Annotated in this window: 51 protein-coding genes, 1 tRNA gene, 8 pseudogenes and 1 riboswitch (1 of these 61 running past the window's edge); of the genes and pseudogenes, 20 read left to right on the top strand and 40 right to left on the bottom strand. The window is 51.0% G+C overall.

Translation table 11 applies throughout. The features are described from left to right. Positions 1-499 carry the 5' end (the start) of a phosphoserine transaminase gene (locus CXB77_RS03325; RefSeq protein WP_105072779.1) on the bottom strand. The gene continues 593 nt to the left of window position 1, outside the view, so the window shows 499 of its 1,092 coding nt (coding positions 1-499); it begins with the start codon at positions 497-499; its stop codon lies beyond the left edge, outside the window. A 7-nt stretch (positions 500-506) separates the two neighbouring features. After that, complete coding sequence (locus CXB77_RS03320) at positions 507-1,700, bottom strand: ATP-grasp domain-containing protein (protein ID WP_105072948.1); 1,194 nt, start codon at positions 1,698-1,700, stop codon at positions 507-509. A gap of 73 nt (positions 1,701-1,773) precedes the next feature. Between CXB77_RS03320 and CXB77_RS22815 the strand changes: the two genes are divergently transcribed. Both CXB77_RS22815 and CXB77_RS03315 read left to right on the top strand, forming a co-directional pair. Then, positions 1,774-1,899, top strand: a complete 126-nt coding sequence (locus CXB77_RS22815) for a hypothetical protein (protein WP_277949338.1) — start codon at positions 1,774-1,776, stop codon at positions 1,897-1,899. 39 nt (positions 1,900-1,938) lie between these two features. Then, positions 1,939-3,114 (top strand): GGDEF domain-containing protein, encoded by a 1,176-nt coding sequence (locus CXB77_RS03315; protein ID WP_242445393.1) that lies wholly within the window; start codon positions 1,939-1,941, stop codon positions 3,112-3,114. Between the two features lie 13 nt (positions 3,115-3,127). Here CXB77_RS03315 and btuB read toward each other — a convergent pair whose 3' ends face one another. From btuB to eno, 4 genes are all read right to left on the bottom strand, one after another. After that, on the bottom strand, positions 3,128-4,993 hold the full coding sequence (gene btuB / locus CXB77_RS03310; protein WP_105072778.1) for a TonB-dependent vitamin B12 receptor: 1,866 nt from the start codon (positions 4,991-4,993) through the stop codon (positions 3,128-3,130). A gap of 145 nt (positions 4,994-5,138) precedes the next feature. Next, a riboswitch (cobalamin riboswitch) is annotated at positions 5,139-5,349 on the bottom strand. 43 nt (positions 5,350-5,392) lie between these two features. Then, positions 5,393-6,100 (bottom strand): 2-C-methyl-D-erythritol 4-phosphate cytidylyltransferase, encoded by a 708-nt coding sequence (gene ispD, locus CXB77_RS03305; RefSeq protein ID WP_105072777.1) that lies wholly within the window; start codon positions 6,098-6,100, stop codon positions 5,393-5,395. Then, positions 6,097-6,393 carry a cell division protein FtsB gene (gene ftsB / locus CXB77_RS03300; RefSeq protein ID WP_105072776.1) on the bottom strand — a complete coding sequence of 99 codons (297 nt, stop codon included), beginning with the start codon at positions 6,391-6,393 and terminating at the stop codon, positions 6,097-6,099. The genes ispD and ftsB overlap by 4 nt, the downstream gene beginning before the upstream one ends. 52 nt (positions 6,394-6,445) lie before the next feature. Then, the gene (gene eno / locus CXB77_RS03295) at positions 6,446-7,723 is read right to left on the bottom strand and encodes a phosphopyruvate hydratase (RefSeq protein ID WP_105072775.1); all 1,278 of its coding nucleotides are present in this window, start codon (positions 7,721-7,723) and stop codon (positions 6,446-6,448) included. A gap of 222 nt (positions 7,724-7,945) precedes the next feature. On the opposite strand from eno, the gene ppk1 reads away from it, so the two are divergent. Further along, on the top strand, positions 7,946-10,135 hold the full coding sequence (gene ppk1, locus CXB77_RS03290) for a polyphosphate kinase 1 (protein WP_105072946.1): 2,190 nt from the start codon (positions 7,946-7,948) through the stop codon (positions 10,133-10,135). 13 nt (positions 10,136-10,148) lie between these two features. Then, complete coding sequence (locus tag CXB77_RS03285; RefSeq protein WP_105072774.1) at positions 10,149-10,565, top strand: OsmC family protein; 417 nt, start codon at positions 10,149-10,151, stop codon at positions 10,563-10,565. A 72-nt stretch (positions 10,566-10,637) separates the two neighbouring features. Here CXB77_RS03285 and CXB77_RS03280 read toward each other — a convergent pair. The 6 genes from CXB77_RS03280 to CXB77_RS03255 all read right to left on the bottom strand — a co-directional run bounded on the left by CXB77_RS03280 (position 10,638) and on the right by CXB77_RS03255 (position 16,758). Next, positions 10,638-10,724: transfer RNA gene (locus tag CXB77_RS03280), tRNA-Leu, on the bottom strand. A 63-nt stretch (positions 10,725-10,787) separates the two neighbouring features. Further along, a complete protein-coding gene (locus tag CXB77_RS03275) occupies positions 10,788-12,164 on the bottom strand; it encodes a cobyrinate a,c-diamide synthase (protein WP_105072773.1) in 1,377 nt (458 codons plus the stop codon). A gap of 90 nt (positions 12,165-12,254) precedes the next feature. Beyond that, positions 12,255-13,505 (bottom strand): NrfD/PsrC family molybdoenzyme membrane anchor subunit, encoded by a 1,251-nt coding sequence (nrfD, locus tag CXB77_RS03270; protein ID WP_105072772.1) that lies wholly within the window; start codon positions 13,503-13,505, stop codon positions 12,255-12,257. Positions 13,506-13,526: 21 nt separating this feature from the next. After that, positions 13,527-14,303 carry a sulfate reduction electron transfer complex DsrMKJOP subunit DsrO gene (dsrO, locus tag CXB77_RS03265; protein WP_105072771.1) on the bottom strand — a complete coding sequence of 259 codons (777 nt, stop codon included), beginning with the start codon at positions 14,301-14,303 and terminating at the stop codon, positions 13,527-13,529. Between the two features lies 1 nt (position 14,304). Then, positions 14,305-14,775 (bottom strand): sulfur reduction protein DsrJ, encoded by a 471-nt coding sequence (locus CXB77_RS03260; RefSeq protein ID WP_105072770.1) that lies wholly within the window; start codon positions 14,773-14,775, stop codon positions 14,305-14,307. An 18-nt stretch (positions 14,776-14,793) separates the two neighbouring features. Further along, entirely contained in the window at positions 14,794-16,758 is a 1,965-nt protein-coding gene (locus CXB77_RS03255) for an NAD(P)-binding protein (protein ID WP_105072769.1), read from the bottom strand. Here CXB77_RS03255 and CXB77_RS19520 point away from each other — a divergent pair. Beyond that, a complete protein-coding gene (locus tag CXB77_RS19520) occupies positions 16,731-16,916 on the top strand; it encodes a hypothetical protein (RefSeq protein ID WP_172452503.1) in 186 nt (61 codons plus the stop codon). The genes CXB77_RS03255 and CXB77_RS19520 overlap by 28 nt on opposite strands. A gap of 14 nt (positions 16,917-16,930) precedes the next feature. Here the strand turns inward: CXB77_RS19520 and dsrK are convergent, their stop codons facing one another. From dsrK to dsrA, 8 genes and pseudogenes are all read right to left on the bottom strand, one after another. Further along, on the bottom strand, positions 16,931-18,469 hold the full coding sequence (gene dsrK / locus CXB77_RS03250; RefSeq protein ID WP_105072768.1) for a sulfate reduction electron transfer complex DsrMKJOP subunit DsrK: 1,539 nt from the start codon (positions 18,467-18,469) through the stop codon (positions 16,931-16,933). 41 nt (positions 18,470-18,510) lie between these two features. Then, positions 18,511-19,241 (bottom strand): annotated as a pseudogene (locus CXB77_RS03245) (respiratory nitrate reductase subunit gamma). A 69-nt stretch (positions 19,242-19,310) separates the two neighbouring features. Next, positions 19,311-19,649: a TusE/DsrC/DsvC family sulfur relay protein gene (locus CXB77_RS03240; protein WP_105072767.1), complete on the bottom strand. Its 339-nt coding sequence runs from the start codon at positions 19,647-19,649 to the stop codon at positions 19,311-19,313. Positions 19,650-19,682: 33 nt separating this feature from the next. After that, positions 19,683-19,988, bottom strand: a pseudogene (gene tusB, locus CXB77_RS03235) (sulfurtransferase complex subunit TusB). A gap of 11 nt (positions 19,989-19,999) precedes the next feature. Next, the gene (tusC, locus tag CXB77_RS03230; RefSeq protein WP_105072766.1) at positions 20,000-20,410 is read right to left on the bottom strand and encodes a sulfurtransferase complex subunit TusC; all 411 of its coding nucleotides are present in this window, start codon (positions 20,408-20,410) and stop codon (positions 20,000-20,002) included. Positions 20,411-20,424: 14 nt separating this feature from the next. Continuing rightward, positions 20,425-20,816, bottom strand: a pseudogene (gene tusD, locus CXB77_RS03225) (sulfurtransferase complex subunit TusD). 94 nt (positions 20,817-20,910) lie between these two features. Beyond that, positions 20,911-21,981, bottom strand: a complete 1,071-nt coding sequence (gene dsrB / locus CXB77_RS03220; protein ID WP_105072765.1) for a dissimilatory-type sulfite reductase subunit beta — start codon at positions 21,979-21,981, stop codon at positions 20,911-20,913. 122 nt (positions 21,982-22,103) lie between these two features. Further along, positions 22,104-23,356 (bottom strand): annotated as a pseudogene (dsrA, locus tag CXB77_RS03215) (dissimilatory-type sulfite reductase subunit alpha). Positions 23,357-23,762: 406 nt separating this feature from the next. On the opposite strand from dsrA, the gene CXB77_RS03210 reads away from it, so the two are divergent. Then, the gene (locus CXB77_RS03210; RefSeq protein ID WP_242445391.1) at positions 23,763-24,086 is read left to right on the top strand and encodes an Mth938-like domain-containing protein; all 324 of its coding nucleotides are present in this window, start codon (positions 23,763-23,765) and stop codon (positions 24,084-24,086) included. Between the two features lie 39 nt (positions 24,087-24,125). Here CXB77_RS03210 and CXB77_RS03205 read toward each other — a convergent pair. The 7 genes and pseudogenes from CXB77_RS03205 to gyrA form a co-directional block, all read right to left on the bottom strand. Then, positions 24,126-24,994: pseudogene (locus tag CXB77_RS03205) on the bottom strand (prephenate dehydrogenase). Next, positions 24,991-26,103 (bottom strand): histidinol-phosphate transaminase, encoded by a 1,113-nt coding sequence (gene hisC / locus CXB77_RS03200; protein ID WP_105072764.1) that lies wholly within the window; start codon positions 26,101-26,103, stop codon positions 24,991-24,993. Before hisC ends, CXB77_RS03205 begins: the two are co-directional and overlap by 4 nt. A 12-nt stretch (positions 26,104-26,115) precedes the next feature. Further along, on the bottom strand, positions 26,116-26,592 hold the full coding sequence (locus CXB77_RS03195) for a Uma2 family endonuclease (RefSeq protein WP_105072763.1): 477 nt from the start codon (positions 26,590-26,592) through the stop codon (positions 26,116-26,118). 2 nt (positions 26,593-26,594) lie between these two features. Continuing rightward, positions 26,595-27,753, bottom strand: a pseudogene (gene pheA / locus CXB77_RS03190) (prephenate dehydratase). A 19-nt stretch (positions 27,754-27,772) separates the two neighbouring features. After that, a complete protein-coding gene (locus CXB77_RS03185) occupies positions 27,773-28,942 on the bottom strand; it encodes a phosphoglycerate dehydrogenase (RefSeq protein WP_105072945.1) in 1,170 nt (389 codons plus the stop codon). Positions 28,943-28,945: 3 nt separating this feature from the next. Further along, on the bottom strand, positions 28,946-30,031 hold the full coding sequence (serC, locus tag CXB77_RS03180; RefSeq protein WP_105072944.1) for a 3-phosphoserine/phosphohydroxythreonine transaminase: 1,086 nt from the start codon (positions 30,029-30,031) through the stop codon (positions 28,946-28,948). A 142-nt stretch (positions 30,032-30,173) separates the two neighbouring features. Then, positions 30,174-33,227, bottom strand: coding sequence for a DNA gyrase subunit A (gene gyrA / locus CXB77_RS03175; RefSeq protein ID WP_105072761.1), 3,054 nt, complete (start codon positions 33,225-33,227; stop codon positions 30,174-30,176). A gap of 696 nt (positions 33,228-33,923) precedes the next feature. Here gyrA and CXB77_RS03170 point away from each other — a divergent pair. Next, entirely contained in the window at positions 33,924-34,253 is a 330-nt protein-coding gene (locus tag CXB77_RS03170) for a hypothetical protein (RefSeq protein ID WP_105072760.1), read from the top strand. 216 nt (positions 34,254-34,469) lie between these two features. Here the strand turns inward: CXB77_RS03170 and CXB77_RS03165 are convergent, their stop codons facing one another. Further along, entirely contained in the window at positions 34,470-35,456 is a 987-nt protein-coding gene (locus CXB77_RS03165) for an IS5 family transposase (RefSeq protein WP_105072759.1), read from the bottom strand. Between the two features lie 77 nt (positions 35,457-35,533). Then, positions 35,534-35,956, bottom strand: a pseudogene (locus CXB77_RS03160) (transposase); the annotation flags it as partial. Positions 35,957-36,160: 204 nt separating this feature from the next. Between CXB77_RS03160 and CXB77_RS20190 the strand changes: the two are divergent. Further along, the gene (locus tag CXB77_RS20190) at positions 36,161-37,153 is read left to right on the top strand and encodes an RNA-guided endonuclease InsQ/TnpB family protein (RefSeq protein ID WP_197710976.1); all 993 of its coding nucleotides are present in this window, start codon (positions 36,161-36,163) and stop codon (positions 37,151-37,153) included. A gap of 19 nt (positions 37,154-37,172) precedes the next feature. Here CXB77_RS20190 and CXB77_RS03150 read toward each other — a convergent pair whose 3' ends face one another. Further along, positions 37,173-37,640 carry an IS630 family transposase gene (locus CXB77_RS03150; protein ID WP_242445440.1) on the bottom strand — a complete coding sequence of 156 codons (468 nt, stop codon included), beginning with the start codon at positions 37,638-37,640 and terminating at the stop codon, positions 37,173-37,175. A gap of 28 nt (positions 37,641-37,668) precedes the next feature. Further along, entirely contained in the window at positions 37,669-37,995 is a 327-nt protein-coding gene (locus tag CXB77_RS03145) for an IS630 transposase-related protein (protein WP_105072549.1), read from the bottom strand. On the opposite strand from CXB77_RS03145, the gene CXB77_RS24365 reads away from it, so the two are divergent. The 5 genes from CXB77_RS24365 (at position 37,962) to CXB77_RS03120 (ending at position 42,781) form a co-directional block, all read left to right on the top strand. Further along, the gene (locus tag CXB77_RS24365) at positions 37,962-38,159 is read left to right on the top strand and encodes a zinc ribbon domain-containing protein (protein WP_105072757.1); all 198 of its coding nucleotides are present in this window, start codon (positions 37,962-37,964) and stop codon (positions 38,157-38,159) included. The genes CXB77_RS03145 and CXB77_RS24365 overlap by 34 nt on opposite strands. A 583-nt stretch (positions 38,160-38,742) precedes the next feature. After that, the gene (gene cmoA, locus CXB77_RS03135) at positions 38,743-39,459 is read left to right on the top strand and encodes a carboxy-S-adenosyl-L-methionine synthase CmoA (RefSeq protein WP_105072756.1); all 717 of its coding nucleotides are present in this window, start codon (positions 38,743-38,745) and stop codon (positions 39,457-39,459) included. Further along, complete coding sequence (gene cmoB / locus CXB77_RS03130) at positions 39,450-40,436, top strand: tRNA 5-methoxyuridine(34)/uridine 5-oxyacetic acid(34) synthase CmoB (RefSeq protein ID WP_197710975.1); 987 nt, start codon at positions 39,450-39,452, stop codon at positions 40,434-40,436. Before cmoA ends, cmoB begins: the two co-directional genes overlap by 10 nt. Next, entirely contained in the window at positions 40,426-41,691 is a 1,266-nt protein-coding gene (locus tag CXB77_RS03125) for an O-antigen ligase family protein (RefSeq protein ID WP_172452507.1), read from the top strand. The genes cmoB and CXB77_RS03125 overlap by 11 nt, the downstream gene beginning before the upstream one ends. Next, a complete protein-coding gene (locus tag CXB77_RS03120) occupies positions 41,669-42,781 on the top strand; it encodes a glycosyltransferase (RefSeq protein WP_105072754.1) in 1,113 nt (370 codons plus the stop codon). The genes CXB77_RS03125 and CXB77_RS03120 overlap by 23 nt, the downstream gene beginning before the upstream one ends. Here the strand turns inward: CXB77_RS03120 and CXB77_RS03115 are convergent. Beyond that, entirely contained in the window at positions 42,778-43,674 is an 897-nt protein-coding gene (locus CXB77_RS03115; protein WP_172452506.1) for a lytic transglycosylase domain-containing protein, read from the bottom strand. The genes CXB77_RS03120 and CXB77_RS03115 overlap by 4 nt on opposite strands. Before the next feature lie 113 nt (positions 43,675-43,787). Here CXB77_RS03115 and CXB77_RS03110 point away from each other — a divergent pair, with 113 nt between their 5' ends. Beyond that, a complete protein-coding gene (locus CXB77_RS03110) occupies positions 43,788-44,906 on the top strand; it encodes a glycosyltransferase (RefSeq protein ID WP_105072752.1) in 1,119 nt (372 codons plus the stop codon). A 60-nt stretch (positions 44,907-44,966) separates the two neighbouring features. On the opposite strand, the gene ilvC is transcribed toward CXB77_RS03110, so the two are convergent. From ilvC to CXB77_RS03080, 6 genes are all read right to left on the bottom strand, one after another. Continuing rightward, positions 44,967-45,983 (bottom strand): ketol-acid reductoisomerase, encoded by a 1,017-nt coding sequence (ilvC, locus tag CXB77_RS03105; protein WP_172452522.1) that lies wholly within the window; start codon positions 45,981-45,983, stop codon positions 44,967-44,969. 121 nt (positions 45,984-46,104) lie between these two features. Next, entirely contained in the window at positions 46,105-46,800 is a 696-nt protein-coding gene (locus tag CXB77_RS03100; RefSeq protein ID WP_105072751.1) for a DarT1-associated NADAR antitoxin family protein, read from the bottom strand. Between the two features lies 1 nt (position 46,801). After that, positions 46,802-47,320 (bottom strand): DarT ssDNA thymidine ADP-ribosyltransferase family protein, encoded by a 519-nt coding sequence (locus CXB77_RS03095; protein ID WP_105072750.1) that lies wholly within the window; start codon positions 47,318-47,320, stop codon positions 46,802-46,804. 271 nt (positions 47,321-47,591) lie between these two features. Beyond that, on the bottom strand, positions 47,592-48,083 hold the full coding sequence (ilvN, locus tag CXB77_RS03090; RefSeq protein ID WP_105072749.1) for an acetolactate synthase small subunit: 492 nt from the start codon (positions 48,081-48,083) through the stop codon (positions 47,592-47,594). 48 nt (positions 48,084-48,131) lie between these two features. Then, on the bottom strand, positions 48,132-49,895 hold the full coding sequence (gene ilvB / locus CXB77_RS03085; RefSeq protein ID WP_105072748.1) for a biosynthetic-type acetolactate synthase large subunit: 1,764 nt from the start codon (positions 49,893-49,895) through the stop codon (positions 48,132-48,134). 111 nt (positions 49,896-50,006) lie between these two features. After that, positions 50,007-50,906, bottom strand: a complete 900-nt coding sequence (locus CXB77_RS03080; RefSeq protein ID WP_242445390.1) for a PilZ domain-containing protein — start codon at positions 50,904-50,906, stop codon at positions 50,007-50,009. Between the two features lie 262 nt (positions 50,907-51,168). Here CXB77_RS03080 and CXB77_RS03075 point away from each other — a divergent pair, with 262 nt between their 5' ends. From CXB77_RS03075 to CXB77_RS03050, 6 genes are all read left to right on the top strand, one after another. Continuing rightward, positions 51,169-52,893 carry a proline--tRNA ligase gene (locus CXB77_RS03075; protein ID WP_105072941.1) on the top strand — a complete coding sequence of 575 codons (1,725 nt, stop codon included), beginning with the start codon at positions 51,169-51,171 and terminating at the stop codon, positions 52,891-52,893. A 26-nt stretch (positions 52,894-52,919) separates the two neighbouring features. Further along, on the top strand, positions 52,920-53,435 hold the full coding sequence (gene fabA, locus CXB77_RS03070) for a 3-hydroxyacyl-[acyl-carrier-protein] dehydratase FabA (RefSeq protein ID WP_105072747.1): 516 nt from the start codon (positions 52,920-52,922) through the stop codon (positions 53,433-53,435). 82 nt (positions 53,436-53,517) lie between these two features. After that, positions 53,518-54,561 (top strand): HDOD domain-containing protein, encoded by a 1,044-nt coding sequence (locus CXB77_RS03065; protein WP_172452505.1) that lies wholly within the window; start codon positions 53,518-53,520, stop codon positions 54,559-54,561. Then, positions 54,548-54,979, top strand: a complete 432-nt coding sequence (locus tag CXB77_RS03060; RefSeq protein WP_105072745.1) for a DNA polymerase III subunit chi — start codon at positions 54,548-54,550, stop codon at positions 54,977-54,979. Before CXB77_RS03065 ends, CXB77_RS03060 begins: the two co-directional genes overlap by 14 nt. 4 nt (positions 54,980-54,983) lie before the next feature. Continuing rightward, positions 54,984-55,655 (top strand): tRNA (adenosine(37)-N6)-threonylcarbamoyltransferase complex dimerization subunit type 1 TsaB, encoded by a 672-nt coding sequence (gene tsaB / locus CXB77_RS03055; RefSeq protein WP_105072744.1) that lies wholly within the window; start codon positions 54,984-54,986, stop codon positions 55,653-55,655. A 339-nt stretch (positions 55,656-55,994) separates the two neighbouring features. Then, positions 55,995-56,207 (top strand): cold-shock protein, encoded by a 213-nt coding sequence (locus CXB77_RS03050; protein WP_105072743.1) that lies wholly within the window; start codon positions 55,995-55,997, stop codon positions 56,205-56,207. A 158-nt stretch (positions 56,208-56,365) separates the two neighbouring features. On the opposite strand, the gene CXB77_RS03045 is transcribed toward CXB77_RS03050, so the two are convergent. Both CXB77_RS03045 and CXB77_RS20980 read right to left on the bottom strand, forming a co-directional pair. Further along, on the bottom strand, positions 56,366-57,499 hold the full coding sequence (locus CXB77_RS03045) for an ATP-binding protein (protein WP_242445389.1): 1,134 nt from the start codon (positions 57,497-57,499) through the stop codon (positions 56,366-56,368). Then, positions 57,489-57,671 (bottom strand): annotated as a pseudogene (locus tag CXB77_RS20980) (hypothetical protein); the annotation flags it as partial. The pseudogene CXB77_RS20980 and the gene CXB77_RS03045, both read right to left, overlap by 11 nt.

Raw genomic sequence — 57,671 nt, 5'->3', positions numbered from 1 at the left:
CATCACCAATCAATTCATGGAATTGAATGCCTTCCACTGTTTCATTCGAGACATAATGCAAATAAGCGGCATCTTTTGAATAGGATAATTCCGCTGCCTTGGGTAAATTTCGAAAGCCGTTTAATTCGCCATCCCATAAAATACGCACCGCACCTTCTAATTGCGCTGGCGGAATTGATTTGCTGCTCCAATAACCGCTGCGCACGTAATCAGCAACGCATTGGCGCTGCCGCAATAACAGCATGGGAATCATTGAAAATTGCAGCGTTGCGCCGCCTTGCAATAACAGCACTGCGTAATTGGCGGGCAGATGCAGTAATTGCGCAATGTTGCGCTCGGTTTCTGCCACCACCTCGGCGAACCAATCGGAGCGATGACTGATGCCCAGCACCGATAAACCGACTTCCGGCACTTCCGCAATGGCTTGCTGCGTTTGCGCCAGCACCGTCGCTGGCAATACACCCGGTCCGCCAGAAAAATTCAGAGCATTGCGATTCATGGCGTATTCACGCTGGCGCTGCGACGTTCGCAGCAGTTAATAGCAGCTTGCGGAATGCGGCAAATAAACGCTGCATTGCTGGCTGTTTATACGGGAATAGCGTCACATCATCCAATGCGTGTACGACCATCGCGTGATCAACCTCGAAAATCAGCAAACGACCATCGGGCATTTCCGCGCAATCAATACCGAAATAATCCAAACCCATTCGCGCATTGATCGCTGCCAGCGCCGTGCCGTGTCGTTGTGCGAAATCCTCAGCAAACTGCGCCATAAACGCTGCTTCTTCGGCGCGTTTCGCCATACTTTCCGTCATGCCCGCGTTGAGATAATGAATCATCCAATCGGCAGAAATGCCCAGATGCACAGCGAATGGCTCGCCACCAATGAATGCGACGCGATATTTGCGGAATTGCCCATCGCTGCTGCGGTAATCAATAAATGGCGCAATGAAAAAATCATCGCCGGGCAAATGCGGCAATTGCGCTGCAAGTGAATTGGCATCAATGGTTTGCGTGAGTGCGTAACCGGCATGAGAATCAATTGGACGCACAATCACTGGAAAGCGCAGCTCTGGTAATTGGCAATCCGCTGGCGACGCGCCAGCCGCGAGTTGTGTCAATTCTGCTCGCGTGACTTGCCACGTCATCGGCATTAATACGTTCGGCAATTGTTGCAACTGCTGCGCGGCGACATCGCGGGCGAGGTTGGCGATTCGCTGCGGCGCGTTGAGCACCGGCACGGACCAATGTGCCAAATGCGTGTGCCATGCCGCCAGCAGCGGACGATTGACGCTGGATTCGCCAATCGCCACAAACAGCAGATCATGCTCCGGCAAATCAGCAGGCAATTCGGCGCTGACGTAATACAACTGCAATTCAATATCCGATTGTTCTAGCAAGCATTCCAGCGGCACATTTGCCATCAATTCGCCCGGCGCGACCAGCGCCAGCAGGCGCAATTTCACCGGCAAGGCAGCCGGAATTCGGTAGCAGCGACACAGCCGCAACGCCTCTTGCTGCAACTGCTGGGCGACGGTCGGTTGCCCGCGAAACTGCATGATGATCGCGGCATCGAGCAGCGCGGCAGCTTCATCGGGATGCTGCGCGGCGCGTTCCAACAGCGATTGACCCAGCGGATTGAGGTCTTCACCAGCGAGATAACGGCGCATCAGCGCGGCCAAACCGAGCACGGTTTGCATGATAAAAATCCTGTTAAAACAACGTTTAATGTGTTCAATCGTGCGGTGTCGCTGCGACTGGAGCGGAATTTGATTGTCGGCCGCACGTTGTATCACTGCAAGCTGCTCGCCAACCTCGGCATTTCCGCCGTCACTCAAGTTTGGACGCGGTGCGGCCGAAATCTGTCAAGAATCCAGTACGACAGTAGCCGATGACTGACGAGAATTCGTCACTTTTTATCCGCCAGCATGGTCGCTAATGCACACTGATTTGCTGCAAACCTTGGCGCAACTTTTGCTGAATAAAAATGGAAATCAACACTTTTGGGGAACTGCCGTGAATATGACCAGCCACGCCGATATGCCATCTCTGACTCTCGTGTCCTCGGTTGAGTCGCCGCTGCGCCAACCAGCCGAATCTTCAGTAGAGCCAATTGCATTTTTACAGGCGATTTCGGCGTCACTGGAATTGGAGCGGGTGTTAAACACGTTGAGCCGCTTTCTTTACGATTTAGTCGCGCACAGCGGCTGGGAATATCACCATCCCGAATCTGGCGTGGCGCGTGCTGGCGGTAAGCCTGACCGTCATCGTTTGGAATATGCGTTGACGCTGAACGCGCAGACGATGGGAACCTTGACGCTGATGCGCGGGCGGCGCTTTTCCGATCACGATCAACAGCGGATTGAAAGTTTGCTGGGATTGGCTGGCTCGGCGCTGAGTAACGCGCTGCAACTTCACTTGACCAATCAACAGCTTGAGCGCGATCCATTAACGGGTTTGGGCAATCGGCGGGCGCTCGCCGCGCAAGGCACGCAGTGGCTGGCGGACAGTTTCCGCTATCAACAGCCGGTGTCGCTGCTGGTGATGGATTTGGATCGCTTCAAATTGGTTAACGACAACTTTGGTCATCCGTTTGGCGATCATCTACTGCGTACCATTGCTGAGGTGTTGCGGTCATTGACGCGCACCGCTGATTTGTGTGTGCGGCTGGGTGGCGATGAATTCGTGGTGTTACTGCCGCGCACCGATCTTGCCGAAGCGACCGAATGTGCCGAGCGGATTCGCCGCCGCGTAAATCAACTCGCGCTGACCGCGCCTAGCGGTGAAGCAGTGCAACCGAGCATCAGCATTGGCGTTGCCAGTTGTCGGGCGGGCATGGCGATTCGTCAAGAGCAAATGCTGTCTGAAATCAACGATGAAGCAGCGCAAACGCATACCGATTTGAATGATGCGCGGGGAAATGCGCGGCAAATGCGGCAAATCGTCGCCACGCTATTGCCACATCCGCCGACGGCTGAAGCACTCACCGCAGTAGCGCAAACCGGAATTATTCCGCATTACGGGATTGATCTTGATTTGCTGTATCAACGGGCGGATACGGCGCTGTATGCGGCGAAACACGCCGGCACCAATCAGGTGATGCAGGCGCATTGAAGTGGTGGATGATTCAGAGCGCGTAACGCAGCGTCAAATATGCCGCCCGCGCTGGCTGGTGATAAAACGCTGAAGTTTCATAATGTTCGTTCAGCGCATTCTCAAGGCGCAGTTGCAATCGCCATGCTGCACTGAGCGCGTATTCCGTCCGTAAATCGACGAGCGTGTAGCTGCCGAGCCGCACGGCATTCGCCGGATCATCAAACCGCCGTCCCGCAATCAACAACGTCGTTCCCACTGACCAGCGATTGAATTGCCGATCCAGCGCCAGTTGCGCTGTCTGCTCGGGACGCCGCGCCAGCACCTTGCCTTGATTGCTGCCGACCGACCGATCTTCTGGATTCATCAGCGTGAGATTCGTCGTGACATCCCATTCCCCCAACCGCGCTGCCGCAGTCGCTTCCACGCCCCGAATGCGAGCGCGGTTGATATTCGCTGCTGTCCAAGTGCGCGGATCAAACGTAATCAAATCATCAATTTCCGTTTGATACAGCCGCACGTCCCAGCGCCCGGCGGCCGCTTCACCCAGCGGCAATTTCCCAGTTACGCTGACTTCCCAATTGCGTGCTTGCTCTGGATTCAGCGCGGGATTGCCATAATTCGGGTAATACAAGTTATTGAAACTCGGTGCTTTGAAGGCTGTGCCGTAAGACAGCGCCAGTTGCACGTCATTTGCGAATCGATAACCGACGGCAGCCGAGCCGGTGGCGTGTTGACCGAATTGCTGATTGTCATCTTGACGGGCGCTGAGTTTGAGTTCGGTCGCGCCAAATTGCCCCTGATAGGCACTGAAAATCCCTAAATTATCGCGGGAAGTGACGTGATAATTGGTGCTGCTGGCGATCTGATCGTCAAGATAATCAACGCCTAAGCTCAATTTCTGCGTAGGCGTGAGCGCCAGATCATTTTGCAGCGCCAGCGTGTCGCGGGTGGTGTCAAAGGTGCTCACTACGGTTTTCGGCGCAGTGGTCGTCGTCAACGCCCGCAAATGATCCCAACTTTGTCCGGCACTGACAGTCAACGTCCACAGTTCCAACGGTTTCAACGTGACGCTGGTGCCAGCGGTTTGTTGCTCGGCTCGCGCAACATTGCCCGCGAAACTGGAACCGTCGTAATCCGCGTGATTGTCCGAGCGCAGCAGGTGCGTATCGAATTTAACAGCATCGCTGAACGCATAACCCGCCCGCAGATTGACACCGAGCTGGCGATAACCATCGTGATCCGGCTCGATCACGCCGCAACCCGCAAAAGGTTCTGGACGTCCGCTGCAGGCGTTGATGCCGGTGCTGCGCTCCAGATTTGCGCCGACATCAAACCAACCGCGCTCGCCGCCGCCGGATACGCCTGCGGCAACGGTGCTGCTGCCGAGAGTGCCAGCGCCGAGGCTGAAACGCGGCGTGAGTGGACCGCCGCCTTTTTTGGTGAAAATCTGAATCACGCCGCCAATCGCCTCGGAGCCGTACAAGCTGGAGCGCGGGCCGCGCACCACTTCAATCCGTTCGACCTGCGCCAGCGGCACATTTTCCAACGGCGTCAATCCTGCCGTCGCCGAGCCGACGCGCACTCCATCAATCAAAATCAGCGTGTGATCGGAATTCGTGCCGCGCAAAAACAGCGTGGTTAACTGACCATCGCCACCGTTTTGCGACAGGCTGATGCCGGGAATGCTGCGCAACACATCAGGAACGGATCGCGCTTGCTGGCGCTCGATGTCGGCGCGTTCGATGACGGTGACGGCAGCGAGTGACTGACTTTCTGGTTCGGAACTGCGGCTGGCGGTGACAATCACCGGGTCAAGAATGGTGACGGATTCGACAGCGTGGACGAAATGAGGAAACAGCGGCATGGTCAAGGCGACCAGCAGCGGAGGATATTTCATGTTGAACGGACTCCAAACGACCCGGCGCACCCGCACGGGTCTGATTTCAAATTGGAATCTGTGCAGGTGGCGAGAACACCCAGTCGGTCGCTCCACGCGATTCCGGTTCTGGCGCAGCTCTCATTTCGTGGATAAAAATTAGGAGCCGCGCCCTGATCCTCTGGCCGGTCTCCGGGCTGACGAGCGGAATAGCAACTCGATCGCTAATCCCAACTGCGACGCCTTCCCATGAATTTCACAGTGGCATGTGTCGCGTTTAACTCGTTTACCGTTGCGGGGGCAGCGTCGGTTTTGCACCGACTTCCCGTTTCACTCGGCGAGCAAGGCTGCCGAGCACCAGCGGATCAAGCGTGCATTGAGGACTGTTTGATGCAGCGGGTCAACTGCCCGCCCGGAGCTTCAAATCCGCCCTTGTTGTTGCAGATAAAACCGCGCCAGCGGCAAATCTTCAGCGCGAGTGATTTTGAGGTTATCGGCGTGACCTTCGATTAAACGCGGCGCATAACCCAGCCGCTCCATGGCCGAGGCGTCATCCGTGACCAGCGCCCCCGCCGCGACTGCTGCATCCAACGCCTGCCGCAATAAACCCAGCCGGAACATTTGCGGGGTGTAGGCGTGCCACAGACTGGAACGCTCCACCGTTTCCGCAATCCGTCCCATCCCGTCGTTGCGTTTCATGGTGTCGCGCACGGGAATTCCCAGCAAACCGCCCACCGCGTCATCGCGCAGTGTTTCGATTAAACGATCCAAATCAGCGGCTTGTAAACAGGGACGCGCTGCATCGTGCACCAGCACCCAATCTTGTTCGTGTGCCCGATTTGCCAGCACCGTCAACGCATTCAGCACCGAATGACACCGCTCCGCCCCACCATCGACGCGCAACACTCGCGGATGGGTCGCAAACGCGGTGTCGTTCCAGTAACCATCCGCCGGATCAAGCGCGACGACCACGCCGCTGATGCGCTCATCAGCGATAAACCGCGCCAGCGTGTGTTCAATCACCGTTTGCCCAGCTAAATCCAGATATTGCTTCGGGATCGCGCTGCCCATCCGCCGCCCGACGCCAGCAGCGGGAATCACTGCCCAAAATGCGGGAGTTTGGCTCATGGCGTGTCGCTCTCCGGTTTCGGTTTTTCAATCACTTGAATAAAAATCTCGCCAGCTTTAATCATGCCCAGCTCGGTACGCGCCCGCTCTTCCACCGCTTCTTCACCTTCGCTGAGATCGACCACTTCAGCTTGCAATTCCTGATTGCGCGTGAGCAACCGCGTCACTTCTGCTTCTTGCAGCGCGATTTCTTGCTTGAGCGAATGAAGTTCGGCCAGGCTGCCCTGACCGATCCACAGCCGATATTGCAGCACGACCACGAGAATGATTAACACTGCGATCAAACGCCGCATCGTGCAATCCGTTATATGCCGTTATGAAGATAAAACGCAGCTTGACTGCGCTTTACAGCCATTTGAACGCAGCGCGTCCGGCATAAACTGCCTCGTCGCCCAACTGATCTTCGATGCGCATCAATTGGTTATATTTCGCCACGCGATCCGAACGCGACAGCGAGCCGGTTTTAATCTGCCCGGTGTTCGCCGCGACAACGAGATCGGCAATCGTCGTGTCTTCGGTTTCGCCGGAGCGATGCGAGACGACGGCGGTATAACCTGCGTTGTGCGCCATGGCGATGGCCTCCAGCGTCTCGGTCAACGTCCCGATTTGATTGACTTTAATCAGAATGGAATTGGCGATTTGCTTATCAATGCCTTCCTGCAAAATCTTGGTATTGGTCACAAACAGATCATCGCCAACGATTTGCACCTTGTCGCCGAGCCGTTCGGTCAACCGTTTCCAACCATCCCAATCGCCTTCTGCCAGCCCGTCTTCAATCGAAATGATCGGATATTGCGCGACCCAATTGGCGAGCAGGTCGATCATGCCGTCGGCGTCGAGGGTGCGCCCTTCGCCAGCGAGGTGATATTGACCATCTTTGTAAAACTCGGAAGCAGCGACATCCATGCCGAGATAGATATCCTCGCCAACTTTGAAACCGGCTTTGGTGATCGCTTCCAAAATCGCTTCAATCGCGGCGACATTTGACGGCAGATTCGGGGCAAAACCGCCTTCATCGCCAACTGCCGTACCCAGCCCGCGCCCGTGCAGCACTGATTTGAGCGCGTGGAACACTTCTGCGCCGTAACGCACGGCTTCGCGGATGCTGCCCGCGCCAACCGGCAAAATCATAAACTCTTGAAAATCGACGCTGTTATCGGCGTGACTGCCGCCGTTGATGATGTTCATCATCGGCACGGGCAGGCGATACGGGCTGTTCATCAGCGACCGAAACAGCGGCAGCGCCTTTTCCTGCGCAGCGGCATGAGCTGCTGCCAGCGACACGCCGAGCAGCGCATTTGCGCCGAGACGCCGTTTATTGTCCGTGCCATCCAGCGCGATCATCTTTTGATCAAGCGCGGTTTGATCGGTCACATCCAAACCAAGCACTGCATCGCGCAATTCGCCTTCAATGTTGCCGACTGCGGTCAAAACACCCTTGCCGCCGTAACGGGATTTGTCGCCGTCGCGCAATTCGAGCGCCTCGCGGGAACCAGTGGACGCACCGGATGGAACAATGGCGCGTCCAATTGCGCCATTGGCGGTAATAACATCGGCTTCAACAGTGGGATTGCCGCGTGAATCCAAAACTTCACGGGCGCGAACATCAACAATTTCTGACATGACTTGCTCCTGTTAAAAATAAATCTAAATCAAGTGGTTAATTTGGGTTTTGACGGCTGTGGGGTGTTGCCTGATGACAACTGCGGTCAAGCGAGTGATCTCAGTATACAGTGGAGATTAACGGGTGGCTGTGGGATCGAACGTCATCAAACTGCCGCAATCGCAGTGCGCCCACTTGCTAAGATAACCAGCTTTCACCGCGCCGCTTTGGGATTTGGAAATATGAACGCACCCACCGATGACAGCCTGCTGTCGCCTACCGACACCCTTGATCTGAGTGATCCGAGTTTGTATCTCAACCGCGAATTGACGTGGCTGGCGTTCAATCAACGGGTGCTGCATGAAGCAGATGATCCGCGTAACCCTTTGTTAGAGCGCGTGAAATTTCTCGCCATCGTCAGCAATAATCTCGATGAATTCTTTATGAAACGCATCGGCGGGTTGAAGCAGCAAATCGCTGCTGCCGTCCACACGCCGAGCCTCGATGGCCGCACCCCGCTCCAGCAATTGAAAGCCTGCCAGACCGCAGCGCGGGCGTTTCAAATGGAGCAACGGCGCATTGATGAGGCGCTGATTCTCGAACTGACCGCGCACGATATCCGCATCATTCGCCATGCCGATTTATCCGCCGACGCCAGCGCCCGCCTGCGCGAGTATTTCCGCGCCAACATTTTTCCGATGCTCACGCCGTTGGCGATGGACCCGGCGCATCCGTTCCCGTTTATTTCCAATCTCACGCTCAACTTATTGGTAACGCTACGTTTTCCGGGTGGCAACGAGATTTACATGGCGCGAGTGAAGGTGCCGGTGAGCAAAGATGTGTCGCGGCGATTGATTGCGGTGGACGGCAGCTACACCTTTGTTACGCTTGAAGATTTGATGGTCAACAATCTGGACATGCTATTTCCGGGCATGGAAATCGTGTCCTGCGCCCTGTTTCGCGTCACCCGCAACGCGATTGTCGAACCGGACGCGGAAACGGCGAATGATCTGCTGGAGATGATCGAAACCGAGCTGCGTGAGCGCCATTTCGCGCCGATTGTGCGGCTGGAAGTCGAGCCAAAAATGGAGCCAACGCATCGCGGCATGTTGGCGGCCGAATTGGGTTTGAATGAAGATGAAGATGTGTTTGAAATTGCGGGCATGATGGCGCTGCGCGATTTATTTGAATTAGCGGCAATTGATAAACCGGAATTGCACGATAAACCACATCGCCCGGTGGATCATCCGTTATTGGCGAATGATCGCCGCAATATCTTTCACATCATCCGCGAAAATGGCCCGATTTTATTACAGCATCCCTATCAACCGTTTAGCACTTCCGTTGAACGTTTTTTGCGCACAGCGGCCGAAGACCCGAAAGTATTGGCAATTAAAATGACGCTGTATCGCACTTCGGCTGGCGCGATTTTAGATTCCTTGATTCAAGCAGCGCGGAATGGCAAACAGGTTGCGGTGTTGGTGGAATTGAAAGCGCGATTTGATGAAGCAGCCAATATCCAATGGGCGCGGCGTTTAGAAGCAGAAGGCATTCACGTCAATTATGGCGTGATGGGTTTGAAAACCCACAGCAAATTGATTTTCATCGTGCGGCGCGATTATGCGCAATTGCGGCGCTATTATCATATTGGCACCGGCAATTATCATGCTGGCACGGCTAAACTCTATACTGATTTAGGAATGCTCGGCTGCGATGAAGATATTGGACAGGATTTAACTGAGCTTTTTAATTATCTCACCGGCTATTCACCGCCGCCGAGTTATCGCAAAATTCTCGCTGCGCCCTACACGCTGAAACGCAGCATCATTGATAAAATCAACCGTGAAATCACGCATCAAAAGCGCACAGGCAACGGTTTGATTCAAATGAAGATGAATGCGCTGGAAGATGCGGATATTACCCGCGCTTTATATCGCGCCAGCCATACCGGAGTGCAGGTTGATTTGATTATTCGTGATACCTGCCGCTTTCGTCCGGGTTTACCGAATATCAGTGAAAAAGCGCGGGTGGTGAGTATTGTGGGGCGTTTTTTAGAGCACGGGCGGATTATGTATTTTCATAATAACGGCGCGGAGGAGTATTACATCGGTTCGGCGGATATGATGGGGCGCAATCTCGACAGCCGCGTGGAAGTTCATGCGCCGGTAGAAAATCCTGAATTGCGGCAGGAATTGCGCTTGATTTTAGATGTGCAATTTGCGGATACGCGCTCGGCGTGGGAAATGAATAGCGCGGGTGAATATATTCAACGCATTCCGCTTGATGACAATACCAAGGGTGCGCAGGAAACATTGATTGAGGTGGCAGAAAAACGTCTCGCAGCGGCAGCGAAACACAAGGAAAAAAAGGTGCGTTCCAAGCTCTTGAGCCATTTTCAATGGCGCTTGCGCGACCGCAATCTTCGCAGCTAATACAGGTAACAGCATGAAAGCACGGATAAAATGGATTGAAGGCGTCGCCATGTTGGGCGAATCCGGTTCCGGTCACGGCGTGGTGATGGACGGGCCGCCGGAGCTGGGCGGGCGCAATCTCGGCGTGCGTCCAATGGAAATGCTGCTGCTGGGCATGGGCGGCTGCACCCAGTTTGATGTGTTGCTGATTTTGCGCAAAGGGCGGCAGGACGTGACGGATTGCGTGGTGGAGCTGGAGGCGACGCGGGCGGAAACCGATCCGAAGGTGTTCACGCAGATTCACGCGCATTTCATCGTCACCGGGCGCGATCTTGACCCGAAACGGGTGGAGCAGGCGATCCGGCTGAGTGCAGAAAAATACTGCTCGGCATCGATCATGCTGGGTGCGACCGCGACGATCACGCACGATTTTGAGCTGCGCAGCGCGTAACTGCGCTGGTGTTGGCAAGTCGCAGGCAAACAAAAAGGAGTTAGGTTTTTTGACCTAACTCCTTGTTTAATTTGGTACCGAGGGCCGGAATCGAACCGGCATGGGGTCACCCCCGTCAGATTTTGAGTCTGATGCGTCTACCAATTTCGCCACCCCGGCAACGCGAGCGGAAATATACACCGCTCATCCCATTGAAACAACCTTGCTGCACCGGAAAACGTTTCAACCGCCGTAACACCGCCGAATGTGCGCCACAAAACGCTCGGTCCAATTGTTGCCACCAACGCTGCGTAAGTGACTGTAACACGCCAATAAATTGCTCTGCACGATGCCGTCATGTGTCCCATTGACGCCTACGCCGCGCAAGACTTCGTAACCATAAATCCACGCCGGATCAGGCTGCACAATTGCGGAATGGTGGAATTCATGCGCGGAAATCTCGGCGCAATGCGGCGGATCGCGTTGCCACGGAAACGCTGCCGTTTCGCGCAGTTGCACATAACCGCGCCCCTGTGGACGCGGGCGCATCGCCACCTCCGCCTTGAGTGCACCGACCATCGCTCGCCGCTCGCCGTGAAACGTCAAACCAGCGCACAAATACATCAGCCCACCGCATTCCGCATATACCGGTTTGCCGTCAGCAATGAATTCGGCAATGTGCTGGCGCATTGAATAATTCGCTTCCAATTCGGTCATGCGGTATTCAGGAAAACCACCGCCCAGCAATAGCGCATCGACTGCTGGCAATTGAACATCCGCAATTGGACTGAATGGCACCAATTCCGCGCCAGCCGCTGCAAGTGCTCGCAAATCATCTGGATAATAAAAACCAAATGCTGCATCACGGGCAATTCCAATGCGTATTGGCGATTCACGATTTACTGACACCGCTGGCGCAATGATTGACGTAGGACGCGGAGTCTGTTCTGCAATCGTTAATAACCGTTCCAAATCAACCTGCTCGGCGACACGCTGCGCAATTGCGTTAATCCAAGCATCGGCGCTTTCGGTCTCGTTACTCGGCATTAAACCTAAATGCCGTTCGTCAATACTGATCTCATCATCGCGGGACAACACACCCAATACTGGTAAATCACTGTAATGCTCCACCACGCGAATGAGATTCGCTGCATGACGGCTGCCGCCAACGCGATTAAGAATGACGCCAGCAAGATGTAAATCGGGATCAAAAGCGCAATAGCCGAGCAATAGCGGCGCAATACCCCGCGCCATGCCGTGACAATTAATCACGAGAATCACCGGAGCGTTTAATTGTTTCGCCAATTCAGCGTTACTGTGTGCTCCATTTAATTCAGTGCTATCAAATAAACCAACGTTGCCTTCAATTAAACCGAGATCAGCGCCGTTGAGTTCCTGCGTAAATGCAGTATTGATTTCGGCAATGGGCATCGTATGAAAATCAAGATTAAAACAAGGACGGGAAGCTGCTTGACTGAGCCAGAGCGGATCAATGAAATCCGGTCCTTTTTTGAATGGTTGCACAACCAACCCGCGATTGCGCCATTGACGACATAGCCCAATAGATAGCGTGGTTTTACCCGAAGATTTCTGCGGTGCGGCAATGTAAAGATGAGCCATTGGAAATTATCAAACCGTTAAACTGAAAAGGCGCAAAGATGACAAAGATTTGCTTTGCCGTCTTTACGCCTTTAGTGGCGAGAAAAAGAATTAAGCAGGTTTGGCGAACGCATCCTCACTTAACGTTTCTTCATCAATTGGAATCACATCATCAGCGAGCGATTCAGGCAGGAATTGCAATACCCGCACACCGACCACTGTAATAATCAGCGCCACGGCAACGCCACCAAATCCCAATAATACTTCTGGAATTGTTGGTGTATATGGACCCGGCTGACCGTTCACGCCATCAAAGAAACTTGATTCGATAATCGTATGACCGGGGAACATTTGAATTGGAAATGCTTGGCTGCTGATGATGATGACGTACATCGCTGCCAATCCGCCCAACGTGACTAATGCACAGGCTGCCATAATCCAATTGCGTTCTTTGCTCAATTCGGGATGATAGATAATTCCGAGAGGCAATAGACCGCCAATTAAAATCCATCCAATCCAGAACATGAAGGTGTGCATACCGCCATTGAACAACAGCCAATTTTCAAAATCATCGTTTTTTGCACCGTATAAATTGGTGAGATGATAAATCAGCACGAAATACAGCACACCAGCAACGAATACACCGAGCAAATTCTTTAAGCGCCGCAGAATTTTCGGACCAATCGGACGGTTGTCTTCACCAAAAGAAAACAACAACACCATCATAAAAATTGCGAGTCCATAGGCGAATGACAGCAGTACAAACATTGGCGCTAATACCGCTGCATCATAGGCTTGGCGAGAAACCAAAAATCCAAAAATCGATCCAGTACCTGTGGTGAGCGCCAGTCGCCATAAAAATGCAATGATACCAACCGAATAATTAAAAGGTGCGCCCTGCCGATCTGCCATTGTCCATAAATAAGCAATGACAATCACCATAAAACCGGTATACAGAAAGATGTTCCACGCGAAAATGGAACTGAAATTATAACTGGTCATGGCAACGATCAATCGCTCAGGACGACCTAAATCCATTACCAATACCAGCAATCCGCCCATTAGCATTGCTACTGCCAATAAACCCGACAGCCGACCTAACGGTTTATAAATAGGTTTATGAAATACGGTGCCAATGGATGCGATATTCAGCGCCCCTGATGCCGCAATGACAAGGAATACCGCAAATACATGCGGCGTTCCCCAGACCACTGAATTATTCATACCGCTGACCCAATGGCCGGTATGTTCCATATAACCAAAGGCAAGCGTGGACATGCTCACCACCGCCGCAAGGATGCCTAAAATGCTCCAAAATTGCGTCGGCGGAATGCGCCATTCCCGATAAACGATTCGTTTCATTAGTTGTTTCCCTTGCCCTGATTAGACACCGGAATAGCGCACGCCCGTATTCAAAACCAAATCTTCTCGGAGTTGACGGCTCGGCATCTCATTCAGCAATTTGCAAATGGTGCTATCGGGGTCTTTGAGATCACCGAATACAATGGCGTGATGACCTTCCGCCGCGCACGCATCAACACACGCAGTTGATTCTTGACCAAAATCACGACGTTGCACACATAAATTGCAGCTTTCAACACAGCCTTTGCCGCGTGGCACGCTCGTTAATTGCCCGTGTACATCGCCATGAATAAAACTGCGAGCTTTATACGGACACGCCATCATGCAATAGCGGCAGCCAATACATAAATGACGATCAACCATCACAATGCCATCAGCGCGTTTGAATGACGCACCAGTTGGGCACACGTCCACGCACGGCGGATCGTCGCAGTGTTGGCACATCAGCGGCAAGGTCGTCATCCGTCCGGTTTGGTTGTCTTGCAACTTGACTTTGCGCACCCACGCCGGCTTTTGCGTTTCCCACTTTTTCACCGCCTGTTCGGCCGGCATCGTCTGCAAATTCAAGCCGTTTTCATGGTGGCAGGCGTCAACGCACGCCGAGCACCCGTCAACACATTTCGCCGTGTCAATCAGCAAGCCCCAGCGCACATCAGACGTGACCGGCTCCGCTCGCGGCGCGGCGTCCACCGTGTGCAGCAACACGCCGGGTGCCACCGTGACGGCGGCAGTGACTCCCGCAGCGACGCCTAAAAAGGCGCGGCGTTGCGGGTCAATTGCGTCGTTGTCGTCTTTCATATCAATGATTTTCCCCATCACGATGCGACTGCACCTGCGCCGCAACGCCAGCAGCGTCGTGCGCCGCCATCGCTGCCGCATCCAGCGGCGTTCCGTTCGGCACCGCCGCGTGACAGTCAAAGCAATTGAGATTGACTGCCGCAAACGCATGGCAGGCACCACAAAATTGATCCGCCTGATTGATCGGCTGCGGAATCTGTTCCGCGTTGTAGCTGATATGACAGTCCACGCATCCCGACAGACTATATTTTTCGATGCGGATGCCTTCGTGAACCGTCGCAATCCGCTGATGCTTGATGAATTCCATGTGCTGGCGGCGCATCAGCTCAGTCGGTTCGACACAGGACTCCAGTTTGGCAGCCTGTGAACCCGCGACCACATAGCGTTTCATATCATCGGCTTGAGCAGTCTGGGCAAGCGCCCAGACCAATCCCAGCGCGACGAGGCCAACTGTGAGCACGCTTTTAGCCATCGACGCCTCCGTGGGCATTTATTCGCCCAAACCCATCTTGATGTAGCCGGTCGGACAGACATCTGCGCAAATGTGACAGCCGATGCAGCGCGAATAGTCGGTTTGCACATAACGACCGGTGGTGCGGTTTTTCTTGTCCACGCGAGAAATCGCATCTTGGGGGCAATAAATCACGCAGTTGTCGCACTCGAAACACAGCCCGCAGCTCATGCACCGCTTGGCTTCGTTGATGGCTTCCGCTTCGGTCAAGCCGATGACGCGCTCGTGGAAATGACCGAGCACATCTTCCGCTGTCGGCACCTCTTCTTGGCGCAGGTTGCGAGCGACGTAATTGAAATGACCGAGGAATAACTCATCGTGCGGAATGACTTCGGCGCTGGAGCGATCTTCGTAATTGTGAATCGCAAAATTCGCATCGGAAGTGCCGCGCATATCGCCCTGCTCGGCGGGAACAAATGGCGTGGGCGCGAGATGTGCCTCAGTCATTTTATCCAGCAAATCAAAGTGATGCACGTCCACCTTCGGACGGCGCTTGTTTTCAGCGTGATTGACATAGGCATCAATCGAATCCGCCGCCACCCACGCCTGCCCAATCGCAGTCGTCAGCAAATGCGGGCGAATGATGTCGCCGGCGACGAAATGCCCCGCCTTGCCGGGCACCTGATAAAACTTGTCGGCATCAATCAAACCGCGTCCGTTATCAAAGCCTTCCAAGCCGGTGAGATCGCCACCTTGCCCGATTGCCGACACGATCAAATCCGCTGCCAACACGCGCTCGGTGCCAGCAATCGCGGTCGGCCGCCCGTCAGTCATGGTGCAATCGCACACTTTCAAGCCAGTGGCGCGACCGTTGGCATCTTTGATGACTTCCAGCGGCATCACGCCGTCCAGCACGGTGACGCCTTCACGATTGGCATCGTGGACTTCGTGCTCAGACGCAGTCATTTTGTCGCGGGTAAACAACGAGGTCAGCGTGACTTCTGCGCCTTCCGCCGCTGCTGCGGTCGCAGCATCGTGGGCGACATAACCGTCACGAATCACGCTCTCCGGCAGCTCGCTTTGCCCATGTTTGGTGATGTGACCGAGCCGACGCGCTACGGAAACCACGTCAATCGAGGTATCGCCGCCACCGACGCAGACCACTTTTTGCGCGGTGAATTTCATCCGCCCTTCGTTGTACGCCTTGAGGAAGGCGACGCCGGAGACGCAGTTGGGCGTGTCTTTCCAGCCATCAACCGGCAGTCCGCGTCCGCTCTGGCAGCCGAGCGCCCACAACACTGCGTCATAGTCTTGTTCGAGCTGTTCCACGCTGACATCAGTGCCGACGCGGGTTTTGAGCTTCACCTCGATCAAGCCGAGGTTGAGGATGCGCTGGATTTCCGCGTCCAATTTGTCACGCGGGACGCGATAGCCGGGAATGCCGAAGCGGAACATGCCGCCCAGTCCTTCGTTCGCCTCAAAAATGGTGCAGCCGTGACCTTTGCGGCGCAGTTGATACGCTGCCGCTAAACCAGCGGGGCCGCCGCCGATGATGGCGATGCGCTTGCCGGTGTCGGCTGGCGCGGGGGCAAATTGGTAGCCGTTGGCAATGGCGGTATCGCCGATGAACTGCTCAACGGCATTGATGCCGACAAAATCTTCTAATTCGTTGCGATTGCAGCCGTCCTGACACGGCGCCGGACAGACGCGCCCCATCAATGATGGGAACGGATTGGCGTCGGTGGAACGGAGAAACGCATATTCGCGCCAGTCCATGCCCTGCGGCGGTTGTTCCATGCCGCGCACGATCTGCAACCAGCCGCGAATGTCTTCACCGGACGGACAACTGCCTTGACACGGCGGCGTCTTGTGGACGTAGGTCGGGCATTTGTGGGAGCGGTCTTGATTAAAAATCTGGTCGGTCAGCTTCTCCCAGACGTGCTCGCCGTCTTCAAAACGGCGCCAGGAGGGCTTCATTGTCATCTCGTCGCTGGAAGTCGCCATCGTGCTCAATCTCCTTATGCCAGTTGAGTCCTGATGCCAAATCAGGACGTTCGTATTCAGGGGGATCGGCGGCTTCGGCTGGCACCGCCGTTGGTCTCAATCGTTGTGATGCAGTTGCAGGCGTCGCGTGGTGGTCACTCGCGCTGCGCAGCAAGTGACCGACCAGTGCAATTTAATCGTCGTCCTCGTCATCGCTATCGTCATCATCTGCATCTTCGGGATCGGGCGTGAGCACAATCGCGTCGCCAACGAGCTGATGTAAGCTGATGATTTGACTCATATCCATGCCGTAATACGGCAAGACTTTACTAAACTGGGTTTTACAAATGGCGCAGATCGCCGCCATGTGCGTCACGCCTTTTTCTTGAATGACGTTATTCAACGCATCCATGCGCGGCTTGGCACCTTTCACGCGCAGCTCCATCAAATCATCGGTCAGCAACCCGCCGCCGCCGCCACAACAGAACGTCCGGTCGCGGATGGTGTCCTCGTCCATATCGTAAAAGTGGTTGCAAGTAGCGCGAATGATGGCGCGAGGAATCTCGAACTGACCGCCGGGCGTATCACCCATGCGCGAAGCGCGAGCGACGTTGCAGCTATCGTGGAACGTCATCACCTTGTCGTCGTTTTCGCTCTTATCGAACGTCAACTTGCCCTGCTGAATCAGGTCATAGGTGAACTCGCAAATGTGCTGCGGCACCGGATAGCGCGGATCGAGAAAATCCCAAGGTCCCGCCAGCGTATTCAAAAAGCTGTACGCCACCCGCCACGCATGACCACATTCACCAAACACGATGCGCTTGACTTTCAGCTTGATCGCCGCTTCCCGAATACGCTGGGAAATGCGGCGCATGTTGTCGTAAGAACCGATAAACATGCCGAAATTAGCGGCTTCCGAAGCCTGCGTACTCAGCGTCCACGTCACGCCGGACTCGTGAAACATCTTGCCGTAGCCGATCAAACCGTCCACATGCGGCTCGGCGAAAAAGTCCGCCGAAGGCGTCACCAGCAACACTTCCGCGCCAACTTGATCAATCGGATAACGCACCCGCACGCCGGTTTCGTCGTAAACGTCTTCTTCTAAACCTTCCAACGTATCAATCAGCGCCGGGCCGGGAAGCCCTAAGTTATTACCGACTTTATAAACTTTGGCGATAATTTCATTGCAGTATTTTTGCCCAACGCCAATGCAATCCATGATTTCACGCGCTGCCATTGAAATCTCAGCGGTATCAATTCCATAAGGGCAAAACACCGAGCAGCGGCGACATTGCGAGCACTGATGAAAATAGCTATACCAATCATCAAGCACTTCTTTCGTGAAATCTTCTGCGCCAACTAATTTGGGAAATAATTTGCCAGCGACAGTGAAATAGCGCCGATAAACCTTGCGCATTAAATCTTGACGACCCACTGGCATATTTTTCGGATCGCTGGTGCCGAGAAAATAATGGCATTTATCGGTACATGCGCCGCATTTCACGCAGGCATCCATATACACCCGTAGCGAGCGATATTTACCCAGCAATTCGCCCATCTTATCGATGGCTTTATTTTGCCAATCATCGACGAGTTCACCCGGATAACCGAGCGGCTCTTGAAAATCCGGCTTTGCCACAAACGGCGAGCTATGCGCCATTGCGCCGGGCGTGACTGCCGGAACTTCGGTGTACTGGGTCAACTCAGGAACTAAAAAGGTTGCCTTAGCCATAAATCAGTCTCGTCTGCGAACGTGCGGAATTACTCAAGGGCTTATTTCTGTTCGAGTTGTTGAGCCCAAGGCGCGATATGTCGAACTTCACGCGGGTTATCCGCTTGATTGCGAGTTGGGCTAAAAAATAATCCCGGCGCATGGAGTAATTTGCTATATGGAAAAATGATTAACAATAGCGCCACTAAGAACAGATGCAGCAATAACAACGGATCAGACGGCAGCGGCTGAAAATCATACGCATACAACCCATAAAGAAGGCTTTGATCTCAACGATGTCGCTATGAAAAACGAATTTCATCAATAAACCGCTGACGCCAATCAGCACCAACAAAGCGAGAATTAAATGATCTGAAGGGGCAGAAATATACCGCACCCGATCCACCAAGAACCGCCGCGCCCACAATCCCGTTAAACCCACAATCATCGCCATACCGCCATAAATGCCAAACGGCTGCACGAGTTCAATGGGAAACCACACCGGCTCAATGAAATAGCGTAAATGCCGCAGCGTGACCAGTAATAAACCGAAATGAAACATCCAGCCGAAAATCCACGTCCATTTGTTGCCCCGAAACAGGCTTTCAAATAAAACCACTTCGCGTGTCATTCGCAACACCACCCCACTGGTGGTCGTTGGAGCTGGCGTGGTTGGAATTTTTAATGGAGCAGGAGTGCGCGCATATTGCGTAATCTTAAACAGCACTCCGGTCACAAAAACCAGCGCGGCAAAATAGAATAAAAAGGCGTAGAAAGTTGTTAAAAACGCCATGTTGCTGCGACCTCGGCGGATCAATAAATAAATCTGGGATGCCGCGTGACATCCCAGAATGAAAAAGACTTACACGCAGCCAGTTGGCTTCGGCAGACCAGCAAAACGACAAGCCTGTTTTGCTGGGCCATAGGGGAATAAGCTGTACAGATATTTGCTGTTGCCCTTCTCTTTACCGAGCTTCTTACCAACCGCCTTGGTTAATACGCGCACGGCGGGAGCAATCTGGTATTCCTCATAATACTCACGCAGGAAATTGATGATGTCCCAATGTTCATCAGTCAATTCCAAATTGTCCTGCTTGGCCATCACGCCAGCAATACCCGGAACCCATTCATTCAAATTGGCTAAATAGCCTTCTTCATCTACGGCGTATTGCTTGCCGTCTACATCAATCATGTCTGACATTGTGATTTCCTCTGTGGTGTCAAAAACAAAACGTTATAACCAAGCCTGAACCGTATCATTCGCAGTGGTTAAATCAACGAAGCCGGCATAATCAACGACGTTAATTCCCGCAATAATGCGGTCTTCAGAAAAGCCCCGTGCTTTCAGGTCTGGACCTAGCACATGAATCTTTAATTTGCCGAGTGCAGCAGTAACTTGTGCTCAACGCTGGTCAGTCAATGCCGCATAAATGCCATCTTCAAACAGCAATACTGCTGCATCAGCGGTGGCAAACTTTAAGCAGGATTCCAATGAATTCCGCTCAAAGGGTGATTTATTCACAGTGTGTAAAATGCTCATTCGTCATCGCCTCAGAAGCTGAAGATCACATCGGATTCATTCATCAAGGCGCTCACGCGCTCTGACGTAATGACCTCAACGATATTGTCGACTTCTTCTTCAGTCTCCATATCTTCCCAAGCAATCTCAACCAGATCATCTTGCGTCAAGCCACGCGCTTCCAATGATGCTTGATCGACATACACTTTCTTGACTTCATAATCGCCGAGCGTGCGATAAGTCGGAGAAAAGTTTTTCATGCCAACGGCTTTCGTATCCTGACCTTTGGCCAATTGATACACGCCATCATCAATAAACATCACGCTCACGTCTTGATCAAAAGCCGCACCAACTAACACGACTTCTAAGGCTTCCCAAGCGTAAATGGTGCCATACGGCGCTTTACGATTCACATACATGAATTTTTTGACGATTTCAGACATTGCTGTTATTCCTCTTAATCGCCAAAAACGACCAAACGGTCGGCTTGAATCGCAGCTTCAACCAATTGCCCCAAGCCAGAAATACGAAACTTGGGATGGATATTGGTGGCATCTTTACCATTGCGGCTGGCTTCACCGTCATCGACCATTCCGCGTCGTTGGCGGCAGCAACGCAAACCACTAAATCTAAATTGTGTTGTTCTGCTAATTCTGCCCAGCGATTCACAATGTGGCGATCATCTTGCGGTGGCGTGGTTAAGCGCGTCGCGTTATTAACGCCGTCGTGATAGAAAAAAATCCGAAAAATCTCGTGCCCTTTTTCTAATGCTGCCTTGGCGAATTGATACGCCGAATCAGATGCTTGATGCTGATAAGGGCCTTCGTTAATCTGAAGTGCAAACTTCATTCAGTCCTCCTCAATAGCGAATAACTGCAAAGCGATCAGCTTGTTCAATAGCGAGCGGTATTTAATCAAGATCAAATACCGCTCGCTGCTGCAATTAGAAACGGATATAGGTTGAGCTATTGAAGCTCGCCCGCGCTCCGCGCCAAGTATCAATGTGATATTTGGTGAATGGCAATTCGACTTCTTCAAAGAAGCGCGGCCAACCAATACGCTCAATCCATTCGTTCACCCGTTCCCAATCCCGCGCACCTTCTTTATAGGCTTTCAAAATGCGCTTCACGATGGCGGTTGCTTCCGGCCACCGCGGTGGGTTATTCGGGATGCCGGCTGCGACCAACTTTTGAAAGGTCGGCTTGCCGCGAGCGTTGGAGTGATTGCCACCAACCCAAATCGCCAGCTTGGAATGTTCAGCGTCGTTGATTTGCATCGGTGGGCAGGGCGGGAAACACGCGCCGCAGCAGATGCACTTGCGCTCGTCCACTTCCAACGAGGGCTTGCCGTTGACCATCGCCGGACGAATCGCAGCCACCGGGCAGCGGGCGACGACGGACGGACGTTCGCAGACGTTGGCGACCAGATCGTGATTGATCTTGGGCGGTTTGGTGTGCTGAATGTTGATGGCGATGTCGCCCTGACCGCCGCAGTTAATCTGGCAGCAGGAAGTGGTGATATGCACACGGTTGGGCATGTTGGCGTTGCGGAATTCGTCGATGAGTTCGTCCATCATCGACTTGACCACGCCAGAAGCGTCGGTGCCGGGAATGTCGCAATGCAGCCAGCCTTGGGTGTGCGAAATCATCGCCACTGAGTTCTGAGTGCCGCCGACGATAAAGCCCGCGCCTTCGAGCGCGTCAATCAGCGGCTGCACTTTCGTCTCGTCGCTGACCATATATTCGATGTTTGAGCGCAGCGTGAAATGCACATGACCTTCGGCAAATTCATCGCCGATGTCGCACAGCTTGCGCAGCGTGAACACGTCGAGAATGCGTTGGGTGCCGGCTTTCACCGTCCAGATTTTGTCGCCGCTATATGCCACATGCAGCAACACGCCGGGGCGCGGATGGTCGTGATATTTCCATTGCCCGAAGTTTTTACGCATCACGGGATGGATGTATTGCCAAGGATCGGGGCATCCAGACTCAATCGGCTCGCGCATTTCCGCCATTGCCTTTCCTCCAGTTCTTAAAGTTCAGTCTTGATGATGGTCGTTGGGATCGGAGCATTTCGGGCGCGGCGAGTCTGGCGGCGCATCGCAACCAGCCGCTCAAGCGCCTGAAAATACCGAAATTACTTGCCAGCTTCCGATTGGCGCTCAAACCACGATTCAGCCGCTTCATCCCAGCCATCCATGCGGATGTAGGAACTCTGGCGCGGGTGACTGAGCATGTTCGGATCAGGATCGACGCCGATGCCTTCGAGGAAATTCGCCAGCCCGATGCGCTCGATCATCTCGCCGCAACGCTCGTGTTCCAGACCGTTTTCTGCCCAGAAATCAATGATGGTTCCCGCCAGCTCGACCATCGACTCGTAATCGTCTTCGGTCTCCAGCTTTTTGAACGGAACCAGCACCGTGCCCATCAGATCGCCGATTTTCAGCGTGCGCTTGCCGCCGATCAGAATGGTGACGCCCTTGTCATCGCCCGGATGCAATGCTTTGGGCATCACATTTAAGCAGTGCATACAACGCACGCAATCACGATTATTCACTGCCAGCGTATCATCATCATTTAATGACAATGCCTGCGTGGGGCAACGGGTAATCACGTTATCAATGTAATACTGACGCCCTTTGCTGGCGACATAATTCTTGACCTCAGCTTGGTCAACTTTCATATCGTCGCGCCAAGTGCCAATGACGGCAAAGTCGGAGCGTTCAATCGCATTCTGGCAATCATTCGCGCAGCCAGAAACCTTAAACTTGAATTTATACGGCAGAGCGGGGCGATGCACATCATCACGAAGTTATTCACTAACAACCGATGCGCTTTTAATTCGTTGGTGCAGGACATTTCACAGCGGGTACCACCGACGCAAGACATCGCAGTACGCACGCAAGGACCAGCGCCACCTAAATCCCACCCGTAATCATTGATTTCATCAAAGAAGGGTTGAATGCTAGGGCTATCCGCACCGATAAACATGATGTTACCGGTCTGACCGTGAAAGGTAATTAACCCAGAACCAAACTTTTCCCAACTGTCTGCCAATTGGCGCAGCATTGCAGTTGTATAATGATTGCCGGCTGGTGGCTGCACGCGGATGGTGTGGAATTCCTTAGATTTTGGGAACGCCGAACCCACTTCTGAGAAGCGCGGAATAATACCGCCGCCATAACCAAACACGGAAATCGTGCCGCCTTTCCAATAGCCCTTGCGGGTTTCATAGGAGTGCTCAAGCTGACCGAGCAGGTCGTTGGTCATTTCATTGATGCGCGTTTGCGGATGCTGATCACGCAGACGTTTAATACCCGAAATGAAACTCGGCCAAGGGCCAGTTTCGAGTTGATCCAGCATCGGGGTAATGTGCTTATCAATAGCCATTTTTCGTTCTCTCCTATCAATTCATCAGGAAAGGGAATTTTGAATTCGCGTACATAGATGTGCCGCAGCAAAACTGGGCAACATTTACATGTATCACGTCAGATTATTCATCAGGTGTTTTAGAGTGATCACTTATTAATCGTGCGATCTTTCTCTAAATAATCAAATCATTGACAGCGACCATTGTATCAATGATATAAACGTTCGACCATTCCCACGCGTAGGAGGGATTGAATTGTTGATCTATCCCGTTTGAGATATGGCACTTATTTAGTAAGGTGAAGAATTAAGCAATGGCTTGAGCCAGCATTTTCAGTCGCCGGATATTACGGTTTAAGGGCGAGCAAGTCAAGAATATCATCGTTTTCTAATATGTCACATTAGCGCCACAGCGACGCCAACCACCATGAGATTTTCTGAAGCAGACAATGCCAACGGATACCTGATCGACGCCTACGACACGCACGGCGTGGTCATCGGTAAACAGCGGTATGCGCAGGGTTTGATCGTGACGCCAACGCAGATTATCGCGCCTTGGTCGCTGCAACTTGCGGATTTAACAGCGGAATCTATTGATGAACTGCTGGCATTTGCGCCGCAAATCATCGTGCTGGGAACCGGCAGTCGGCAGGTGTTTCCTGATCCAAGCCTGTATTTTGCGGTGCTAGAGCGCGGCATTGGTTTTGAGGTGATGGACACCGGGCCGCTTGTCGCACCTATAACATCTTGATTTCCGAAGGGCGGCGCGTGATTGCCGGTCTGATGCCATTTACTCTTTAACACTGTCCACATAACGATCCCGCGCAGCTTTGGCGCGGGTAAAAATATCCAGCAAATGCTCGCCATCAGCGCGGCGAATGCTGCCAGCCAGATCGGTCATTTCCGCGCCAAACCGCGCCAGCATCAGGCTCAACGCTTCCCGATTGGCCAGACAAATATCCCGCCACATCACCGGATTGCTCGACGCGATGCGACTGAAATCGCGGAAACCGCCCGCCGCGTAACGAAACACCTCATCGTTCTCGCGCAGCCGCGCCAGCGTATCCACCAGCCCAAACGCCAACAGATGCGGCAGATGACTGGTCGCCGCCAACACCTCGTCGTGATGCGCGACTGACATCTGCGTCACCTCCGCGCCGCAGCGTTCCCACATCGCCTGCACCTGCGCCAACGCTGCGGGATCGGTCTCCGGCAGTGGCGTCAAAATCACCCGCCGCTGTTGATACAACTCCACCAGCGCCGCCTCCACGCCGCTGTGCTCCGTGCCGGCAATCGGATGACCGAGCACCAAACGCGGCGGAATCTGCCCGAATGCGGCCAGCGCATCAGCCACCACGCTGCCTTTGACGCTGCCGCCGTCGGTCACAATCGCCTCCGGTCGCAACTGTCCAGCAATGGCTGCGAACACGCCGCGCATCGCGCCCAGCGGGACGGCGACAAAAATCATATCGGCATCCGCCACTGCCGCCGCTGGTTCTGGCGTGAAACGGTCAATCACGCCCAATTCCACCGCCGTTCCAAATTCGGCAGCGAGCGCCCGCAGCCGACAATCTCACCGACTGCGCCAGCAGCGCGTAACGCCCGCGCCAGCGACCCGCCGATCAAGCCCACGCCGATGATGGTCAATCGCTCAATCATGCTGCACACACTTCCGCTAACGCACTGAGAAACCGCGCATTTTCTGCTTCCAGCCCGATGCTGATGCGCAAATGATTCGGCAGCCCATAATTCGCCAGCGGGCGCACGATGATTCCGCGCTGCAACAGCGCCTCATTGATCGCCGCCGCCGGACGTTTGCAATCGACGGTCACGAAATTGCCCACCGACGGGATGAACTCCAGCCCCAACGCCGTCAAACCGACGCTCACCTGCTGCATTCCGGCGCGATTGAGTTCGACCGTCGCCCGCACATGCTCGCGGTCGCTGATCGCCGCCGTCGCCGCTGCCTGCGCTAAGGCATTGACATTAAAGGGCTGGCGCACCCGATTGAGCAGCTCGGCAAGGCGCGGATCGCTGATGCCATAACCAACCCGCAACGCCGCCAAACCGTGCGCCTTCGCAAAGGTGCGCGTGACAATTAAATTGGGAAAGGTTTCCAGCCAATGCGTCGTATCGGGAAAATCCGGTTCATTGACATATTCCGTATAGGCTTCATCAATCACGACTAAACAGCTTTTTGGTACTGCGCCGAGAAATGAACGCAATGGCGCTGCGGCTAACCAAGTGCCGGTCGGATTATTCGGATTTGCAATCCAAACCACGCGAGTTTGTTCATTGATCAGCGCGAGCATTGCATTCAAATCATGTCCATAATTCCGTGCTGGCGCGACGCGGGCAGTTGCGCCAACCGCTTGAATGGCAATGGGATATACCGCAAACGCAAATTCAGAATAAACCGATTCAACGCCCGGCTGTAAAAAGGTGCGGGCAATTAAATCCAGCACATCATTGGAACCATTACCGAGCGTGATTGCTGCTGGTGAGGTGCCATGAAATTCCGCCAACGCCCGCCGCAATTCAAAACCACCGCCGTCAGGATAACGTCCCAATTCATTGGCTAATGCTGCCATTGCTGCCAATGCTTTCGGGCCTGGGCCGAGCGGGTTTTCATTTGAGGCTAATTTCACGGCATTGCGAATTCCCAGCTCGCGCTCTAATTCGCTGATGGGTTTGCCGGGCACATAAGGCGTTAATTCTGCGACCCAAGGTGCGGCTAAAGCGAGAAAATCATTGTCAGCATAATTCATAAAATAGTGTCATTAACAATACAGTTGAGTGGGCACAGTCGGAAATAATAACGATGTTTCTATTTGACCGCGATGCGTAAACAATTGCAGGTTGCCGTTGTCATCACAAATCCACACTTCTCGCGCACCTTTTGCGAGATATAAATCAATTTTTTCTGTCAGTTCCCGTTTAGAATTGGACAGAGAACTGATTTCAATACACAGTTCTGGCGCTTCTTGATACGGCGTTTCTAATTCATTGCGCATAAAGAAATCTGCTGAACCCCACGCGACATCTGCGACCCGCACGCCTTTTGTCGTTTGCACTGAGCATTCCGTGATGATTTTACCCTGTGCTTTGTTGTCTCTGAGAAAACCGACCAACTCGGCTTGTAACAGCCCGTGCTTATTTGAGGCGGGACTCAAAACAATGTTTCCCCATTCATTCAATTCAATTTTATACGGCAGGTTTTGCAAAATGGGGTCTTCAATAATTTGCGCCCATTGCATAATTACAGCACCGCGACGGGATAGGAACCGAGAATTTTGAAGAGTGAAGATGCCTGTTCTAAATGCGCCAAGGCGCTATTCAATGCGCTATCTTCTCGATGACCGACGACATCAATAAAGAAGACATAATCCCAAATATCACGCCGCGAAGGGCGCGATTCAATGCGCGTCATGCTAATACTGTGCGCAGCCAGCGGTGCTAATAATTGATGCAATGCGCCCGCTTGATTGCGACACGATAACAATAAACTGGTTTTATCTTGTCCACTCGCCGGCGCATCTTGCGCACCAATCACTAAAAAGCGCGTGGTATTGCCCGGTTCATCTTCAATGCGTTCGGCGAGAATTTTGAGCGCGTAAATCTCCGCCGCTTGAATTCCCGCAATTGCTGCGGCATTGCTTTCGTGGGCGGCGCGACGCGCAGCTTCGGCATTGCTGGCGACGGCAACGCGCTCGGCGTGCGGCAAATGCCGATCCAACCAGCCGCGACACTGCGCCAGCGATTGTTGATGCGAATATAAAACGCGAATCTCGGCCGGCGCAGGTAGGCGACTGAGCAAATGATGCTGCACCCGCAAACAGACTTCGCCGGTGATGCGCAGCGGCGAAGTCATAAATAAATCAAGGGTATGGCTGATGACGCCCTCGGTTGAATTCTCCACCGGCACGACGCCGAAATCACACGCGCCAGCTTCCACTTCCCGAAAAATATCGCTGATGGTCGCCATCGTCCGCGTGACCACCGAATGCCCAAAATGCTTGATCGTTGCCGCTTGGGTGAAGGTGCCTTCGGGGCCGAGAAAGGCGACGTTGAGCGGGCGCTCCAGTGCGAGACACGCCGACATGATCTCGCGGAACAGACGCGCCATTTCTTCATCACTCAGCGGCCCGGGATTGGCGGCTTTGATCCGCCGCAACACTGCTGCCTCACGTTCGGGGCGATAAAACTGCACCGCTTCAAATCCACCCGACCCCCTTTTTCTAAGGGGGGCTTTTTGTCTCCCCCCTTTGGAAAAGGGGGGCGGGGGGATTTCCCAATTTGAGCTGCGCGACCTGCTGGGCGCAGCGGGCGCGGTCGCTGAGGAGCCGCAACAGTTCCAAATCAATCGCATCAATCTGATTGCGAATTGCGTCGAGTCCGGTATTGCTGCTTGTCGCCATCACGCCCGCTTTCTCCGTATTAACCGCCGAGTCGCCGCACCGACAACACGCCGCTGATGCCTTGTAACCGCGCCAGCGTCTCATCGCTGCACCGTTGATCGACATCAATCAGCGTCACTGCGACATCGCCGCGTGAGCGATTGAGCATGTCGATGATGTTCAAACCCGCTGCGGCCAGATCGGTGGAAATCTGCCCGACCATATTCGGCACGTTGCTATTCACAATCGCCAGCCGGTGATCGCCGTTGAATGGCAAGCAAATTTCGGGGAAATTGACCGCATTGGTGACGTTGCCGCTTTCCAAATACTCGCGGATTTGATCGGCAACCATGATCGCGCAGTTGTCTTCAGCCTCGCGGGTGGACGCGCCCAGATGCGGCAGCGTCACCACTCGCGGATGATCTTTCAGCAAATTGCTAGGAAAATCACAGCAGTAGGCGTACAGATGCCCTTGATCGAGCGCCGCCACGACTGCGGCATCGTCCAAAATGCCCTCACGGGAAAAGTTCAGCAGCACCGCATTTTTCGGCAACGTCTGAATCCGCTCGGCGTTAATCATGTGGCGCGTCGCGTCGGTCAGCGGCACATGAAAAGTTACAAAATCCGACCGCGCCAGCAGATCGTCGATACTCAACGCCGCCTGCACGTCGCTTTCCAACTGCCACGCCCGCCGCACGGTAATCGTCGGATCGTAGCCGATGACCTTCATCCCCAGCGCCCGCGCTGCGTTGGCCACTTTCACGCCAATCGCGCCGAGACCGATCACGCCCAGCGTCCGCCCCGGCAGCTCAAACCCGCCAAACTGTTTTTTACCGCTCTCGACTGCCTGACTGATCGCCGCGTCGTCGCCGGTCAGCGAGCGGGAAAATTGCCACGCCTGCGCGATATTCCGCGCCGCAATCAGCATTCCCGCGATCACCAACTCCTTGACTGCGTTGGCATTTGCGCCCGGTGCATTGAACACCGCCACGCCGCGCCCAGTCATCGCTGCAACCGGCACGTTATTCGTACCCGCACCAGCGCGACCGATAGCCTTGACCGACGGCGCAATCGGCAGCTCGTGCATCTTCGCCGAGCGCACCAAAATCGCATCGGGATTGGCGATCTCGGACGCGACCTCGTAGCGATCACGCGGCAGACGCTCCAAACCGGCGACTGAAATGTTATTTAAGGTCTGGATTTTGAACATCATTCAACCCTGCGTCCGTTCAAATTCGCGCATAAATTCCACCAGCGCCGCCACGCCCGCTTCCGGCATCGCGTTGTAAATGCTGGCGCGCATCCCGCCGACCGAGCGATGCCCTTTGAGCGTGGTCAAATTAGCCGCCTTCGCACCTTTCAAAAAGGCATCATCCAGCGCCGGATTCGCCAACGTAAATGGCACATTCATCCACGAGCGATCAGTTGGCTGCACCGGATTGGCATAAAAACTGGAGGAATCAATTGCATTATAAAGCAATGCCGCTTTGCGTTGATTGATGATTGCCATTGCATCCAAACCGCCCAAATCTTTCAGCCATTTGAATACCAAACCAGCCAAATACCACGCATAGGTTGCGGGCGTGTTATACATCGAATCATTATCAGCGTGGATTTTGTAATCAAACATCGTTGGCGTACCGGCAATTGGCATTCCAATTAAATCCTCACGCACAATCACAATGGTTAATCCCGCCGGCCCGATATTCTTTTGCGCACCGGCATAAATTAAACCGAAGCGCGATATATCAATTGGGCGCGACAATAACGTCGATGACATATCCGCCACCAGCGGACAGCCGCCAGTTTCAGGAATGTAGGCGAATTCAACACCTTCAATCGTTTCATTCGGCGTGTAATGCAAATACGCAGCATCGCCACTGAGTTGAATCTCTGCTGGCACAGGGGCGCGAGTGAATTTGCTCTCCTCAGTTGTCGCAGCGACATTGACGTTACTGCAATAATGCCGTGCTTCAGAAATTGCTTTTTTTGACCACGAACCCGTATTGATATAATCGGCGCTGCTGCCGCCGCGCAATAAATTCATCGGCACCGCAGCGAATTGACTGGATGCACCGCCCTGTAAAAATAACACCTTATAATTGTTGGGCACATTCAACAGCTCGCGCAAATCCGCTTCTGCTTCCGCCGCAATTGACATGTATTCTTTACCGCGATGGCTCATTTCCGCCACGCACATGCCGCTGCCGCGCCAATCGAGCATTTCATCACACGCTTGCTGCAATACGGATTCCGGCAGCATGGCGGGACCGGCACTGAAGTTATACACACGAGCCATCATTTTGTTCCTCTGGTGAATAGTGGTTGATTACTTAATTATCGTGCTGATTAACAGCTTGCGAGTTGACGTTGGTACGCGGCTTCAATAGCATTGAGAAGATCACAAAAGACAGTTTTTTATACAGCATCTGGTATTTCAGTTACTCAACATGATCAGTATTGATTTCCTCACCTTCAGCGCCATCTTCCTGTTCCAATCCACCTTCCAATGCCACAATCCGTTCGACATACACCAAACGCTCACCCTCACTCAAATTAATGAGTTTAACGCCTTGCGCAGCGCGACCAACGATTGGAATTTGATCGACACTGGTACGAATTAACGTGCCGCCTTCGGTAATTAACATGATTTCATCGCCGGGGCGCACTAATACTGCACCAACCTGCGCACCATTACGCTCAGAAGTGCTAATCCCAATCACGCCTTGAGTACCCCGTCCTTTAGTGGGGAAATCTTCAACGCGAGTCCGTTTGCCATATCCATTTTCAGTCACACTCAATACAGTGCCCGGCTCCGGCACTACCAGCGCAATCACGCGTTGGTTTTCTTTCAAACGAATACCGCGTACTCCGTGCGCCGTGCGTCCCATCACGCGAACATGTGATTCCGCAAAACGCACTGCTTTACCGTCGGAAGCAAATAGCATCAAATCCTGTTTGCCGTCAGTAATTGCGACTCCAACCAATACTTCATCGTCACGCAAATCAATCGCAATAATGCCGCGAGATAATGGACGTGAAAAATCAGTGAGCGCCGTCTTTTTTACTGTGCCAGCACTGGTTGCCATGAATACAGAATAACCTTCTTCATATTGGCGCACCGGCAGTAGTGCATTGATACGTTCACCCGGTTCCAATGGCAATAAATTGACCATTGGACGCCCCCGCGCACTGCGTCCGGCTTGCGGCAATTCATACACTTTGAGCCAATAAACGCGCCCGCGACTGGAAAAACATAATATGGTGTCGAGTGAATTGGCAACAAAAATCCGGTCAATAAAATCTTCTTCACGGAATGAAGTTGCGCTTTTGCCTTTACCGCCGCGTCGCTGCGCTTGGTAATCGCTAATGGGTTGCGCTTTCACATAACCTTCATGCGATAACGTCACCACCAATTCTTCCGGTGTAATTAAATCTTCTAGCGTTAAATCGGTGTGATCGGTTTGAATTTCAGTGCGGCGTTCATCGCCAAATTGTTCGCGGATGGCAAGCAATTCTTCACGAATCACCGCCATTAATTGCACTGCATCGGACAAAATCAGCAGTAGCGCAGCAATGCGTTCTAAAATCTCACTGAATTCTTTGAGGATTTTCTCTTGTTCTAAACCGGTCAAACGATGCAGTTGCAGATCAAGAATCGCCTTTGCCTGCCGCTCACTCAATTGATAACCTTCTGGATTCAAACCAAATTCGCGTTCCAAACCATCGGGGCGCGTGTGTTCAGCGCCAGCTCGCGCCAGCATCGCCGTCACGCCGCCCGGCGACCACAATCCGATCATCAAGCGTTCGCGGGCTTCAGTAGGATTTCCTGCTGCTTTAATCGTCGTAATCACTGCGTCGATATTGGCCAGCGCAATGGCGTAGCCTTCCAAAATGTGCGCCCGTTCCCGCGCTTTTCGCAGTTCAAATAGGGTGCGGCGAGTGACCACTTCGCGGCGATGGCGGAGGAAAAATTCGAGGATTTGCTTGAGGTTGAGCGTGAGCGGGCGACCATCGACCAGCGCCACCATGTTAATGCCGAATACCTGCTGCATCTGCGTGTGTTGAAACAGGTTATTTAATAACACTTCAGCATGAGCATCGCGTTTTAATTCAATCACAACGCGCATTCCGTCTTTATCGGATTCATCACGCAAACCATCCGGCGCAATACCGTCGATTTTCTTTTCTTTTACTAACTCAGCAATACGTTCCAATAGCCGCGCTTTATTCACTTGATACGGCAATTCAGTGACGACAATTGCCTCGCGCCCGCTGCGTGATTGCACTTCAGAAATGGTACGCGCTCGCATCACGCAGCGTCCGCGTCCGGTGCGATACGCCTCACGAATGCCAGCAATGCCGTTGATGATCGCGGCGGTCGGAAAATCCGGTCCGGGCACGATCAACATCAATTCTTCCAGCGTGGTCAATGGGTTATCAATTAGCGCGAGGCAGGCATCAATCACTTCGCGCAAATTGTGCGGCGGGATATTGGTCGCCATACCAACCGCGATGCCCGATGAACCGTTGACCAGCAAATTGGGAAAACGGGCGGGCAATACCGTTGGCTCGTGCTCGGTGTTGTCGTAATTCGGAACGAAATCAACAGTTTCTTTATCAAGATCGTCGAGCAGTGCATCGGCGAGGCGCATCATTCGCACCTCGGTATAACGCATGGCCGCTGGTGGATCGCCATCGACGGAGTTATGCACAAATACGCCGCTGGCTAATAAAAAGTTGTGATGTTCATCGACCGTGATGTCGTAAGTGTCAGCGGTTTCATTAAGCTGGCGAATGGAAATGACACGGTGATTTTTTTCTGCAATTAATGCGCTTGCCGTATTCGCAGAAGTCGGATGAGCTACTGCGCTCATTAAATGGTCATCAAGCGTCAGTGTTTGCGCTTCTTTATAGGTTCCATTGCGCAACATAAAGCGATGATCGGGCGTACAACGAATGATTGCGCCATGATCAAGCGTCAATTCCACCAGTGGTGCGGCGGGGCGAGTGATCCGTGAATGACGTCCCTCGGCGATGACAATTTTGCCGGTCTTGTCCACTGCGTAAACGTGAAATTTTTCCTCCGGCGGCAGATGCGCTAGTTCCTCGAAAGTCTTTTCCGTGCCGTCAGCGAGCTTGATCGCAGTGTCGCTAGTGAAACAACCAAAGTTGCCCTGCCCATCTACCAGCAGATAACGCAGCGAAAACCGCTGCGCCATGCGCACCATCGTGTCGTAAATCGCCGAGTCGCCATGCGGGTGATATTTGCCCATGACATCGCCGACCACGCGGGCAGATTTGCGATAAGCACGATTCCACACGTTGCCCTGCTCGCTCATGGAAAACAGCACCCGTCGGTGTACCGGTTTCAAACCGTCGCGCACATCAGGCAGCGCTCGCCCCACAATGACGCTCATCGCGTAATCAAGGTAAGACTGGCGCATCTCGTCTTCGAGATTGATCGGGAGAACTTCGCGGGCAAAATCTGGCATGGGCGTAATAAACCGACTAGGAAACGACAGGGTAATCTGGGTCAAAAACCGCAGAAATGCGTGTTGTGAAGGGGGCAGATTCTACCACGTTGGCGCTGCAGTCGGTTGCTAGCGGGCAGTCGTAACGCGACATCGCCGTGACAATTGCCCAAAACAATTCGATTCGACCGATCAGGTGCTGCGCCATAGAGATCGTAATTCCAACAGAAGTTACGCAGTTGGCTAATAACGCATACGATGGAACTGACAAGTAAAATCGCATAGTATTTCATACACTTTTATTTTTAGCGTTCATGATGCTTATTCCGGCTCGATAAAAATAGCAATTAAAAACTGAATATAATTTTGTTCAGTCTATTTTGCAGTGTTCCGCTTTTTATTTTAGCGCAATTCTTTCCACTGCGTCACTCCTGTGAATACAAGGTGATGATACGTTGCGCAAATTTGATTCAATCAGGAGCGCAGTGTTTTTAGGGCGCGGCGAAGACGTGTCATGTTTTTTTACACTTTGCTGTTGTTTTAATCAGGAAAATGGGATGCGCTGTAAATTTCACTATTATTTTCAATGACTAATAATTTTGGCATCAAATGTGATTAAGCCGTTGCAGTGGGTTATTTTGTGCGAGTCAGAGTGTGATTAACCACCGGGGCACAGCAGTGAATTATTGTTTTATCAATGTGTTAAGGGAGATCGAGATGTTAATGCTCGGCAAATCGTCCGGTTTTATCACCGCGACTGTGTTATGTGCGGCAAGTATCGGTAGCGCCATTGCTGCGCCAATCGCTTATACCAACTACAACGCGTTTATGACGGCGACCGGCAGCTACACTTCCGTTGCGACGTTGAATTTTGATGCGTTGTCCGTCGGGACTTTTGCGTCGGGCAGTGCGTTTAATGGCGTGACCTTTACCGGGCATGATGACACTGCCGGTCAATTGGCAGTGGCGACGGGTTACGCCACCACCTCCGGCGCGAATTATCTCGGTGTTGATAATGGCTCAGATATGTTGAACGGGGGCTTGTAACAGTTGATGCTAATATATGATTATGAATAAAAAATTAGTTAAGATAGGCGAGGCTGCAAAGGAACCGCTGATCTATTTAATGTTCTCCACGTTGCCTTTTTAAAAGCATATTTTTATAGAGGGGATATTAAATAAATAGTTTTTGCTTTAGTGATTCAAAATAGTCAACCTCTTTATTAGGTAAAATTAAGGTACTCTTATGCTGTGAACTCTATATTAGGCTTTTAACAGCGCCTTTTTTGCTATTAAGAGATTAGCCAGGGCAAACAAAGTTTGTAGTTGCGCAGTGTTTTTCGCAAGCCCTTTATAACGTACCTTACGGTGCATAAATAGATTTTTAATAATGTGAAATGGATGTTCAACACGCGCGCGTATTTGCGCCTTAACTTTTTCAATCTGTTGCGTGAGATTCTTCAACAAACCATCATCCATTTTTTCAACTTTAGAACGTTTTTCAGCGATATTCCAACTGACCACTTTTTCATTAAATTTGTTTTTAACTTTTTCGCGTTTATCTGCACCAGTGTAGCCAGCATCACCAAAAACTTTTTGTTCTTGACCATGTAAAATGTTTTCAACTTGAGTGACATCATGCTCATTTGCCGCCGTGCCAACCACGGTATGCACTAACCCAGAACTAACGTCAACACCAATGTGTGCTTTCATTCCGAAATACCATTGATTTCCCTTGCGAGTAGAATGCATTTCTGGATCGCGTTCTTTTGCTTCGTTTTTTGTTGAAGAAGGGGCATTGATAATGGTCGCATCAACGATTGTCCCTTGATTTAACAACAATCCTTTCTCGCGTAACTGCGCATTGATTGTAGAAAAAATCACTGTAGTCAGTGCATGACGTTCGAGTAAATGGCGAAATTTCAACAGTGTTGTTGCATCTGGTACCGCTTCAACACTCAAATCAATACCTATGAATTGCAGTAATGATTGACTATCGTAAATTGCATCTTCCAGTGCCTCATCAGCAAGATGATACCATTGCTGTACAAAGTACATCCTTAACATCCGCTCTAATCCTATTGGCGGACGACCACGCTTACCTTGACTATCAGGGTAGTAATAAGGTGTCAATGCTTTAACCAAAGTTGACCATGGAACAATTTTTTCCATATCATTGAGAAAACGTTCACGGCGCGTCGTTTTCTTTTTTGCTAAAAATTCTGATTGTGCAAAAGAAAATTGTTTCATGCTGGTATCATATTTACATTACGACTGATGCCTATTTTATCATTTAGATCGCAACGATGCTGGCTATTTAATCAGTGTTTCCTTAACAACAATCCTTTCTCGCGTAACTGCGCATTGATTGTAGAAAAAATCACTGTAGTCAGTGCATGACGTTCGAGTAAATGGCGAAATTTCAACAGTGTTGTTGCATCTGGTACCGCTTCAACACTCAAATCAATACCTATGAATTGCAGTAATGATTGACTATCGTAAATTGCATCTTCCAGTGCCTCATCAGCAAGATGATACCATTGCTGTACAAAGTACATCCTTAACATCCGCTCTAATCCTATTGGCGGACGACCACGCTTACCTTGACTATCAGGGTAGTAATAAGGTGTCAATGCTTTAACCAAAGTTGACCATGGAACAATTTTTTCCATATCATGGAGAAAACGTTCACGGCGCGTCGTTTTCTTTTTTGCTAAAAATTCTGATTGTGCAAAAGAACATTGTTTCATGCTGGTATCATATTTACATTACGACTGATGCCTATTTTATCATTTAGATCGCAATGATGCTGGCTATTTAATCAGTGTTTCCCAAAATGACTTGGAACAAGTTCCGACACGTTAAGAAAGTGGGAGTTATCAGGTGAATTATTGCCAAAACGACACTGCTGAATTTAGAATTAACTGAGACCACTGCTTAGTTGAGTACAGTATATGTTACTGGCACACAAAATTGAATTGCGCCCCACACCTGAACAGATGGTGTACTTGGATAAAGCCTGTGGCTCCAAACGCCATTGCTATAATCAGTTATTGGCGCATTTTTCAAAGCCAGAAAATAAATGGTCAAAAAATGAAGCATATCAGCATTACATTAACGTACTTCGTAAAGAATTTGCGTGGTACAACGAAGTTTCCAGTCGTGTCACCTGCAATGCAATTGATGATTTAGATAACGCTTTTAAGCACTTTTTTAGGCACGTAAAAGCCAAACGAAAAGCAGGTTTTCCTCGTTTCAAAAAGAAAGATATTAAAGATAGTTTTGCGTTGCGTGAATCCGCAAAATTTGATGTTAACGGTCGTGAATTACGGATTGAAAAACTCAAAACTAAAATTGAACTGCGTCAACCTTTACGTTTTCAAGGCATCGCAAAACAAGTCACGATTTCAAAACATGCAGGAAAGTATTTTGCTTCAATTTTAACTGAAACAGAAGATTACAATCCCCACGATGTTGACCGCCAACAATCAGTTGGTGTGGATTTTGGTATCAAAGCACTTGCCGTTTTAAGCACGGGTAAAGTGTTTTCTACCAATCAAAAGTTGAAAGCAAGCCTGCGACAATTGGCAAAACTTCAACGCAATTTAGCCAAGAAAGTGAAGGGTTCAAACCGCCGAGCGAAAGCCAAGCTCAAGATTCAAAAACTTCATTTTCGTATTGCAAGACAACGGCAAGCCTTGTTGCATGAAGTATCCGACGATTTAACCAAGACTTTTGACGTGATTGCTGTTGAAGATTTAAACGTTAAAGGCATGGTAAAAAATAGAAACCTCAGTCGTGCAATTAGCGATGCTGGTTTTGGTTATTTACGTCAGATGATTGAGTACAAGGCTCAATTGAGAAATTGTGTCGTTGTGGTTGCCAATCGATTTTTCCCCAGCAGTAAAACCTGTTCGTGTTGTGGAAAAATCAAAGCAGAGTTATAGCTAATCCAGCATAAAATGATTACAAATTACAGGCAAATAAAGCATCAACTGTGCAATGGTTCCTTTTGCGAATCGCTTTTGCTTTTGACCAGTAGTGTTCAATCGGGTTTAAGTCAGGTGAATATGGTGGTAAGTATTCTAAAATATGTCCGCTTGCTTTAATCTTCTGCTGAATATCTTGTCTTTTGTGAAAAGTAGCATTATCCATGACAAGAACGCAGTTTGCTGGTAGTTTTGGCAACAAATCATCGGTTATCCATAAAAGAAAAACTTGAGAGTTAATTGAACCGGTAAATAAAGTCACCGTCACTAAATTAAAGTCAGTTATTGCCCCAATAGCATTTATTCGTCCTTTTTCATGCCAATTGCGCTTGTCTAAACACTTTTTTCCGATAGGAGAGTATCCATAAGAACGCGGCATATCGTTAGCAAATCCACTTTCATCAATATAAACTATTGTTTTTTTAGTTGTTTTATAGCTTGCTATGCGTTCTTGAAATGCAAGACGTGCTTGGTCATCTGCTTTGGGATGAGAAAATGTTTTTTTTTCGACTAATGCCCAATCTTTTCAAGGCTGCACCAATACCACTCTTGCTCACTTGCAATCTATCGGCACGTTCTTGAAGGTAAGCATCAGGATACGTTTCAACATCTTTTAGCAGTTGATTAGTGTTAATTTTAGTTGCAGGTTTGTTGCGATGCTTTTGTGGCTCTAGTTCTTTATTCCAGCGAATTAAACTCGCAGAGCCAACTCCTAACCTGCGGGCAGTTTCACTATAAGTAAGGTTAAATTTTTCTTTTATTTCTAATGCTCGACGACGGAAATCAACAGAGTAGGTCATTTGCTTTTCACTCCTCATTTATAAAATCATTTTGTATTGGAATTGCTATATCTCTTGCAGAGCGAATTTTTACCTGCGAGTGTGGATTTAGCGCGGATAGAGATTTGAATGCCGCGCTCAATCTAAATCAATACGGTCTGGACACGTTACAGCCGAGACCTTAAATGCACACAAGAGCAAAGTGAGACCACAGTTTTATCGTGGCTTTTGCGTTGACGGTGTGAATAAATACTAGAAAATCATGGATTTTCATAGGTTTTTAGTAGCGGCATTTCCAAATACACCGAATTGGTTTTTTTGATCCGGTTCTCCGAATGCTTACAGCACGGACTACGCTTGGGACATGAGCTTTTACAATGGCTACGACCTTCGGAGCAGCAGTAACCACGTCCGCCTCGTCCGTGGCGGACAGTGATTTGATCTTTTTGCTTTTTAATTGCAGTTGAATGAATAAAAAACCGCAATTGAAATAATCGTTCCTAAAACCGCCACCGTGCGTTATGCGTTCGGTGGCGGTTTTGCATAGAACCGGCGTTTTAATCGTCGTAATGAAACCGGCAAGCGATCACAATTAAACCCAGCACAATTGTTATAGCAATCGCCCATTCAAACCCCAGCCCGTTAATATCCTCATTGAGTGCTGAATTGATTTTCCGGCACTCATTCCGATTGCAAGGCATTCATTGAGCACGCGGCGCTGGCGGCAATCTGATGACGGCAGCGCCGCGCTAATTCATAATTAGCGCCATGAATACTGAACCAGACAACTTATTTGATAGCGCCGCAGCGCCGGTGCGCCCCTTTCGTTTTGACGCAGAAGTGGCGCGAGTTTTTCCTGACATGGTGCGCCGCTCAGTGCCGGGCTACGCCGAAATGGTCGAATTCACCGGCTTGCTGGCGCGGCGCTTGGTGCCAGCAGATGGCGTCTGTTACGACCTCGGCTGCTCGCTCGGCGCAGTGACAGAAGCCATCGTGCGGCAAACGCCCGCGTCGGTGCGAGTGATCGCGGTGGACAACGCGCCAGCGATGATCGCCAAATTGTGCGCGTCATCACACGACGACCGCATTACGCCCATCTGCGCCGACGCGGAAACCATCCCGATTCACAATGCCGCGCTGGTGGTGCTCAATCTCACCTTACAATTCATTGCCCCAGAACGGCGGCTGGCGCTGCTGGAGCGGATTCACGCCGGTTTGATTCCGAACGGTGCGTTAATTTTGGTGGAAAAAATCGCACTGCCGAATGATCGCGGCGGGCAGTTATTGACCGAATTACATACCGATTTCAAACGCGCTCAGGGTTACAGTGAACTGGCAATTAGCGGTAAACGCGCCGCGCTGGAGCAAGTGTTAATTCCTGACAGCATCGCCGTTCATGAAGTACGTCTCAGTGCTGCCGGTTTTACCGGTTTCACTCGCTGGTATCAAAGCCTCAATTTTATTGCGTGGATGGCATGGAAATAATTGAATTACAACCTTTTTTAACCCGAATGGCACGGACGCGGCTGGGCGCATGGTCTCCAGCATTAACCGCAGCCAGTCGCTTCCGGCTGACCGAAGACATGCACGGCGATCTGCTGCGCTGGGAAACGGCACTGGCGGAATTGCCCAACATTCCGGTGGAAACCATCCAGTTGAACAGCGCGGCTGTCGGTTGCCAGCCAGCACAACCGCTCGCGCACGAACTCGCGCAGGAATTGCGCGAAGCCCTGCAACGTCTGCATCCGTGGCGCAAAGGCCCGTTTTCCATTCACGGCATTGACATCGACACTGAATGGCGCTCGGATTGGAAATGGCAACGACTCGCCAACGCCATTGCGCCATTGGACGGACGACTGGTGCTCGATGTCGGCTGCGGCAACGGTTATCACGGCTGGCGAATGCTCGGCGCAGGCGCGGAATTGGTGCTGGGAATTGATCCAACGTTGTTGTTTGTGATGCAGTTTTTAGCGGTTAACCGCTATTTGCGCCGCGATGACATAGCGGTATTGCCGCTGGCGACGACCGATCTGCCACCTACGCTGACCGGATTTGACACCGTATTTTCAATGGGAATGCTCTATCACCGCCGCGCTCCGCTGAATCATCTCGAAGAATTGCGCCGTCTATTGCGACCGGGCGGTCAATTGGTATTAGAAACGCTGGTGTGCGAAGGCGATGAACGGCAAGTGTTAGTACCGCCCGATCGCTACGCCGGAATGCGCAACGTCTGGTTTATTCCAAGCGTGGCTGCGTTGAAGATTTGGTTGCAACGCTGCGGATTTGTCGGCGTACAGGTGATTGATATTAGTCGAACGACGGTAGACGAGCAGCGCACAACTGAATGGATGTGTTTTCAGTCACTTGCCGATCAACTTGATCCGGCAAATGCCATGCTCACCCGCGAGGGTTTGCCCGCGCCAACGCGAGCGATTGTGCTGGCAGAACGCAGTGAACGATAAAGTAGTTGCGTTACCAGACCGATGGAGCGGCTGGCTGCTCATCGTGTTTGCATTCACCGCGTGGAATTGGACAGGTTTCGCCAATTTCGCGCTGCTGCTATTAACGTTGCGCTGTATACGCGAATGGCGAGCAAATCAATGGTCGCTGCCGAGCATTCCGGGATTATGGCTACTGCTGCTCGTATTCAGCGTGACCACCGTGCTGGCGCTGCGCACAAGTTGGCAATTTCCAGCAACGACAGGTGCACAACTCGCCGCAATTTGGCGTTGGGATGCACCTTTTTTATTCATTATTATCGCGTGGCGGCTGCGCGTATTTCCGCAACTCATTCCACAATTATTATTAGCGGCACTGCTCGGCTTAACGCTGGGCGTATTAAGAAAATTCGATGTCGCTCAATTCAGCGCAATCGTGCACGGTCAACGCTACGATTCGGGGACGGCAGTGCTCGGTCTCAGTTTTCTAGCATCCATTGCACTGTTGGGACTATTTTGGTATCGGGAACAATTATTAGCATTGACGCGCTGGCGCAGAATCAATCAACTCATTTGGGGCTTGCTCACGCTAATTTTTATCGCATTTCTATTGATTGCCCAAGCGCGTGGTGCCACGCTCGGTTTAGTGATTGTTGGCTTGAGTTTAATGCTGACAAAAATGCGCAGTCATTCCATTGCAGCGTGGCGGCGACCAATACTGCTGTTAGTGCTGCTCACGACCAGTTTGCTGTGGTTGAGTCGAGAACGAATCACGAATGATTGGAATGCACTGGAATTGACAATCGCAAGTATTCCGGTAAGTTATGAAACTTCACTTGGCGCTCGGTTAAATCTGTATCGCGTCGGTTTTATTGCATTTACTGCGCATCCGCTGATTGGCTGGGGACCCGGATCGAGCACCACCAAAATGCTCGTGCCCATGCACTTACTGCCATTGCCAATCGCTGATATGGAACAAGCGCCAGCATTTGCGCATTTACATAGCATCCCGTTGGAATTATTAGTGCGCTTCGGTGCAATTGGCGTAATAATTGCGCTGCTACTCAGTTTATTATTATTGCGAGCATGGCTTCATCTTCACGCCAGCGATTCACAACTCAGCACTTTTTTAATCGCTTGTATTATTTTAACCTGTTGGTTTGGTGTCTATGATTTCCGGTTATTAAATCTTGATTTGCGCTTTTTTTTAATTCTATTTCTCGGAATCATCTACAGCTTTCATTCTCGGCAGCGCGATGAACATTGCCATTTTAATTAGTGATTTTGAAAGTGGTGGCGTGGAACGCTCGCTCACGCATTTAGCCACCGGACTCACGCACTGCGGTTTTCAGGTCGATTATTTGGTCGGCAATCCCACGCATTCCTATTTGCAGAATTTAGATGCGCGAGTGCAGGTTTATTCCGTGACCGAAAATCGCGCTGCAAGCCTGAGCGCCTATCTTCGCGCCCAACGCCCCGCGATCCTCCTCACCGCCAAATTGACTGACGATCTGCTCGCCGTGGCGCTGCGCACCCAACTTCAGCTTAACCACCTGCGACTGGTGACGATTGTTGGAACGGTGCTGTCTGCCAGCGTGGCGGAATCGTCGTTCAATCCGTTGCGCAACTGGTTGAAGCGCCAGCGGATTCGGAAAACCTATCAGCAATTGGACGCGATGGTCGCGGTGTCACACGGCGTCGCGGAGGATTTGCGCCAGCAATTTGGTTTGCACACGCCGCCGATTCGCGTTCTCGCCAATCCGATCATCAGCGCCGATTTGATGACGTTGGCGACGCAGCCCTGCGTTCATCCGTGGTTGCAGCCGAATGCGCCGCCGGTGGTGCTGGCGATTGGCGGTTTACGGCGCGTCAAAGATTTTCCGACGTTGCTGGCAGCTTTTGCGCAATTGATTCAACAGGTTGATGCTCGGCTTATCATTTTGGGCGAAGGACGCCAGCGGGCAAAATTGGAGCGATTGGCAGCGCGGCTGGGCATCACTGCGCAGCTCGCATTGCCGGGGTTTGTCGCCAATCCGTTTCCGTGGCTGGCACGAGCGCGAGTGCTGGCGCTGTCATCACGACGCGAGGGTTTTGGCAATGTGCTGATTGAGGCGCTGGCGCTGGGAACGCCAGTGGTGGCGACTGACTGCCCGACCGGTCCGCGTGAAGCCTTGGGCAATGGACGCTGGGGAAAATTAGTTCCGGTCGGTGATGCAGCGGCATTGGCGAATGCGTTGCACGACAGTCTGCGCGATTCCGCTGCGCGACGGTCGCAACCCGAAGCGATTGAACCTTATCGTGTGGAAATCGCCAGCGCCGCGTATGCGTTGTTTTTACAGGAATTGATGCGCAGTGAACGGCGGAATTAGTCAGCAATCTGGCGCGGTGGCTGGCGACGCTGAAAACCGCGTGAACTGGGTTGCAGCAGATATTGCGGTTCCGGGATGCGCATTCGCAGCGCCGCGACGTTCAACTCCGGCGCAGCGGGCAAACGTGGTTTTGCTGCCAGTTGCGCCCGCAATGCGGTTTTGAGTTCTGGCTGCTTAAACGTCGGCTGCCAGCGCAAATCCGGTTCTGGTTCAAAGGTTTGCAACGGATCGGGAGCCGCTGGCGGTTTCGCCACGCCAGCGATGCCAGCACTCGATCGACGCGACGCGGGGACGCTGGCGGTTGCCATTTCTGGTTTCAAATCAATGCCGGTGGCGGCGCGAGCGTCCGGCGAATAGGGCGCAATGCCTTTGCTTTTGAGATACGCGAGCAGGACTTGATGCGTATACCGCTGGGTTTCGGCATAACTGACCACGCCGCCGCCGCGTTCCAATGCACCTTCTCCGGCGTTATAGGCCATCACTGCTGCGCCGATGTTATTGTATTTATTCAATAAGCGTTTGAAATGGCGCATTCCGGTGTTGAGATTGGTCGCTGGTTCAAACAATGCCTCAGCGCGATTGACGCCGTAATCTGCGGCGGTTGCTGGCATCACCTGCATCAATCCCAACGCGCCAGCCGGTGAGACTGCCTGCGGGTTATATGCCGATTCAGCGCGAATCAGCGCGTGTACTAAATCCCGATCTAAACCATGTGTTTGCGCAGTGTGATCGACCATTGCGTTTAATTCTGCGCGAGATGGCGATGGCGCTGGTGATTGAATCGACGCGGCTGGCGCAGGTACATCGACCGGCTCGGCAGCGAAACTCCAAATCGGCAGCAATAACAGAATGGCAATCAGTGTCTGAGAGATTGAAAGCGGATGGAGTAGCATGAGAACGATCCGGTGAAAATGAATGGAAATAGGCGTTACGCAGTTGAAATAAAGTTGTCGGTTTTCAGTTGTCAGTGGACAGTAAGCACAAACAATGACCAGCGCCATTTTCCATGACTGATTCAAATCGTATCGCCTGTTTTTTTTCAACTTCTGGACATAGCGGCGTTGATCGCGCTGCTGCGCATCTCATTCCCGCGTTGGCGCGGCGCGGCTATCAAGTCGATGTGCTGAAAGTGCGCCAGCATGGTCCAAATCTGCCGCAGCCATTGCCGCCGAATGTGCGCGTGATTGATCTCGGCAGTCGCCATACTTACGCCAGTGTGCCTGCAATCGTCCATTATCTGCGCCATTATCAACCGGCAGTGCTGCTGTCCGATAAAGATCGCGTCAATCGCACCGCGTTATTGGCACGAACGCTGGCGCGAGTGCCGACGCGCTTGGTGTTCAGTTCGGGGACGACGATTTCCGTTGATTTGGCGACGCGGGGCGCGATGGAACGCTGGGTACAGCGCACGTCGATGGGACGGCTGTATCCGTTTGCAAATCAAGTGATTGTCACCAGCGCCGGCGTTGCCGATGACATGGCGCATTACACCGGGCTGGCGCGGGAACGCATTCGCGTTGTGCCCTCGCCGGTGATTCCGAGCGATTTGTTCACTGCCGAATTGCCGCGCCCAGCGCATCCGTGGTTTGGGCAACCGGAAATGCCATTGATTTTGAGTGCCGGCGAACTGTGCAGCCGCAAAGATTTCACGACCTTGATCGCTGCCTTTGCGCGGGTTCGCGCCCAGCGCCCGTGTCGATTGATGATCGTCGGACGCGGCGCAGCGCGAGCGCGATTGCTGGCGCAGGCAGCGGAATTGGGCGTCGCTGCCGATGTGGAACTGCCGGGATTTGTTGCCGATCTTTACGCTTACATGGCACACGCGGATTTATTCGCGTTTACCTCGCGCTGGGAAGGCTTGGGTTTCGTCGTGATTGAAGCGCTGGCAGTGGGAACGCCGGTAGTTTCGACCGATTGTCCGAGCGGGCCGCGTGAGATTTTGGACGGCGGACGTTATGGGCGACTGGTGACGGTGGGCGATGTGCCCGCGCTGGCGGAGGCGATGTTGGAAACGCTGGCGCAACCGTTGCCGAAAGCGGTGTTGCAGCAGGCGGCGCAGCCTTATGACATTGAGGTGAGCACCGATGCGTATTTGGACGCGCTGGGACTGGATAAACGGCGCTAATTCCCGCGCCAGCCGAATCATGCAGCCGACGTTCCCTGTCGGCTTTTCCTATGCGATCAATCAGTTGCGGGTTTTATCCACCAGTTTCTTCTCACGAATCCACGGCATCATTTCGCGCAGTCGCTCGCCGACCACTTCAATCTGATGTTCCGCACCGAGACGCCGCATCGCTTTCATCGACGCTGCGCCAGCTTGATTCTCCAGAATGAATTCCTTGGCGAACTGACCGTTTTGAATCTCGGTCAGAATGCGCTTCATCTCCGCCTTGGTTTCGGCGTTGACGACACGCGGGCCGCGAGTCAAATCGCCATATTCGGCGGTGTTGGAAATCGAGTAGCGCATGTTGGCAATGCCGCCCTCGTAAATCAGATCGACGATCAATTTGACCTCGTGCAGGCACTCGAAATACGCCATTTCTGGCGCATAACCGGCTTCGACCAGCGTCTCAAATCCCGCTTGAATCAGCGAAGTCAAACCGCCGCACAGCACCGCTTGCTCACCAAATAAATCGGTTTCGCATTCCTCGCGGAAATTGGTTTCGATGATGCCGGCGCGACCGCCGCCATTCGCCGACGCATAAGACATCGCAATCTCACGCGCCTTGCCGCTGGCGTCTTGATGCACGGCGATCAAACTCGGCACACCGCCGCCTTGCGTGTAGGTCGAACGCACCAAATGCCCCGGACCTTTCGGCGCAATCATAATCACGTCCAAATCTTCGCGCGGTGTGATCTGACCGAAATGCACGTTGAAACCGTGCGCAAATGCCAGCGCCGCGCCCTGTTTAATGTGCGGAGCGACCTGCTCGCGGTACAGCGCTGCCTGATGTTCATCAGGCGCGAGAATCATCACCACGTCCGCGCCAGCAACTGCATCTTCGATGGATTTCACCGTCAAGCCAGCGGCAGCGGCTTTGGCTGCCGATGCCGAACCGGTGCGCAAACCGACCGTCACCGCAACGCCGGAATCTTTCAAATTGTTCGCGTGGGCGTGACCTTGCGAGCCGTAGCCGATGATGGCGACCTGCTTGCTTTGAATCAGCGCAAGGTCGGCGTCTTTGTCGTAATACACGTTAATTGCCATGCAAATCATCCTAGTGGATAGAAAAAACGTTGATAAAAAAGCGTTAACCAATACTCGTAAGAGTTAATGCCAGTATTAAAATCTACCAGCAATTTCAGGTAAGGTTAGCGAAATTTTAGAGTAATGTTCCTTGCCGTAAAGATTGAGAATGCGGTTGCGCGAAAGAATCTGGACGCAGAATACTAATAAATGTCTCCCTGTTTTCAACAGCTTCAGAAAGAATGCCTTTTTTCATAAGGGATACAAAAATAGCACAAGAGCGAGCCTGACAGTTTAGCGATTTACTTGGATTAAACTCAATATCGGTAAATCCACCAAAGTGACATAAACGCTCAAGATATTCCCTGTGTGGATAAATGGAACGAATATAGAGCCAATCATAAAAAGCTGTCTTTGGCTCAAGTGTCCATAATTCTCCATCAAAACGAAAAGAACTTAATGGGCCAGATCCTTTTAGTCTAGGATCTTTCTTTGCTTCTCTTGGATTTGTTTTGTATAGGTCATTGAAAGGACCACCACGAAGAAATACCTTACTCCCTTGATACGCATTTTCGAGAGGTATATCACCTATTTCTGGCACTAAAACCCTAAGATTAAAAGCACTCAAATGAACGCCGATTTTTTCTTCAGATTTAGTCGAAACTTCAAGTAAATTCTCATATCCTAAATGGTATGCGGCTTCGTGAAGTGCACGAATGTTCTTTTTTTTCTGAACAGGAGCAAATCCTGGACTCCATTGAAAATCAACAGATATTTCATCAACTAATCTAGCATTATCCGTTCGAGGTATAAAAACAGGTCGAGTTGCCATATCAAATATTCCCAATCATTTGCAGTGGTATAAATTCTGGGATCAAAGCTTCCGCTTTCCGAGCCTGCCTTCTGCGATCTTGGATAACGGGGTCACTCCAATCCGTTCGGTTATAAATAACTTCAAAATCTATCTTTTCCACTGCTTCAACTAACGAAAGCATAACAATTCCAGATTTGTTGGCAACATCTGAGGTGAACATTGTTCCTTGAGACATAAGCACATTTGGGTGAATACGCAACGTGGCGGTAGGTCCAATTCTTCGCTCCTTCTCTGCGGCGTAACACATTGGATGCGTATCCATAAAAGAAAGATGCACATATTGATGTAAGCCACGCCGTCGGTCGGCATCATGACTCCACTGATTACCTCCAGGACGTAGTGAAACGATTTGACGCTGTTCAAGTTGTTTTAGGGAATATATTCCACCGTAAAGTCGAATAGAGTCAAGATTTGCAACATCAGTGAAATGATAGAGGTGCTTAATATTGAAGTAGCAGATCAATTCTTCAGGCGTCATATTGCCTCTTAATTGCTAGAGATCAAAATTTAGTAGGAGTTATGCAGAAAGATGCAACTCATTTCTTTATAAAAACGTGATTATGCTTTGCACAAACCAATTTTCAATAAAATAAAACGTTTAGCGATCCAACTGTATAACTCTTCTATTTAGCATGAATTTTTGGTAGTGGTCTCATCGATAGGGCTGTAAAGCCTTTTATCATTTAGTTACAAAGGATTAAGAGATTCTTGCCCTACCGATTAGGGTCACTACCGAGTTTTTAACTGCCTCACAGCGTCAAACCCTTTTCACCGCGAGTGATGCCAGTCGGCCCAGAGCGCACCACTTCAATCAGTAAACCTTCCGGCACGGCGTCAATAAATGCGTCGAGTTTTTTCGATGCGCCAGTTAATTCAATGACATAACTGGTTTCGGTCACGTCGATGATTTTGGCGCGGAAAATCTCGGTCAGGCGTTTGAGTTCCTCCCGATCCGGGCGCTCGGCGCGAACTTTCACCATCATCATCTCGCGCTCGATGTGCGGTCCATCAGAGAGATCAAGCAGCTTCACGGTGTCGATTAACTTATTGAGCTGCTTCTTAATTTGCTCCACGATTTCCTCGCTGCCGGTCGTCACCAGCGTCATGCGCGAGAGCGTCGGATCATCAGTTGGCGCGACCGTCAGAGATTCGATGTTATAGCCCCGCGCTGAAAACAGACCGGCAACCCGCGAGAGCGCCCCAGCTTCGTTCTCCAGCAACACGGCGATGATATGTCTCATGTTTTTAATCTCGAAAAGCCCTCTGTAAAACAGAGGGTTAGGGAATTCTCAGGCCAGTTCGCGCTCGGTCAAACCGGGCGCAAGGTGCATTTCGTGGTGTCCTTTGCCAGCCGCAATCATCGGATAAACATTCGCAGTCGGATCAACCACGACATCAAGGAATACGAAACGATCTTTGAGCGCGAATGCTTCGCGCAATGCGCCTTCTAAATCAGCCGGTTGATCCACGCGCATTCCGACATGTCCAAAACTCTCGGCGAGTTTGACGAAATCCGGCAGCGCATCAACATAAGAATGCGAATAGCGGCTTTCATAAAACAATTCTTGCCATTGCCGCACCATGCCCATGTAACCGTTATTGAGCAGTATCACTTTAATTGGCAAGTTGTATTGCTTACAGGTCGCCATTTCTTGAATGCACATTAAAATGCTGGCTTCACCAGAAACGCAGGCAACTGCTGCATCAGGAAATGCCAATTGCACACCCATTGCTGCCGGTAAGCCAAAACCCATCGTGCCCAGTCCGCCGGAATTGATCCACCGCCGAGGTTTATTAAACGGATAAAACTGCGCGGCAAACATCTGATGTTGACCAACATCCGAAGTTAAATAGAGTTCGCCATTGGTGACTTGGTACAGCGTTTCAATCGCAAACTGCGGTTTAATTAAGGCGCTGGCGCGGTCGTATTCCAAACAATTCAATGCACGCCAGTCGTTAATTTTTGCCCACCAATCAGCGACTTGTGCAGAATCAGGGCGAGATTTCTGCGCTTGATAGAGCGGCAGCATTTCAGTCAATACGCTCGCTACTTGACCAACAATCGGCACATCGACCCGCACGTTTTTGGAAATTGACGATGGGTCAACATCAATGTGAATGATTTTGGCGTGTGGACAAAAATCGGCGATTTTTCCAGTCACGCGATCATCAAAACGTGCACCAACGGCAATTAACAAATCCGCCTCGTGCATTGCCATATTCGCTTCATAAGTCCCGTGCATTCCCAACATGCCAATGAATTGGCCGTCGGTGGATGGAAATGCGCCAAGTCCCATTAACGTGCTGGTAATTGGAAAGCCGCTGGCGCGTACCAATGCCGTCAATTGCGCTGAACCTTCGCCAAGCACTACGCCGCCACCGATATAAAATACTGGGCGCGTCGCTTGCAGCATTAAATCAATGGCTTTTTTAATTTGACCGGGATGTCCTTTTTCAATCGGATTATAAGAACGCAGCCGAATCTCACGCGGATAGTGATAGGGAATCTTGATATTCGGATCGGTGACATCTTTCGGAATATCAATCACTACTGGTCCCGGTCGCCCAGTGGTGGCGATATGAAATGCTTTGCGAATGGTTAATGCCAAATCGCGCACATCTTTAACCAAAAAGTTGTGTTTAACGCAGGGGCGCGTAATGCCAACGGTATCAACTTCTTGGAACGCATCGCTGCCTATAACTGGGGTTGGTACTTGTCCAGTTAATACCACTAGCGGAATTGAATCCATATACGCAGTGGCGATGCCGGTTACTGCGTTGGTTGCGCCTGGTCCCGAAGTGACGAGACAGACGCCACATTTGCCGGTTGCTCGCGCATAACCATCGGCTGCGTGCGCTGCGCCCTGTTCATGGCGCACCAAAATGTGCCGCACACCGCCGTGCTTAAACAGCGCGTCGTAAATGTGTAGCACCGAGCCGCCGGGATAGCCGAATACGAGCTCAACGCCCTCGTCAAGCAACGCCTGCACGACGATTTCTGCGCCGCTCAATTCATTGCCCGCTTCATCTGATTTCGTTTCCGTCAGTGCCATCTGCGACTCCTCATCAAACTGCGCCTGAAGTTAGGTGCAACAGTAAGAAAAGCGCCTGAAATTACAGGGATCGTCATTGGTGGTCAAGCCTCAAACAACGTACTTAGCGACCTATACCGAGCGCCCGACTTTCAACACACTTAACCGCGATTCCGATACGCCATAAGCGCGATCGTGAATGTTTTGTAAAAACTCCAATTCTTCCCACGCATCCGCTGGCCAACCGCCGGGTGATCCTTGATTGCCCAACGTTAAATCTTGAAAGAAGGTCTCGAATGCTTCTACATCGCCCCAGCCGACAGTGAGATGATTGAGCGCCTCTGGAAAAACTGTTTCGAGAACGCATGGAACACCGCTGGTGCCAGATTGACGGCTGCGATCAGCAACCGTTGGTTTGGCAAAAGCAGTTGGAGAAAATGGTTCCATTAAACTGGTGAGTTGTGAATTACCATCATAACGTGTTTCCGGCAGGCTATTCAGCAGTAAATCAACAAATATCCGAATAGAATCATTAGGATGTTCAAACACCAATTTCAAGGTATACAAATCAGCCCAATCAAAATAATTGGAATTAATTTTTTGCACACTGTTGACTCGTGCGCGTAAACGAATCACAGGCAAACCTCGTGTACCCGCAATCGACAATCGAATACTCTGGTGTTCTTCATACGCACTCGAAACTGTAACTTTATATTCACCAGTCGCAATTTGCGCCAGCATTCGCCGCAGTTCATTCGTATCCACCACAGTAATTTCTAAATCGCGTACTAAACCACCACTATCTTCAGCAATGCTTGAAGATTGATTACCATTCAGCATCTTTAAAAGTCGTTCCAGTCGCGCATGACTGCGTGGTGATAAACTATAAAAGCGCACGGCAATTAAATAACTACCATTTTGCAAGTGTTTTACCCGCACCAATTGCGCATCCGCAGTAATTTTTTCACCTTGTTTCCATGGCAAAACCAAGCGTACCGAACCAGTCTCCTGCGGCGGTGGATCGTTGATCACAAACAGCGCCCGCCCCAAGACAGGTCTTGATTGATCGCGTTCATTGACTCAGTCATCCGCGAAAATGTGATTTTAATCGGGATGTTGACCTGAATCCGCGTTTGGGTACGGCGCTCTGAAATACTGGTTTCGCTGTGAGCTGATACATGTCTTATGAACCTAGATAAACGTTGCGACAATCCGCAAACACTGTAGCGAAAAAGTTGTTTCTAACCGAATTGAACCATAAACTCGCTCGCTTTTACTGGCAATGACTCTTCTCATGCGCACCTCACAGTTTCCGCTCCAAACCATCAAAGAAATTCCCGCCGACGCCGAAATTGCAAGTCATCGCTTGATGTTGCGGGCAGGACTGATCCGCAAACTTGCCGCCGGGTTATACACTTGGCTTCCGTTGGGACTGCGCGTTTTGCGCAAAGTAGAACGGATTGTGCGCGAAGAAATGGATCGCGCTGGCGCGTTGGAAGTAGCGATGCCAGCCATTCAACCCGCTGAATTATGGCAAGAATCTGGGCGCTGGGAAAAATATGGTCCAGAATTGCTGCGGCTGCGCGATCGTCATCAGCGAGATTTTTGTTTCGGTCCAACCCACGAAGAAATTATTACCGATTTAGCGCGTAACGAACTAAAAAGTTATAAGCAGTTGCCCATTAATTTTTACCAAATTCAAACCAAATTCCGTGATGAAATTCGCCCCCGTTTTGGCGTGATGCGTGCACGAGAATTTTTAATGAAAGACGCTTATTCCTTTCATCTCGATGATGAGTCATTAGCGCAAACTTATCAGCAAATGCACACAACTTATTGCCGCATTTTTAATCGCTGCGGTTTAGATTTCCGTTCAGTGCAAGCCGATACCGGCAGCATTGGCGGTAATGCGTCGCATGAATTCCACGTTCTCGCTGCATCTGGTGAAGATGCTATTGCATTTTCCACTGCGAGTGATTATGCAGCCAATGTCGAATTAGCTGAAGCCATGCCATTGAATACTGCACTGTCGACACCGAGCGAATTGGCGCGGCTGATAGATACGCCAAATGCGCGAACAATTGCTGATTTGGTTGAACAATTTGAACAGCCTATTACGCGCACAATTAAAACGTTAATCGTCGCTGCTTCCGATGCAGTGGACGCAGATTTAGTGGCGCTATTGGTGCGCGGCGATCACGAATTGAATGCAGTAAAAGCAGAAAAATTGCCGCAGGTGGCGACGCCATTGCGCATGGCAACTGAGGCGGAAATCCGCACCGTGATTGGCGCTGGTCCCGGTTCACTCGGCCCAAAAGAATTGCCGATTCCGTGCATTGTTGATCGCACTGTTGCCGTCACCGCAGATTTCAGTGCTGGTGCAAATCAGGATGGAAAACATTGGTTTGGGTTGAATTGGGGACGCGATTTGCCGCTGCCGGAAGTAGCTGATTTACGCAACGTTATTGAAGGCGATCCAAGTCCAGACGGTCAGGGCACGTTGACGATTGCGCGGGGTATTGAGGTTGGTCACATTTTTCAATTGGGACGCAAATATAGCGCAGCATTAAATGCGACAGTACTTGGCGAAGATGGGCGAGCAACCACATTAACAATGGGTTGTTATGGAATTGGTGTATCGCGGGTTGTTGCAGCAGCAATTGAACAACATCATGATGAGCGCGGCATTATTTGGCCAACACCCATCGCACCTTTCGCAGTGGTTTTAATTCCGATGAAACTCAGTAAATCCTATCGGGTGCGCGAAGCCACTGAACAGCTTTATGCCAATCTTCAGTCCGCTGGAATTGAAGTGTTGCTTGATGACCGTGATGCGCGTCCCGGTGTGATGTTTGCGGATATGGAATTGATTGGGATTCCACATCGTATCGTCATTGGCGATAAAGGTATTGATGATGGTCAAGTAGAATACAAAGGGCGCACCGATGCAGAAATGCAATTAATTCCATTCACAGAGATCGTCGATTTTATTCGTGATCGTCTGAACACAGTAGTTTAATAACACCATTAACATAGCAGGATGAAATGACAAAAGAAGCCTCTTTTAACCGCGCTGAACTCCTTGCCTGTGGTCAGGGCGAACTTTTTGGACCTGGTAACGCACAATTGCCAGTTCCAAATATGCTAATGATGGATCGCATTATTCGCATTGCCAATTTCGGTGGCGCGAATAGCAAAGGAGAAATCCTCGCGGAATTAGATATCACTCCAGAACTTTGGTTTTTTCAATGTCATTTCCCCGGTGATCCAGTAATGCCCGGCTGTCTTGGTTTAGATGCGCTATGGCAACTCGTTGGTTTTTATTTGGGTTGGATTGGCAATCCCGGTCATGGACGGGCGCTCGGTGTTGGCGAGGTTAAATTCACCGGTCAGGTGTTACCTACAGCAACTAAAGTGACATATCATATTGATATGAAACGGATTATCACTCGTAAACTAGTGTTAGGAATTGGCGATGGAGTGGTACAGGTCGATGGGCGTACCATTTATACCGCTAAAGATTTACGGGTTGGTTTGTTCACTTCAACCGATGGTTTTTAATCGCGGTTAACAGCAACAACACTGATATTCAACGCAACGAATTACCCCGATTAAAGCATCGGGGTTTTTTATGGAGAAGCGAATGAACATCATAATGTGGTTAAAAAACTGGATACATTCTTTTTTTCACTATAAACACCGTCGTTTACCCACAGCACAATTTAAAAAAATAGATTATCCATTTGGCAAAGAACCAGCTAAACATTCCGCAGTAAATGTTGATTGTTTGGATTCGAGCTGGTGTCCATTAATGCTTGAACGCGACTATATTGCGTGGTTATTAGATGTAGAGTTTTTAACGTCGCAACCTTTGAGTAATAGTGAAACCGAAGCGTTAACAATTTTTGAACACATGGTGACAAGTAGGAAAACAATGGCGCAGATGCTGCCGCGTTTACCAGCAATCATTCCCCAATTGATGCGGAGTTTAAAAGATGACAACATCAGTAGTGCTCAATTAGCACAGCAAATCGCTCGTGATCCAGTGTTGGTTGGTGAAGTGATTGGTTTGGCAAATACACCTTATTATCGCAGGAGTCATAAAATTACCAGTATTGAACAGGCTGTTCTTTTGCTGGGTCAAAACGGATTACGGCAATTGGTTTCACGTGTAGCGTTTTATCCTATTCTTAATATCAATTCTCGAACAATGACACGATTAAATGGAGCACGTCTTTGGCAACAATCAGAGCACTGTGCGTTAATTTGTCGTAAAATCGCCGAACTCGAAAAGACAGATTCCTTTGCAGCGTATTTAGCAGGTTTAGTTTCTAATGTGGGTTTACTCGCTGGGTTACGAATAATGGATGAATTATTTACGACCAAAGCAACCTCACTATCTCACTCATGGGCATTTTATCAGGTGTTTATTACCTTAGCTAAACGCTTGTCTTATTCTATTGTTACTGAATGGGGGTTTCCAAAAGCAGTGACGCAAGCGTTGTTTGAACAAACAGATAATCATTTATTGACCATGCAAACGCTATTAGGTCAAATTCTAACTGCGGGTGATCGTTATAGCAAACTTTACATTCTCAATATACATCAGCGAATGCCAAAAACGACTGATGCACAAGACATCATTAACCATCCTTGTTATCGTCAATTTTGCAATGACACATATTAAATTTTATAGTTTACAACCCAATAGTCATGGCAATTATTTACAATTGGCTTGTCGTTTGGTTGAACGAATTTGTGCTGACCATTTACGCATTTTGGTCTATTGTCCAGATTCCGAGCAGGCGCAGTTATTTGATCGTTTACTATGGACATTTCATCAGGATAGTTTTTTGCCGCATGGTTTGGTAGGTAGTGTTGATCCGCAATGGACGCCAGTATTAATTAGCAGTAATGGTCAGCCAGAAACAGAGCAGCAAGTATTATTGAATCTGTCATTGGAAATACCCGTTTTTTTTGAGCGTTTTGAGCGTGTTTGTGAATTGATTGATCATGCGCCAGAAAGAATTGCGACTGGACGCGAACGTTTTCGTCAATACCGCGAGCGCGGTTTTCCGTTAGAACATCATTCAATTCGGTTATAATGCAATGAAATTATTGGCGATTGATACTTCTGGCGATGCTTGTTCCGCAGCATTGTTATTAGATGGTGCAATTGAACAGGTGCTGGAAATCGCGCCACGTCGTCACGGCGAACGCATTTTGCCGATGATGCAGATGCTGCTCGAGCAGGCTGGGTTGCGGGTGATTGATCTGGATGCACTGGCGTTTGGGCGCGGACCAGGGTCATTTACCGGAGTGCGGATGGCGACGGCAGTGATTCAGGGGGCAGCGTTTGCGGCAAATCTTCCGGTGGTGGCGATTTCGACACTAGCGGCGCTGGCGCAGGGGCAATTTCGGCGTGGCGGACAGCGGCATTTGCTCACGGCGTTAGATGCGCGAATGGGCGAGGTGTATTGGGGCTGTTTTACGATTGATAATCAGGATTTAGCGGTGTCGTGCGCTGCGGAGCGTGTGTGTTCACCATCGCAAATTGATGTGCCGAATGCGGCAGATTGGTGTGGTGTTGGCTCAGGTTTTGATACTTATACATCTGAATTATCAGGAATTATTGGACATTCGCTGCGCGAAATTCATTCGCATGATCATTGTGAAGCACAGGATGTCGCCATGCTTGCTGCAGCTGATTTCAGTGTCGGGCGACAGGTGGCAGCCGAATATGCGCTACCGATTTATTTGCGTGATCAGGTCACACGCTGACAGCGATTGCGTACAGGAAAACGTTGAGCCGTGCTAAACTTTTGTCAGTCGATATCGATATTGATGCGCTGGCTTTAGTGGCATCGTTTCGGTATTTCGCATCATGGTGCATTTAGACAGCGAGTTTTTAGCATTTCGCGTTAAACTTGCGGTTGAGAAATGTCATCCGCGCAATGCAAGTGCAGACGTTTTTAAAAAAAGTAAGATCGCGCCCCGTTAGGTTGGTAAGGTCTTGTAGAATTCCGTTCGGTTCCGAACGGACATGACCCTAGCCTCATGAAGAGGCAGGGTTTGCGTAATGCCAACTACGGTTGGTACGTCTAAAGTGATGAGGTCGATATGGCAGGCGAATTGGTTTCCGGTACGGTCAAGTGGTTCAATGACGAAAAGGGCTATGGTTTCATCGAGCGCGAAGGTGGCAAGGACGTTTTCGTCCATCACAGCGCGATCAATGGTTCAGGGCGTAAAACCTTGCTCGAAGGTCAGCGTGTCACGATGGAAGTGACGCAGGGTCCTAAGGGTCCCCAAGCTGAGAATGTCACTCCGAATTGATCGACGGTTTAGTCGGTCTCTGAACCGACTTTGACATCGTGTCTACGGGGTTCGATTTATGCGAACCCCGTTTTTTTGCGCCCTGTTTTGATCTCAACAGCAATTCCGCAATACTTCCGTTAACTTGGCGATCCGAATCGGTTTCGTCACAAAATCATTCATCCCCGCATCCAAACACGCCGCCGATCTTCTTCGGTCGCATTCGCCGTTAGCGCAATGATAATCGGCTGCTGCGCACTCGGCAGCAGTTGGCGAATCTGACGGCTGGCGCTGATCCCATCAAGTTCCGGCATCTGCACGTCCATCAAAATCACGTCGTATTCCTGACGTTGCACCGCCGCAACTGCTTCCAAACCATTTTTTGCCAAATCAGCCGACAAACCTAATGATTTCAACAATTTCATCGCCACTTGCTGATTGATTGGATTATCTTCCGTCAACAAAATACGCAGCGGCGGAAAGGGCTCTGGTGGTGGCGCTGCAACCGCAGGCGCACTCGGTGGCGCATTGAACGCTCGACGTTTGGCATCTTCCCGATCATCACTCCAAGCGCGTTGCTCACTAGTCGCCTGTTGATCGAGACAACTCGGCATCACCAATACGCAGCGAAAAGTACTCCCTTGACCGGGAATCCCGCTACTTTCGGCGGTAATATCGCCACCAAAAAGTTCGGCGAGGCGCTGACTGATCGCCAAACCCAAGCCAGTGCCGCCGTAACGCCGCGTCACCGAATTATCTACTTGACTGAATTTCTTAAATAAACGCGATTGACGGTCAGCGGGAATCCCGATTCCCGTATCGGTCACGGTCAATACCAATTCATAAAACACGCCAGCGCCCGCAATGTTTTTCGCAGCAAATGAACGGGGTGTCGTGATTTCATGCCCAGTCAATGCCACGCGAATACTGCCCTGTTCGGTAAACTTCACCGCATTATTGACCAAATTAATAATAATTTGCCGTAACCGATGATCGTCACCAATAAATGAACGTGGTAAAAGCGGATCAAGCATCAAATTCAGCGCCAATTTCTTTTCAATAACTTGATTGCGAATAAGATCAAGTGCTGCTTCAACACAATCTTTAAGCACAAAACGCACTGCATCCAATTCCAACATTCCCGCTTCTATTTTAGAGTAATCGAGAATATCGTTAATCAAAATTAACAGCGCATTACCGCCGGTTTCAATCGTATGAACATACTCGCGTTGCGCTGAATCTAACAACGTGGTTGCTAATAACTCACTGACACCAATAATCGCATTGAGTGGCGTCCGAATTTCATGGCTCATATTCGCCAGAAATTCGCTTTTTAGCGCGATTTGCTGCATCAGCTTCAATTTTTGCTTGTTTAAGTTCGGCATCAGCGCGACTTAACCGCAATTGCGTACTAACTCGCGCTGCCAGCTCGCCAACATTAAACGGCTTATTGACAAAATCTACCGCACCTGCAGTAAACGCATT

The organism is Chromatium okenii, from assembly GCF_002958735.1.
GTDB lineage: Bacteria > Pseudomonadota > Gammaproteobacteria > Chromatiales > Chromatiaceae > Chromatium > Chromatium okenii_A.
Note: the sequence above shows the minus strand (reverse complement) of the source record. Positions and strands in the feature narration are given on the sequence as shown.

What these genes read in the sequence shown, in the direction of transcription:
- CXB77_RS03320 (WP_105072948.1), bottom strand. Translation starts at nt 1,700, where the DNA reads ATGCAAACCGTGCTCGGTTTGGCCGCGCTGATGCGCCGTTATCTCGCT.
- CXB77_RS03315 (WP_242445393.1), top strand. Translation starts at nt 1,939, where the DNA reads ATGCACACTGATTTGCTGCAAACCTTGGCGCAACTTTTGCTGAATAAA.
- btuB (WP_105072778.1), bottom strand. Translation starts at nt 4,993, where the DNA reads ATGAAATATCCTCCGCTGCTGGTCGCCTTGACCATGCCGCTGTTTCCT.
- ispD (WP_105072777.1), bottom strand. Translation starts at nt 6,100, where the DNA reads ATGAGCCAAACTCCCGCATTTTGGGCAGTGATTCCCGCTGCTGGCGTC.
- ftsB (WP_105072776.1), bottom strand. Translation starts at nt 6,393, where the DNA reads ATGCGGCGTTTGATCGCAGTGTTAATCATTCTCGTGGTCGTGCTGCAA.
- eno (WP_105072775.1), bottom strand. Translation starts at nt 7,723, where the DNA reads ATGTCAGAAATTGTTGATGTTCGCGCCCGTGAAGTTTTGGATTCACGC.
- ppk1 (WP_105072946.1), top strand. Translation starts at nt 7,946, where the DNA reads ATGAACGCACCCACCGATGACAGCCTGCTGTCGCCTACCGACACCCTT.
- CXB77_RS03285 (WP_105072774.1), top strand. Translation starts at nt 10,149, where the DNA reads ATGAAAGCACGGATAAAATGGATTGAAGGCGTCGCCATGTTGGGCGAA.
- CXB77_RS03275 (WP_105072773.1), bottom strand. Translation starts at nt 12,164, where the DNA reads ATGGCTCATCTTTACATTGCCGCACCGCAGAAATCTTCGGGTAAAACC.
- nrfD (WP_105072772.1), bottom strand. Translation starts at nt 13,505, where the DNA reads ATGAAACGAATCGTTTATCGGGAATGGCGCATTCCGCCGACGCAATTT.
- dsrO (WP_105072771.1), bottom strand. Translation starts at nt 14,303, where the DNA reads ATGAAAGACGACAACGACGCAATTGACCCGCAACGCCGCGCCTTTTTA.
- CXB77_RS03260 (WP_105072770.1), bottom strand. Translation starts at nt 14,775, where the DNA reads ATGGCTAAAAGCGTGCTCACAGTTGGCCTCGTCGCGCTGGGATTGGTC.
- CXB77_RS03255 (WP_105072769.1), bottom strand. Translation starts at nt 16,758, where the DNA reads ATGGCGACTTCCAGCGACGAGATGACAATGAAGCCCTCCTGGCGCCGT.
- dsrK (WP_105072768.1), bottom strand. Translation starts at nt 18,469, where the DNA reads ATGGCTAAGGCAACCTTTTTAGTTCCTGAGTTGACCCAGTACACCGAA.
- CXB77_RS03240 (WP_105072767.1), bottom strand. Translation starts at nt 19,649, where the DNA reads ATGTCAGACATGATTGATGTAGACGGCAAGCAATACGCCGTAGATGAA.
- tusC (WP_105072766.1), bottom strand. Translation starts at nt 20,410, where the DNA reads ATGTCTGAAATCGTCAAAAAATTCATGTATGTGAATCGTAAAGCGCCG.
- dsrB (WP_105072765.1), bottom strand. Translation starts at nt 21,981, where the DNA reads ATGGCGGAAATGCGCGAGCCGATTGAGTCTGGATGCCCCGATCCTTGG.
- CXB77_RS03210 (WP_242445391.1), top strand. Translation starts at nt 23,763, where the DNA reads ATGAGATTTTCTGAAGCAGACAATGCCAACGGATACCTGATCGACGCC.
- hisC (WP_105072764.1), bottom strand. Translation starts at nt 26,103, where the DNA reads ATGAATTATGCTGACAATGATTTTCTCGCTTTAGCCGCACCTTGGGTC.
- CXB77_RS03195 (WP_105072763.1), bottom strand. Translation starts at nt 26,592, where the DNA reads ATGCAATGGGCGCAAATTATTGAAGACCCCATTTTGCAAAACCTGCCG.
- CXB77_RS03185 (WP_105072945.1), bottom strand. Translation starts at nt 28,942, where the DNA reads ATGTTCAAAATCCAGACCTTAAATAACATTTCAGTCGCCGGTTTGGAG.
- serC (WP_105072944.1), bottom strand. Translation starts at nt 30,031, where the DNA reads ATGGCTCGTGTGTATAACTTCAGTGCCGGTCCCGCCATGCTGCCGGAA.
- gyrA (WP_105072761.1), bottom strand. Translation starts at nt 33,227, where the DNA reads ATGCCAGATTTTGCCCGCGAAGTTCTCCCGATCAATCTCGAAGACGAG.
- CXB77_RS03170 (WP_105072760.1), top strand. Translation starts at nt 33,924, where the DNA reads ATGTTAATGCTCGGCAAATCGTCCGGTTTTATCACCGCGACTGTGTTA.
- CXB77_RS03165 (WP_105072759.1), bottom strand. Translation starts at nt 35,456, where the DNA reads ATGAAACAATTTTCTTTTGCACAATCAGAATTTTTAGCAAAAAAGAAA.
- CXB77_RS20190 (WP_197710976.1), top strand. Translation starts at nt 36,161, where the DNA reads ATGTTACTGGCACACAAAATTGAATTGCGCCCCACACCTGAACAGATG.
- CXB77_RS24365 (WP_105072757.1), top strand. Translation starts at nt 37,962, where the DNA reads ATGCTCGACGACGGAAATCAACAGAGTAGGTCATTTGCTTTTCACTCC.
- CXB77_RS03145 (WP_105072549.1), bottom strand. Translation starts at nt 37,995, where the DNA reads ATGACCTACTCTGTTGATTTCCGTCGTCGAGCATTAGAAATAAAAGAA.
- cmoA (WP_105072756.1), top strand. Translation starts at nt 38,743, where the DNA reads ATGAATACTGAACCAGACAACTTATTTGATAGCGCCGCAGCGCCGGTG.
- cmoB (WP_197710975.1), top strand. Translation starts at nt 39,450, where the DNA reads ATGGAAATAATTGAATTACAACCTTTTTTAACCCGAATGGCACGGACG.
- CXB77_RS03120 (WP_105072754.1), top strand. Translation starts at nt 41,669, where the DNA reads ATGAACATTGCCATTTTAATTAGTGATTTTGAAAGTGGTGGCGTGGAA.
- CXB77_RS03115 (WP_172452506.1), bottom strand. Translation starts at nt 43,674, where the DNA reads ATGCTACTCCATCCGCTTTCAATCTCTCAGACACTGATTGCCATTCTG.
- CXB77_RS03110 (WP_105072752.1), top strand. Translation starts at nt 43,788, where the DNA reads ATGACTGATTCAAATCGTATCGCCTGTTTTTTTTCAACTTCTGGACAT.
- CXB77_RS03100 (WP_105072751.1), bottom strand. Translation starts at nt 46,800, where the DNA reads ATGGCAACTCGACCTGTTTTTATACCTCGAACGGATAATGCTAGATTA.
- CXB77_RS03095 (WP_105072750.1), bottom strand. Translation starts at nt 47,320, where the DNA reads ATGACGCCTGAAGAATTGATCTGCTACTTCAATATTAAGCACCTCTAT.
- ilvN (WP_105072749.1), bottom strand. Translation starts at nt 48,083, where the DNA reads ATGAGACATATCATCGCCGTGTTGCTGGAGAACGAAGCTGGGGCGCTC.
- ilvB (WP_105072748.1), bottom strand. Translation starts at nt 49,895, where the DNA reads ATGGCACTGACGGAAACGAAATCAGATGAAGCGGGCAATGAATTGAGC.
- CXB77_RS03075 (WP_105072941.1), top strand. Translation starts at nt 51,169, where the DNA reads ATGCGCACCTCACAGTTTCCGCTCCAAACCATCAAAGAAATTCCCGCC.
- fabA (WP_105072747.1), top strand. Translation starts at nt 52,920, where the DNA reads ATGACAAAAGAAGCCTCTTTTAACCGCGCTGAACTCCTTGCCTGTGGT.
- CXB77_RS03065 (WP_172452505.1), top strand. Translation starts at nt 53,518, where the DNA reads ATGAACATCATAATGTGGTTAAAAAACTGGATACATTCTTTTTTTCAC.
- CXB77_RS03060 (WP_105072745.1), top strand. Translation starts at nt 54,548, where the DNA reads ATGACACATATTAAATTTTATAGTTTACAACCCAATAGTCATGGCAAT.
- tsaB (WP_105072744.1), top strand. Translation starts at nt 54,984, where the DNA reads ATGAAATTATTGGCGATTGATACTTCTGGCGATGCTTGTTCCGCAGCA.
- CXB77_RS03050 (WP_105072743.1), top strand. Translation starts at nt 55,995, where the DNA reads ATGGCAGGCGAATTGGTTTCCGGTACGGTCAAGTGGTTCAATGACGAA.
- CXB77_RS03045 (WP_242445389.1), bottom strand. Translation starts at nt 57,499, where the DNA reads ATGAGCCATGAAATTCGGACGCCACTCAATGCGATTATTGGTGTCAGT.